The organism is Nonomuraea sp. NPDC001699, from assembly GCF_053596455.1.
The window spans coordinates 181252-237088 of the sequence record NZ_JBSFGF010000014.1 but is presented as its reverse complement, the minus strand read 5'-3'; the positions used below and the strand labels follow the sequence as shown (position 1 = coordinate 237088).

General features: G+C 73.4%; 52 protein-coding genes (2 of these 52 running past the window's edge). 25 read left to right on the top strand and 27 right to left on the bottom strand.

Going from position 1 to position 55837, the window contains the following annotated elements; translation table 11 throughout:
• The 4 genes from dxr to ACWCSU_RS34910 form a co-directional block, all read left to right on the top strand.
• A protein-coding gene (gene dxr, locus ACWCSU_RS34925) for a 1-deoxy-D-xylulose-5-phosphate reductoisomerase (protein WP_357694620.1) crosses the window boundary here: on the top strand, positions 1 to 317 show its 3' end. The gene continues 874 nt to the left of window position 1, outside the view; 317 of the gene's 1191 nt are visible here — the last part of the coding sequence; its start codon lies off the left edge, out of view; the stop codon is at positions 315 to 317.
• Positions 318 to 357: 40 nt separating this feature from the next.
• Positions 358 to 1527, top strand: a complete 1170-nt coding sequence (gene ispG / locus ACWCSU_RS34920) for a flavodoxin-dependent (E)-4-hydroxy-3-methylbut-2-enyl-diphosphate synthase (RefSeq protein WP_357694618.1) — start codon at positions 358 to 360, stop codon at positions 1525 to 1527.
• A gap of 130 nt (positions 1528 to 1657) precedes the next feature.
• Positions 1658 to 3238 carry an alpha/beta hydrolase gene (locus tag ACWCSU_RS34915; protein ID WP_357694616.1) on the top strand — a complete coding sequence of 527 codons (1581 nt, stop codon included), beginning with the start codon at positions 1658 to 1660 and terminating at the stop codon, positions 3236 to 3238.
• A gap of 36 nt (positions 3239 to 3274) precedes the next feature.
• On the top strand, positions 3275 to 4117 hold the full coding sequence (locus ACWCSU_RS34910) for a GNAT family N-acetyltransferase (RefSeq protein ID WP_364094284.1): 843 nt from the start codon (positions 3275 to 3277) through the stop codon (positions 4115 to 4117).
• 9 nt (positions 4118 to 4126) lie between these two features.
• Here the strand turns inward: ACWCSU_RS34910 and ACWCSU_RS34905 are convergent, their stop codons facing one another.
• Genes ACWCSU_RS34905 through ACWCSU_RS34895 form a run of 3 tightly spaced genes read right to left on the bottom strand, consistent with a single transcriptional unit; the run spans position 4127 to position 6541 of the window.
• Positions 4127 to 4504 (bottom strand): DUF3037 domain-containing protein, encoded by a 378-nt coding sequence (locus tag ACWCSU_RS34905; protein WP_357694614.1) that lies wholly within the window; start codon positions 4502 to 4504, stop codon positions 4127 to 4129.
• Complete coding sequence (locus tag ACWCSU_RS34900) at positions 4501 to 5313, bottom strand: HipA family kinase (protein ID WP_449940700.1); 813 nt, start codon at positions 5311 to 5313, stop codon at positions 4501 to 4503. The genes ACWCSU_RS34905 and ACWCSU_RS34900 overlap by 4 nt, the downstream gene beginning before the upstream one ends.
• 49 nt (positions 5314 to 5362) lie before the next feature.
• On the bottom strand, positions 5363 to 6541 hold the full coding sequence (locus ACWCSU_RS34895; protein WP_449940698.1) for an FAD-dependent oxidoreductase: 1179 nt from the start codon (positions 6539 to 6541) through the stop codon (positions 5363 to 5365).
• Between the two features lie 63 nt (positions 6542 to 6604).
• On the opposite strand from ACWCSU_RS34895, the gene ACWCSU_RS34890 reads away from it, so the two are divergent.
• Positions 6605 to 7060, top strand: coding sequence for a MarR family winged helix-turn-helix transcriptional regulator (locus ACWCSU_RS34890; RefSeq protein WP_357694608.1), 456 nt, complete (start codon positions 6605 to 6607; stop codon positions 7058 to 7060).
• Positions 7061 to 7112: 52 nt separating this feature from the next.
• Here the strand turns inward: ACWCSU_RS34890 and ACWCSU_RS34885 are convergent, their stop codons facing one another.
• Positions 7113 to 7982: a TIGR03619 family F420-dependent LLM class oxidoreductase gene (locus ACWCSU_RS34885; RefSeq protein ID WP_449940696.1), complete on the bottom strand. Its 870-nt coding sequence runs from the start codon at positions 7980 to 7982 to the stop codon at positions 7113 to 7115.
• Positions 7979 to 9226: an LLM class flavin-dependent oxidoreductase gene (locus ACWCSU_RS34880; protein WP_357694604.1), complete on the bottom strand. Its 1248-nt coding sequence runs from the start codon at positions 9224 to 9226 to the stop codon at positions 7979 to 7981. Before ACWCSU_RS34880 ends, ACWCSU_RS34885 begins: the two co-directional genes overlap by 4 nt.
• Positions 9227 to 9312: 86 nt before the next feature.
• On the opposite strand from ACWCSU_RS34880, the gene ACWCSU_RS34875 reads away from it, so the two are divergent.
• From ACWCSU_RS34875 to ACWCSU_RS34865, 3 genes are all read left to right on the top strand, one after another.
• A complete protein-coding gene (locus ACWCSU_RS34875; protein ID WP_449940695.1) occupies positions 9313 to 10122 on the top strand; it encodes a TIGR03619 family F420-dependent LLM class oxidoreductase in 810 nt (269 codons plus the stop codon).
• 21 nt (positions 10123 to 10143) lie between these two features.
• A complete protein-coding gene (locus tag ACWCSU_RS34870) occupies positions 10144 to 11565 on the top strand; it encodes a serine/threonine-protein kinase (RefSeq protein WP_449940693.1) in 1422 nt (473 codons plus the stop codon).
• A 108-nt stretch (positions 11566 to 11673) separates the two neighbouring features.
• Positions 11674 to 13653, top strand: a complete 1980-nt coding sequence (locus ACWCSU_RS34865; protein WP_449940691.1) for a protein kinase domain-containing protein — start codon at positions 11674 to 11676, stop codon at positions 13651 to 13653.
• Positions 13654 to 13707: 54 nt separating this feature from the next.
• Here the strand turns inward: ACWCSU_RS34865 and ACWCSU_RS34860 are convergent, their stop codons facing one another.
• The gene (locus tag ACWCSU_RS34860; RefSeq protein WP_357694596.1) at positions 13708 to 14229 is read right to left on the bottom strand and encodes a TetR/AcrR family transcriptional regulator; all 522 of its coding nucleotides are present in this window, start codon (positions 14227 to 14229) and stop codon (positions 13708 to 13710) included.
• Positions 14230 to 14326: 97 nt separating this feature from the next.
• Here ACWCSU_RS34860 and ACWCSU_RS34855 point away from each other — a divergent pair, with 97 nt between their 5' ends.
• Positions 14327 to 16558, top strand: coding sequence for an MMPL family transporter (locus tag ACWCSU_RS34855; protein ID WP_449940688.1), 2232 nt, complete (start codon positions 14327 to 14329; stop codon positions 16556 to 16558).
• 25 nt (positions 16559 to 16583) lie between these two features.
• On the opposite strand, the gene ACWCSU_RS34850 is transcribed toward ACWCSU_RS34855, so the two are convergent.
• From ACWCSU_RS34850 to ACWCSU_RS34840, 3 genes are all read right to left on the bottom strand, one after another.
• A complete protein-coding gene (locus ACWCSU_RS34850) occupies positions 16584 to 16895 on the bottom strand; it encodes a hypothetical protein (protein WP_357694592.1) in 312 nt (103 codons plus the stop codon).
• 95 nt (positions 16896 to 16990) lie between these two features.
• Positions 16991 to 17482, bottom strand: coding sequence for a cupin domain-containing protein (locus tag ACWCSU_RS34845; RefSeq protein ID WP_357694590.1), 492 nt, complete (start codon positions 17480 to 17482; stop codon positions 16991 to 16993).
• A 44-nt stretch (positions 17483 to 17526) separates the two neighbouring features.
• Positions 17527 to 18615, bottom strand: a complete 1089-nt coding sequence (locus tag ACWCSU_RS34840; RefSeq protein WP_449940686.1) for an alcohol dehydrogenase catalytic domain-containing protein — start codon at positions 18613 to 18615, stop codon at positions 17527 to 17529.
• A gap of 130 nt (positions 18616 to 18745) precedes the next feature.
• On the opposite strand from ACWCSU_RS34840, the gene ACWCSU_RS34835 reads away from it, so the two are divergent.
• The 3 genes from ACWCSU_RS34835 to ACWCSU_RS34825 are packed head-to-tail and all read left to right on the top strand — an operon-like array spanning position 18746 to position 23337.
• The gene (locus ACWCSU_RS34835; protein WP_449940685.1) at positions 18746 to 19978 is read left to right on the top strand and encodes an ABC transporter substrate-binding protein; all 1233 of its coding nucleotides are present in this window, start codon (positions 18746 to 18748) and stop codon (positions 19976 to 19978) included.
• Positions 19975 to 22596, top strand: a complete 2622-nt coding sequence (locus tag ACWCSU_RS34830; RefSeq protein ID WP_449940682.1) for an ABC transporter permease subunit — start codon at positions 19975 to 19977, stop codon at positions 22594 to 22596. The genes ACWCSU_RS34835 and ACWCSU_RS34830 overlap by 4 nt, the downstream gene beginning before the upstream one ends.
• Positions 22597 to 23337: an ABC transporter ATP-binding protein gene (locus tag ACWCSU_RS34825; protein WP_357694582.1), complete on the top strand. Its 741-nt coding sequence runs from the start codon at positions 22597 to 22599 to the stop codon at positions 23335 to 23337.
• Here the strand turns inward: ACWCSU_RS34825 and ACWCSU_RS34820 are convergent.
• Complete coding sequence (locus ACWCSU_RS34820) at positions 23329 to 24057, bottom strand: dienelactone hydrolase family protein (protein ID WP_357694580.1); 729 nt, start codon at positions 24055 to 24057, stop codon at positions 23329 to 23331. The genes ACWCSU_RS34825 and ACWCSU_RS34820 overlap by 9 nt on opposite strands.
• A 46-nt stretch (positions 24058 to 24103) precedes the next feature.
• Positions 24104 to 24997: a LysR family transcriptional regulator gene (locus tag ACWCSU_RS34815; protein ID WP_449940678.1), complete on the bottom strand. Its 894-nt coding sequence runs from the start codon at positions 24995 to 24997 to the stop codon at positions 24104 to 24106.
• A gap of 73 nt (positions 24998 to 25070) precedes the next feature.
• On the opposite strand from ACWCSU_RS34815, the gene ACWCSU_RS34810 reads away from it, so the two are divergent.
• The 5 genes from ACWCSU_RS34810 to ACWCSU_RS34790 all read left to right on the top strand — a co-directional run bounded on the left by ACWCSU_RS34810 (position 25071) and on the right by ACWCSU_RS34790 (position 29936).
• The gene (locus ACWCSU_RS34810; protein WP_449940675.1) at positions 25071 to 25727 is read left to right on the top strand and encodes a type 1 glutamine amidotransferase domain-containing protein; all 657 of its coding nucleotides are present in this window, start codon (positions 25071 to 25073) and stop codon (positions 25725 to 25727) included.
• A gap of 117 nt (positions 25728 to 25844) precedes the next feature.
• Positions 25845 to 26810: an alpha/beta hydrolase gene (locus ACWCSU_RS34805; protein WP_357694574.1), complete on the top strand. Its 966-nt coding sequence runs from the start codon at positions 25845 to 25847 to the stop codon at positions 26808 to 26810.
• 151 nt (positions 26811 to 26961) lie between these two features.
• Positions 26962 to 28062: an acyl-CoA dehydrogenase family protein gene (locus tag ACWCSU_RS34800; protein WP_449940673.1), complete on the top strand. Its 1101-nt coding sequence runs from the start codon at positions 26962 to 26964 to the stop codon at positions 28060 to 28062.
• Between the two features lie 19 nt (positions 28063 to 28081).
• Entirely contained in the window at positions 28082 to 29083 is a 1002-nt protein-coding gene (locus tag ACWCSU_RS34795) for an acyl-CoA dehydrogenase family protein (protein ID WP_449940670.1), read from the top strand.
• Positions 29084 to 29123: 40 nt separating this feature from the next.
• Positions 29124 to 29936 carry a TIGR03619 family F420-dependent LLM class oxidoreductase gene (locus ACWCSU_RS34790; RefSeq protein ID WP_357694568.1) on the top strand — a complete coding sequence of 271 codons (813 nt, stop codon included), beginning with the start codon at positions 29124 to 29126 and terminating at the stop codon, positions 29934 to 29936.
• Positions 29937 to 29955: 19 nt separating this feature from the next.
• Here ACWCSU_RS34790 and ACWCSU_RS34785 read toward each other — a convergent pair whose 3' ends face one another.
• The 7 genes from ACWCSU_RS34785 to ACWCSU_RS34755 form a co-directional block, all read right to left on the bottom strand.
• Entirely contained in the window at positions 29956 to 32001 is a 2046-nt protein-coding gene (locus tag ACWCSU_RS34785) for a CHAP domain-containing protein (protein WP_449940666.1), read from the bottom strand.
• Between the two features lie 246 nt (positions 32002 to 32247).
• On the bottom strand, positions 32248 to 32997 hold the full coding sequence (locus ACWCSU_RS34780; RefSeq protein WP_357694564.1) for a glucose 1-dehydrogenase: 750 nt from the start codon (positions 32995 to 32997) through the stop codon (positions 32248 to 32250).
• Positions 32984 to 35017 (bottom strand): acetate--CoA ligase family protein, encoded by a 2034-nt coding sequence (locus ACWCSU_RS34775; protein WP_449940663.1) that lies wholly within the window; start codon positions 35015 to 35017, stop codon positions 32984 to 32986. The genes ACWCSU_RS34780 and ACWCSU_RS34775 overlap by 14 nt, the downstream gene beginning before the upstream one ends.
• Entirely contained in the window at positions 35014 to 36528 is a 1515-nt protein-coding gene (locus tag ACWCSU_RS34770; protein WP_449940660.1) for a class I adenylate-forming enzyme family protein, read from the bottom strand. The genes ACWCSU_RS34775 and ACWCSU_RS34770 overlap by 4 nt, the downstream gene beginning before the upstream one ends.
• A 15-nt stretch (positions 36529 to 36543) precedes the next feature.
• Positions 36544 to 36867, bottom strand: coding sequence for a VOC family protein (locus ACWCSU_RS34765; protein ID WP_357694558.1), 324 nt, complete (start codon positions 36865 to 36867; stop codon positions 36544 to 36546).
• Positions 36864 to 37223 (bottom strand): Zn-ribbon domain-containing OB-fold protein, encoded by a 360-nt coding sequence (locus tag ACWCSU_RS34760; RefSeq protein ID WP_357694556.1) that lies wholly within the window; start codon positions 37221 to 37223, stop codon positions 36864 to 36866. The genes ACWCSU_RS34765 and ACWCSU_RS34760 overlap by 4 nt, the downstream gene beginning before the upstream one ends.
• Positions 37224 to 37271: 48 nt before the next feature.
• Positions 37272 to 39065 (bottom strand): protein kinase domain-containing protein, encoded by a 1794-nt coding sequence (locus ACWCSU_RS34755; RefSeq protein ID WP_449940658.1) that lies wholly within the window; start codon positions 39063 to 39065, stop codon positions 37272 to 37274.
• 168 nt (positions 39066 to 39233) lie between these two features.
• On the opposite strand from ACWCSU_RS34755, the gene ACWCSU_RS34750 reads away from it, so the two are divergent.
• Together ACWCSU_RS34750 and ACWCSU_RS34745 are read left to right on the top strand one after the other, a co-directional pair.
• The gene (locus ACWCSU_RS34750; protein ID WP_449940655.1) at positions 39234 to 39824 is read left to right on the top strand and encodes an isochorismatase family cysteine hydrolase; all 591 of its coding nucleotides are present in this window, start codon (positions 39234 to 39236) and stop codon (positions 39822 to 39824) included.
• Positions 39824 to 40561, top strand: coding sequence for an SDR family NAD(P)-dependent oxidoreductase (locus ACWCSU_RS34745; RefSeq protein ID WP_449940733.1), 738 nt, complete (start codon positions 39824 to 39826; stop codon positions 40559 to 40561). Before ACWCSU_RS34750 ends, ACWCSU_RS34745 begins: the two co-directional genes overlap by 1 nt.
• A 14-nt stretch (positions 40562 to 40575) precedes the next feature.
• Here the strand turns inward: ACWCSU_RS34745 and ACWCSU_RS34740 are convergent, their stop codons facing one another.
• Positions 40576 to 41784 (bottom strand): serine hydrolase domain-containing protein, encoded by a 1209-nt coding sequence (locus ACWCSU_RS34740; RefSeq protein WP_449940652.1) that lies wholly within the window; start codon positions 41782 to 41784, stop codon positions 40576 to 40578.
• Between the two features lie 29 nt (positions 41785 to 41813).
• Here ACWCSU_RS34740 and ACWCSU_RS34735 point away from each other — a divergent pair, with 29 nt between their 5' ends.
• Positions 41814 to 42722 (top strand): cyclase family protein, encoded by a 909-nt coding sequence (locus ACWCSU_RS34735; RefSeq protein ID WP_364093894.1) that lies wholly within the window; start codon positions 41814 to 41816, stop codon positions 42720 to 42722.
• A 9-nt stretch (positions 42723 to 42731) separates the two neighbouring features.
• Here the strand turns inward: ACWCSU_RS34735 and ACWCSU_RS34730 are convergent, their stop codons facing one another.
• The gene (locus tag ACWCSU_RS34730; RefSeq protein WP_449940649.1) at positions 42732 to 43865 is read right to left on the bottom strand and encodes a cytochrome P450; all 1134 of its coding nucleotides are present in this window, start codon (positions 43863 to 43865) and stop codon (positions 42732 to 42734) included.
• A gap of 98 nt (positions 43866 to 43963) precedes the next feature.
• Between ACWCSU_RS34730 and ACWCSU_RS34725 the strand changes: the two genes are divergently transcribed.
• On the top strand, positions 43964 to 44593 hold the full coding sequence (locus ACWCSU_RS34725) for a TetR/AcrR family transcriptional regulator (RefSeq protein ID WP_449940646.1): 630 nt from the start codon (positions 43964 to 43966) through the stop codon (positions 44591 to 44593).
• Here the strand turns inward: ACWCSU_RS34725 and ACWCSU_RS34720 are convergent.
• From ACWCSU_RS34720 to ACWCSU_RS34710, 3 genes are read right to left on the bottom strand one after another with little or no spacing between them, the layout of a single operon-like run.
• Positions 44578 to 46065, bottom strand: coding sequence for an AMP-binding protein (locus tag ACWCSU_RS34720; RefSeq protein WP_449940644.1), 1488 nt, complete (start codon positions 46063 to 46065; stop codon positions 44578 to 44580). The genes ACWCSU_RS34725 and ACWCSU_RS34720 overlap by 16 nt on opposite strands.
• A gap of 2 nt (positions 46066 to 46067) precedes the next feature.
• Complete coding sequence (locus ACWCSU_RS34715; protein ID WP_449940642.1) at positions 46068 to 47135, bottom strand: LLM class flavin-dependent oxidoreductase; 1068 nt, start codon at positions 47133 to 47135, stop codon at positions 46068 to 46070.
• Between the two features lie 46 nt (positions 47136 to 47181).
• On the bottom strand, positions 47182 to 48345 hold the full coding sequence (locus ACWCSU_RS34710; RefSeq protein ID WP_449940639.1) for an MFS transporter: 1164 nt from the start codon (positions 48343 to 48345) through the stop codon (positions 47182 to 47184).
• A 74-nt stretch (positions 48346 to 48419) separates the two neighbouring features.
• On the opposite strand from ACWCSU_RS34710, the gene ACWCSU_RS34705 reads away from it, so the two are divergent.
• Positions 48420 to 49421 (top strand): ROK family transcriptional regulator, encoded by a 1002-nt coding sequence (locus ACWCSU_RS34705; RefSeq protein WP_364093910.1) that lies wholly within the window; start codon positions 48420 to 48422, stop codon positions 49419 to 49421.
• Positions 49422 to 49436: 15 nt separating this feature from the next.
• Here the strand turns inward: ACWCSU_RS34705 and ACWCSU_RS34700 are convergent, their stop codons facing one another.
• Together ACWCSU_RS34700 and ACWCSU_RS34695 are read right to left on the bottom strand one after the other, a co-directional pair.
• A complete protein-coding gene (locus ACWCSU_RS34700) occupies positions 49437 to 50867 on the bottom strand; it encodes an ATP-binding protein (RefSeq protein WP_357694534.1) in 1431 nt (476 codons plus the stop codon).
• Positions 50864 to 52513: an FAD-dependent oxidoreductase gene (locus tag ACWCSU_RS34695; protein ID WP_357694532.1), complete on the bottom strand. Its 1650-nt coding sequence runs from the start codon at positions 52511 to 52513 to the stop codon at positions 50864 to 50866. Before ACWCSU_RS34695 ends, ACWCSU_RS34700 begins: the two co-directional genes overlap by 4 nt.
• Before the next feature lie 84 nt (positions 52514 to 52597).
• On the opposite strand from ACWCSU_RS34695, the gene ACWCSU_RS34690 reads away from it, so the two are divergent.
• A complete protein-coding gene (locus tag ACWCSU_RS34690; RefSeq protein ID WP_357694530.1) occupies positions 52598 to 53170 on the top strand; it encodes a TetR/AcrR family transcriptional regulator in 573 nt (190 codons plus the stop codon).
• On the opposite strand, the gene ACWCSU_RS34685 is transcribed toward ACWCSU_RS34690, so the two are convergent.
• Both ACWCSU_RS34685 and ACWCSU_RS34680 read right to left on the bottom strand, forming a co-directional pair.
• Positions 53160 to 53921 carry an SDR family oxidoreductase gene (locus tag ACWCSU_RS34685; RefSeq protein ID WP_357694528.1) on the bottom strand — a complete coding sequence of 254 codons (762 nt, stop codon included), beginning with the start codon at positions 53919 to 53921 and terminating at the stop codon, positions 53160 to 53162. The genes ACWCSU_RS34690 and ACWCSU_RS34685 overlap by 11 nt on opposite strands.
• A gap of 24 nt (positions 53922 to 53945) precedes the next feature.
• On the bottom strand, positions 53946 to 54800 hold the full coding sequence (locus tag ACWCSU_RS34680; protein WP_449940731.1) for an RNA polymerase sigma-70 factor: 855 nt from the start codon (positions 54798 to 54800) through the stop codon (positions 53946 to 53948).
• 82 nt (positions 54801 to 54882) lie between these two features.
• Between ACWCSU_RS34680 and ACWCSU_RS34675 the strand changes: the two genes are divergently transcribed.
• Complete coding sequence (locus tag ACWCSU_RS34675) at positions 54883 to 55560, top strand: ThuA domain-containing protein (protein WP_357694526.1); 678 nt, start codon at positions 54883 to 54885, stop codon at positions 55558 to 55560.
• 51 nt (positions 55561 to 55611) lie between these two features.
• Positions 55612 to 55837: the 5' end (the start) of a hypothetical protein gene (locus ACWCSU_RS34670; RefSeq protein ID WP_449940636.1), read on the top strand. The gene runs 662 nt beyond the window's last position; only the first 226 of its 888 coding nucleotides appear in the window; the start codon lies at positions 55612 to 55614; the stop codon falls past the right edge of the window.

Below are 55837 nucleotides of genomic sequence, written 5' to 3'. Positions count from 1 at the left end.
CCCGGCCCGTCGACTGGACCAAGGCCCACACCTGGACCTTCGAGCCGCTCGACGACGCGGCCTTCCCGGCCGTCGCGCTGGCCAGGCACGTCGGCGCCGAGGGCGGCACCGCGCCCGCCGTCTACAACGCCGCCAACGAGGTCTGCGTCGAGGCGTTCACCAGGGGCGGGCTGCGCTTCCCCGCGATCGTCGACACGGTCGCCAAGGTCGTCGAGGAACACCGCGTCACCCCGGCCTCCAGCGTGGAGGAGGTGCTGGCCGCCGACGCCTGGGCCCGGGCGCGTGCGGCCGAACTCACAGCCGGGCAGTCCTTCTAGCTACCTAGACTGGGTAGCGTCGTCACACCTAAGGGTAGAAATGTCTTCTGTAGCACTTGGCATCCCGACGGTCCGCCCCAAGCCGCTCGCCGAACGCCGGCACTCCCGCCAGATCATGGTCGGCAGCGTTCCCGTGGGCGGCGACGCGCCCGTCTCCGTCCAGTCGATGACGACGACGGTCACCGCCGACGTCAACGCCACGTTGCAGCAGATCGCCGAGCTGACGGCGTCCGGCTGCCAGATCGTGCGCGTGGCCGTCCCGTCGCAGGACGACGCGGACGCGCTGCCGATCATCGCGAGGAAGTCCCAGATCCCGGTCATCGCCGACATCCACTTCCAGCCGAAGTACGTGTTCGCGGCCATCGAGGCGGGTTGCGCGGCGGTCCGCGTCAACCCCGGGAACATCAAGAAGTTCGACGACAAGGTGGGCGAGATCGCCAAGGCGGCCGCCGACCACGGCGTGCCGATCAGGATCGGCGTCAACGCCGGGTCGCTCGACCCCCGCCTGCTCCAGAAGTACGGCAAGGCCACGCCCGAGGCGCTGGTCGAGTCCGCGCTGTGGGAGTGCTCGCTGTTCGAGGAGCACGGTTTCCGCGACATCAAGATCTCGGTCAAGCACAACGACCCGGTCGTCATGATCAACGCCTACCGGCTGCTCGCCGCCAAGTGCGACTACCCGCTGCACCTCGGCGTCACCGAGGCCGGCCCCGCCTTCCAGGGCACGGTCAAGTCCGCGGTGGCCTTCGGCGCGCTGCTGGCCGAGGGCATCGGCGACACCATCCGCGTCTCGCTGTCCGCGCCTCCCGTCGAGGAGGTCAAGGTCGGCGCCCAGATCCTGGAGTCGCTGGGCCTGCGCGAGCGGGGGCTGGAGATCGTCTCCTGCCCGTCGTGCGGCCGGGCCCAGGTCGACGTCTACACGCTGGCCGAGCAGGTCCAGGCGGGCCTGGAGGGGCTCAAGGTCCCGCTGCGGGTGGCCGTCATGGGCTGCGTCGTCAACGGCCCCGGCGAGGCCCGTGAGGCCGACCTCGGCGTCGCCTCCGGCAACGGCAAGGGCCAGATCTTCGTCAAGGGCGAGGTCATCAAGACCGTGCCCGAGTCGCAGATCGTCGAGACCCTGATCGAGGAGGCCCTGCGCCTGGCCGAGGAGATGGGCGTCGAGATCGACCTCGACGACGACACCGTCTCCGGGCCCCAGGTGACCGTGGGCTGAGTGCCCCGGGGGGCCCGGTCACCCGGTGCAATGGGCCCATTACAAAGTGGCAAGCGTTTCTCCATACCCAGCGTCATGACCCCGTCGCCCGCGGGAGCATCACAGGGCCATGACGAGGGGGAGGGGCTGGGTGAAGCGCGTATTCAGTGTTGCCGTCGGCATCGCGGTGCTGGTCGCCGGGGTTGTCAGCGCGGACGGTGTGGCGTCGGCCGGCAGGGGTGCGGTCACGTGGGCGCAGCAGGTGGTCTGGGGGTCGTGCCCGGCCAAGGAGGGCAAGACGGTCCGGGCCGACCTGGAGTGCGCCACCGTACGCGTGCCGCTCGACTACCACGACCCGTGGGGGCAGTCGATCAAGCTGGCGATCAACCGCATCAAGGCCAAGGTGTCCAGGGACGGCAACCATCTCGGCACCCTGCTGATCAACCCGGGCGGGCCGGGCGCCTCGGGCCGCGACCTGACCGAGTTCGTCTCGAACGGGCTGCCGAACCGGCTGGGCGAGCGCTACGACGTCGTGGGGTTCGACCCGCGCGGGGTGGGCGGCAGTGAGCCGTCACTCCACTGCGTGGACCCCGACGCCTACTACCGGGCGCCGCGGCCGGACGCGGTGCCGCACTCGGCGGCCGACGAGAGCAGGCTCCTGGCCAGGGCCGACGAGTACGCCACCGGCTGCGGCGACCACTGGTCCTGGATGCTGCCGTACCTGACGACCGAGAACTCGGCCAGGGACATGGACGCGATCAGGGCGGCGCTGGGCGAGGAGAAGATCAGCTACCTGGGCTACTCGTACGGCACCTACCTCGGCGCCGTCTACGCGACCCTGTTCCCGCAGCGGGTCAGGCGGCTCGTCATGGACAGCACGGTCAACCCCGAGGGCGTCTGGTACCGGTCGAACCTGAGCCAGGACGTCGCCTTCGAACGCCGCCACCGCGCCTTCCTCGCCTGGACGGCCCGGCACAACGACGTCTACCGGCTGGGCGGCACGCTGAAGCAGACCTCGTTCGCCTACTACGCGATGCGCGACCGGCTGCGCGCCCGCCCGGCCGGCGGCGTGGTGGGGCCGAGCGAGCTGGACGACACCTTCACCCTCGGCGGATACACCGACCGGGTGTGGCCGGAGTTCGCGCGGGCCTGGTCCGCCTACGTGCGCAAGGGCGACGTGAAGCCGCTGGTGGAGGCGTACAACCGGCGCGGCAAGAACGACGCCGACGACGAGAACGGCTACGCCGTCTACCTCGGCGTGCAGTGCCGCGACGCCGCCTGGCCGCGCGACTGGACCAAGTGGCGCACCGACATGACCCGGCTCCACCCCAGGGCGCCGTTCCTGACCTGGCCGAACGCCTGGTTCAACGCCCCGTGCGCGTTCTGGCCGGTCAAGGGCGGCACGCCGGTCGCGGTGCACGGCTCGCCGAAGCTGCCGCAGGTGCTGTTCCTGCAGTCGCGCGACGACGCCGCGACGCCGTACCGGGGGGCGCTGGCCATGCAGCGGCGCTTCCCGAGGAGCGGCCTGGTGATCGACGAGGGCGGCAACCACGGCGTGTCCCTGGCCGGCAACCGCTGCGTGGACGGCTACCTCGCGGCGTACCTGGCCGACGGCACGCTGCCGGCCCGGACGGTGTCCTGCGCGGCCCTGCCGGACCCGAGTCCGGCCGCCCACATGGCGTCGGGAGGCGCGCAGGGTCACGATCGGCTCACCGACGTGCTGTCCCGGTGAGCTATTCGGGGGACGTTCGCGTAGTCTGACCATGTGATGCTGCGTACATCGGCGTCGCGCGTGCTCGACGACAGCGACCGGGACGAAGTTCTCGCCCTGCTTGACTGCGATCCGGTCGCCAACGTCTTCGTCTCCTCCCGGGTGCGGGCCGTCGGACTCAATCCGGCACGCCTCGGGGGGCAGATGTGGGGGTTCGGGCCGCGCGGCGGGCTCGTGTCGCTCTGTTACGCCGGCGCGAACATGGTGCCGGTCAACGCCGGTCCTGAGGCCGTGCACGCGTTCGCCGACCGTGCCCGCAAGCAGGGGCGCAGGTGTTCGTCCATCGTGGGCCCCGTCGAGGCGGTTTCCCTGCTGTGGGAGCGGCTGGAGCCGCACTGGGGCAGGGCGCGCGCCGTCCGGTGGGCGCAGCCGGTGATGGCGACCTCCAGCAAGGCCCCTGTACCGGCCGATCCGCTGGTGCGCCGGGTGCGGCCGGAGGAGTTCGACATCCTGCTGCCGGCGTGCGTGGCGATGTTCACCGAGGAGGTGGGCGTCTCGCCCAACCTCGGCGACGGCGGCGCGCTCTACCGCACGCGAGTCGCCGAGCTGATCCGCATCGGCCGCTCCTACGCGCGCATCGACGACGGCCGGGTGGTGTTCAAGGCCGAGGTGGGCGCGGTCACGCCGCACGCCTGCCAGATCCAGGGCGTGTGGGTGGCCCCCGACCTGCGGGGCAAGGGCCACGCGGTGGCGGGCATGGCGGCGGTCGTGGAGGCGGCGATGAGCTGCTTCGCCCCGGTCGTGTCGCTCTACGTCAACGACTACAACCACTCGGCGCGGGCGGTCTACCGCAAGGTGGGGTTCCGCGAGGTCGACACCTTCATGTCGGTGTTGTTCTGAGACGCCCGGCTAGAGGCGTACCAGCTTGTCGAAGAGGCGGGCCAGCTCGGTGTCGGGGTCGGTGGTGAGCCCCGCGTGCACCGGGCCGGTCTGCACGATCGTGCTGCGCGGCGCGGTCAGCCAGCGGAACCGGCCGCCCAGCGGCTCGTCCGCGAGAGGGCCCGGCCGGTCGCCGCAGGCCCGCTCGTAGGCGCTGAGCGCGTGGCGCACGCCGTCGAGGTCGGCCCCGGGGTCGAGGGCTCGCAGGCGGGCGGGGTCGAGCTGGACGCGCGCGCACAGGTAGTCGCGCGGCTGGCAGTAGAGCAGCACGCCGGCGTTGATCAGCTCGCCGCGCTCCACCTTGGGCATGACGCGGATCACCGCGTACTCGTAGACATCTCTGGTCACCGGCTGCCTCCCCGCCAGAACTCGCCGACCGACCCGGGCCCGGACGCCTTGTGCTCCTTGCCGGGGCGGCGCAGCAGCCACTCGCGCGGCCCTTGCGCCCGGCGCAGCAGATGGTCGGTGTAAGCCTCGCGCACGTCGTGGGCGGAGTCGAACCCCGGCTCGCCGTCGAGCCATTCGTCGGGCACCAGGGCCGTCACCTCGTCCAGCAGCTCGCGGGTGATCCGCCCGGCCAGCTCCTCGCCCGCGGCCGGCACGTCGGCCGCGAACGGCGCGAGCACGTGGTCGCCGGCGTCGAACACGCGCTGCGGGTCGGCCGTGCGCCAGTTGTGGTGGAACCACAGGGCCGCGCCGTGGTCGATGAGCCAGATGTCGCGGTGCCAGACCAGCAGGTTGGGGTTGCGCCAGCTCCGGTCGACGTTGTGGATCAGACCGTCGAACCAGACCGCCCGGGAGGCGAACATCGGGTCGGGGATCCAGCCCAGCGGGTCGAAGCCGAGCGCGCCGGGCAGGAAGTCGACCGCCAGGTTGAGGCCGGTGCTGGCCTTGAGGAGGTCCTGGACCTCCTCGTCGGGCTCGCGGACGCCGAGCTGCGGGTCGAGGTCGATGAGCTTGAGCTCGGGCGTGCGCAGCCCCAGCCGGCGGCCCAGCTCGGCGGCGATGATCTCCGCGACGAGCACCCGCCGGCCCTGGCCCGCCTCGCGGAACTTCACGACGTATGTGCCGAGGTCATCGGCCTCGACGACGCCCGGCAGCGACCCGCCCTCTCGCAACGGGGTCACATATCGGGTGGCTGCGATCTTTTCCAGCACGGGACGAGGCTATCGTCACCGGGGCCCCCATCCGAACTCCCGGCGCGGCTCACCCCCCGGACGGCCGGGCGGGACGGGTGAAGGGCGCGAACGGCTGCCGCGACGACGCCTCGACGGCGGCGAACGCGTAGTCCAGCATGGCGTGCTCGTAGGCCGTCTTCGCCTCGGCGAGCGGCCGGCCCTCGGCGGCGGCCGCGGCCAGGTTCGCGCACAGGGTGCGGGCGTCGCGCAGCGCGATGTTCGCGCCTTCGCCGCGGCCCGGGCTCATGCTGTGCACGGCGTCGCCGAGCAGGGTCACCGCGGGCTCGTCCCAGGGGCGCACGCGCCGGGCCGCGTGGGTGTGCACCAGGAAGGTCGCCTCGGGGTCGGCCCGCTCGACGATCCGGCGCACGCCCTCGTGCCAGCCGGCGACCGCGCGAAGCGCGAGCCGGTGCAGGCCGGCGGGCGAGGTGTCGTCGGGCCGGGCGCCGGGGACGGTCAGCGTCCAGGAGAAGTAGCCGGGGACGTCGGTCAGCTCCAGGCCGGGGGCGTGCCGGGCGACGGCCTCGGCCACCGGCGTGCAGGGGCGGCAGGTGGCCACCGAGAACGCGGTGTGGTCGGCCGCGGTGACCCGGTTGAAGGTGTCGACCAGGTCCGGGGGCGTGGCGGCGAGCAGGTCGGGGGTCAGCGCGGTCCGGCCGTACAGGGCCTGGTCGAGCCGGTCCACGACGGCGTCGGGGAGCAGCTGGCCGCGGACGCGGGAGCCGACGCCGTCCGCGCCGGCGAGCAGGTCGCCGTCCAGGGTGGAGCCGTCGGCGAGGTGGGCACGGACCCTCGTGCCGGGCAGCGGCTCGTAGTGGGTGTACTCGGTGCCGAAGCGTACGTCGAGGCCGGACAGGAGGATCTCGCGGAGGGTGAGCCGGTTGACGCCGAGGCCGTCCACGCCGGGGAGCTGGGGCGGGATGTCCTTGGAGAACTTGGGGACCAGCCGGATGTCCATGAAGGTCATGCGGGTGGCCGGGCGGATGGAGGTGGCCACGGCCAGGTCGTACAGGCCGGGAGGCAGGCAGGCCCGCAGCGCCTCGGCGCCGGTCTCCTTGAGGCTGATGCGGTAACCCTGGGGGCGGTGGCCGGGTGCGGGGTCGCGTTCCAGCACGGTGGCCTCGAACCCCGCCTTGCGCAGGCCCTGGGCCAGGGATAAGCCGCCGATGCCGCCTCCCACGACGATGACACGAGCAGAGGTGTCCATGGATGTGACGATAGACGATAGCTGTCGCGACAGTAAATGCTCTCGCCAGCTATTCTGGGGCGCGTGACCGACGATCGAATGCCGCCGCCGTTCGAGCTGGTGCTGGGCGGCGGGTCGCTGCTCGTGCAGGTGGGGCGGGAGCTCAACACCGAGACCGAGCGCCGCCTGGCCCCGCTCGGGCTCACCGCGCAGCAGGCGGCGCTGCTGCTGCACGCGGCGGGCGGCCGGAGCACGCCCGGCGTGCTGAAGGGCCGGCTCGGCACGGACACGGCCGGGATGACCCGGCTGCTGGACCGGCTGGAGGCCAAGGGGCTGCTGCGACGGGTCCGGCGGCCGGAGGACCGGCGCTCGGTCGTCATCGAGCTGACGGACGAGGGCCACGCGCTGACGCCCCTCCTGCCGCCGATCTTCGGCGGGGTCAGCCGCCAGGTCTTCTCGGGCTTCTCCGAGGACGAGATCGAGCAGGTCACGGGCATGCTGCGGCGGATCATGGCCAACCTGGCGGAAGGGGCGTCCTGACCGGGGTGCGCACGTGTCGCGTGCCCGGTCAGGATCGTCCCGGCCGCCAGGGTCAGAGCTTGGCGATGACGTCCTCGGCGAAGCGTTCCATGGTGGCGATCTTGAGGTCGAGGGTGTCCTCGCCGTACCGGGACTTCTCCTCGGGGGTGGCCAGCCACCAGGGGGCGGCCATGGTGGCGGTCACGCCCTTGGCGGCGAAGCGGCGGTAGGTCTCGGCGTCGGGCAGCACGGCCAGCGGGGCGACGATGTCGAACGGGCCCGTCCTGCCGTTCTCGTCGAGGTGCCGGCGGAGGGTGTCGAGCACCGGGTCGAGCTGCTCCTCGGTGTAGATGCGGTTGCCCAGCCAGCCGTCGCCGAAGCGGGCGGCCCGGCGCAGCGCCGCCTCGCTGTCGCCACCCACGTAGACGGGTACGGGCCGGGCCGGGGCGGGGGAGATGGACAGGGGAGGCAGGCCGTCCAGCGTGACCGTCTCGCCCGCCCACAGGGCGCGCAGCGTGGGCAGCATGCGGTCGAGGCGGCGTCCCCGGGTGTGGAAGTCCTGGCCGGTGCCGGCGAACTCCTCCTCGCACCAGCCCACCCCGACCCCGAACGTCACCCGCTCCCGCGACAGCACCGCCGCCGTGGAGACCAGCTTGGCCACGGTGAACAGGTCGCGGGCCGGGGCGATGTAGACGTTCGGCGAGAAGCGCAGCGTCGTGGTCACCGCGGCCATCGCGCCGATCGTCACCCACACGTCGGGCCAGTGCGTCTCGGCGGTCCAGCGGGGCGCGCCCGACCGCGAGTACGGGTAGCGGGAGGCGAAGTCGGCGTAGAAGAGGTGGTCCGACAGCGTGAAGGTGTCGAAACCGCAGCGCTCGGCCGCCCGCGCCAGCTCCACGAACTGGTCCGTCGGGGCGAACGAGGCCCCCAGCCACATCTTCATCGGAACTCCGGCGCGACCTTGGTGGCGAACATCTCCAGGTTCCGCTTGACCGTGTCCAGCGGGAGCACGCCCTGCTGCCCCTGCATGTACAGGCCGAACCACTCCAGGTCCGGCATGCGGTCGAGCATGCGCTGGATGCCGCGCTTGACGTCGTCGGGGGTGCCGAACAGCGCCATCTCCACGTCGTTCATGCGCTTGGCGTCGCCCTTCTCGGGGGAGATCGGCTTGTGCTTCTCGTCCTCCTTCTTGCGCAGCACCTCCAGGTAGCCGAACGGGCCGAAGAAGGCGGCGAAGTCCTTGGGGATGCTGCGGCCGAAGGTGTTGATCGCCTCTTCGGTGGTGTCCGCGATGCCGACGATCTTGAGGATGCCGGTGTGCTCGCCCAGCTTGTAGTGGCGGCCCTGCCGGGCCGACTCCTCCTGGTAGAGCTTGGCCTTGGCGGCGTGGTCGTCGGGGTTGGGGGTGAACATCCACGGCAGGATGTCCTCCTGGGCGGCCCTGATGACCGACCGGTCGGAGATCGTGAACGGCTGCCACAGCTCCGGATGGGGGTTCTGGTACGGCCGGGGGCAGACCGAGATCGCCTGGATCTTCCCGTCGTCGGAGACCTCACCGGGCGCCCCGAACGTCCTGGTCCATTCCATCGCGGGCCAGCCCTCGATACCGTCGTAGGGGTACGGCACCTCGTAGTCCAGCACGTCGGACTTGTAGCGGAGGGTCTCCTGCGTCCAGGCCATCTTCATGATCTTCAGCACCTCGCCGAAGACGTCGAAGTTCCGGGTGTCCGAGGCCGAGCCGTCGGAGCGGGCGGCGGCGGCCTGCCAGCGCTGGCCGAGGACGTTCATCCAGCGGTTCTGGTAGCCGCGCGCCACGCCGAGTCGCAGGCGGCCCTTGCTGAACTGGTCGAGCAGCGCCACGTCCTCGGCGGCCCTGATCGGGTCCCAGGCGGGCAGCACCATGCCGAGCGGCGCGAGCAGGATGCGCTCGGTCCGGGCGGCGAGGTCGGTGAGGAACATCAGCGGATTGACCGAGAACTCCATCCCCTCGGAGTGGAAGTGGTGCTCGGTCATCATCAGCGCGTCGAACCCGACCTGGTCGGCGTGGACGGCTATCTCCCGCACCTCGTGCAGCAGCCGCTGATACGACTCGGTGTCGCGTCCGATGGGACGCCGTGCCTTGGCGTTCTCCTCGGCCGCGTATCCAGAGCCTGGAATCTGCGGGTTCAGGAAGATAGAGAACTTCACCGGGAACCTCTTTCCGCGGACGTCGCCTTGCAAGCTACCCTGGAAATCTTAGCCGAGCAATCGCTTGGTTGATATGAGGAGGCCGTATGAGGCTGGGTGTCACGATGTTCGCCACGGATCTGGCCATGCCGGTCCAGGACCTCGCGGCCGCGGCCGAGGAGCGCGGGTTCGACTCGCTCTACCTGCCCGAGCACACCCACATCCCGGTCAGCCGCCGCACGCCGCCCGCCGGCGGCCAGGACGAGCTGCCCGAGGAGTACAAGCGCACGCTGGACCCGCTGGTCGCGCTCTCCTTCGCCGCCGCCGCGACCCGGCGGCTGCGCGTCGGCACCGGCATCCTGCTCGCCGCCCAGCGTGACCCCATCGTCACCGCCAAGGCCCTGGCCACGCTCGACCACCTGTCGGGCGGGCGCGCGGTGGTCGGCGTCGGGTTCGGCTGGAACGTCGAGGAGATCGAGAACCACGGCGTGCCGTACGGACGGCGTCGCGAGGTCGCCCGGCGCAACGTGCTGGCCATGCGGGCCTTCTGGCGGGACGAGGTGGCCGACGTCGAAGGGCTCGAACCGTCCTGGTCGTGGCCCAAGCCCGTCCGCGACCTGCCCGTCTACCTCGGCGGCGCCGCCGGGCCGAAGCTGTTCGCCCACATCGCCGAGTACGGCGACGGCTGGATGCCCATCGGCGGCAAGGGGATCAAGGACGCGCTGCCCGCGCTGCGCGAGGCGTGCGAGAAGGCCGGGCGGCCCATGGCCAGGGTGATCCCGTTCGGGACGCTGCCCACCAGGGAGAAGCTCGACTACTTCGCCGGCCTCGGCATCGAGGAGGCCGTGGCCACCCTGCCGAGCGGCCCGGCGGACGTCGTCCTGCGCGCCCTCGACGCCTATGCCGGCCTGCTGTAGGCGGTGCCATAATGACGCCCTATGTCCGAGCTCCGTGCTGATGACCCCCGCCGGCTGGGGGAGTACCGGCTCTCGCGCAGGCTCGGGCAGGGCGGCCAGGGCGTCGTCTTCCTCGGTCACTCGCCGGCCGGGGCGCAGGTCGCGATCAAGCTGTTGCACGCGAGCGTGTCCAAAAACGCCGACGTACGTCGCCGGTTCCTCGGCGAGGTCGAGGCGGTGCGCCGGGTCGCGGCCTTCTGCACCGCCCAGCTCCTGGACGCCGACCTCGACGGCGACCGCCCCTACCTGGTCAGCGAGTACGTCGAAGGGCCCTCGCTGGGCGAGCACGTGGTCGCGCGGGGGCCCCGGCTCGGCGGCTCGCTCGACCGGCTGGCCATCGGCACCGCCACCGCCCTGGGGGCGATCCACCGGGCGGGGGTCGTCCACCGCGATCTCAAGCCGGGCAACGTGCTGCTCAGCCTCGACGGGCCGCGGGTCATCGACTTCGGGGTGTCCCGGCTGATGGACGCCGCCGCCACCACGACCAGGTCGCCCATCGGCACGCCGGCCTACCTGTCGCCCGAGCGCATCAACGGGGAGCCGGCCGGGCCGGCCGCGGACATGTGGGCGTGGGGGCTGACCGTGGCGTACACGGCCAGCGGGCGGCATGCGTACATGGCGGACACGTACCAGGAGATCCTGGCCAGGATCCTGTACGGCAGGCCGGACCTGCGCGGGTTGTCGGGGCGGTTGCGGGAGATCGTGGAGGCGTGCCTGGCCCGCGACCCGCGCGACCGTCCGGACGCCGAGGAGACGCTGCGCGCGCTGCTCGGCCAGGACGCCGGCACCGGCGACGTCCTCCCCTCCGGCGCCCAAGCGGCCACTCCCGATGAACGGCCCCCCACCACCGCCCCCTCGACCTCCCCTGACGAAACCCCCGCCACCCTTCCCGAAAGGACGCCTGCCACTGTGGTCGGGAAGGCTCGGCGGGGGTGGCTGGTGGCGGTGGCGGTGGCGGGGGTTGTGGTGGTGGTCGCCGGGGTCGTGTTCTGGTTGCGCGGAGCGCAGGACCCGGGCCCGGCGGACGCCCGGAACGGCCCGGCCGACCAGGGCGCCACCACCGGCGAGCCCCCGCCGGGAAACCCCACCGTCCCGCCCCTGGACGGCGTCTGGACGGGATCGGCCGAGCACCCCACGGCCGGCCGGATCTTCCCGGTCGAGCTGCGCCTGCGCGCCGACGGCGGATCCACCATGCGCTGGGGCGCCGACCTGCACTGCTCCGGCCGGCTCACCCCCACGAGGAGCGCCGTCGTGTTCGCCCTCGGCCAGGTCACCGGCAAGGCGTGCCACGCCGGAACAGTCCGGGTCGTCCCCTCGGACGACCCCAACCGGTTCTCCGTCAAGGTGACCCGATCGGACGACGGCGCCGTCATGTACGCGGGCCAGGTCTCCCGGGCCTCCTGACCGGCTGTGTCACGGTCAGGCGGCGATTGCGGTGCGCACGGTTGACTGAACGCGGCCCGTTGCCTTCAGTGGAGAGCAAGAAGGGGTGGCGGCGAGGGGAGGCGCCCCGTGCCAACGGCGCAGCCGCTCAGAACGGGGGACCCGCACAGACTCGGCGAGTACGAGCTCGCCGGGCGACTGGGTGAAGGCGGACAGGGCGCGGTGTTCCTCGGTTCGAGGAGCGGGGAGAGGCACAGCGGGGAGAGGTACGCGGTCAAGCTGCTGCACGGGCCTGTCGGGGACGAGCAAGGGGCGTTCCTGCGGGAGGTGGAGCTGGCCAAGCACGTGGCGAGGTTCTGCACGGCCCAGGTGGTCGACGCCGGGTTCGACGAGGGCCGGCCGTACATCGTGAGCGAGTACGTCGACGGGCCCTCGCTGCACCGGGAGGTCTCGCTGACCGGTCCGCGGCACGGCGGCGCGCTGGAACGGCTGGCGGTCGGCACCGCGACCGCGCTGGCCGCCATCCATCGGGCGGGCATCGTGCACCGGGACTTCAAGCCGCAGAACGTGCTGCTCGGGCCCGACGGGCCGCGGGTGATCGACTTCGGCCTGGCCAGGGCGCTGGACGCGGCGGCCACGGTGACGAACAGGGGGGTGGGCACGCCGGCGTACATGGCTCCCGAGCAGATCACCGCCTCGGCCGTGACCGGGGCGGCCGACGTCTTCTCCTGGGGCGCGACCATGTGTTTCGCGGCCAACGCGAGCGCGCCGTTCGGCCAGGACTCGGTGGCGCCGGTGCTGCACCGCATCCTGACCGCGCCGCCCGAGCTGGGCCGGCTGGACGGGCGGCTGCGGGTGCTGGTCGCGGCCTGCCTGGACAAGGACGTCAGGAACCGGCCGTCCAGCAGGGAGCTGCTGTTCGCGCTGCTCGGCGAGGCGGACTCGCCGGATCAAGGGTACGGCGACGTGCCGCTGGTCCCCGGGCAGCGACCGCCCGTGCCGCTGGCCGAGCCCGAGGTCACCGGCGCGGCCGGCGCGTACCACCTGCACTCGCGGACGGGCGGCGGCCCCGAGCTCCCCACAACCGTGCAGGGCACGAGGCCGCCGGCCGAGGCGGGCCCGCCGGACGGCCTGAGGACGCGGGCCGGGACGGGCGCGCCGGACCGGCAGGGCCGGGGGCGCGGGGCCGGATGGGTGCAGGCGGTCGTGGCGGTGTGCGCGGCGCTGCTGGTGACCGCGGTCGTGCTCACCGTGATCGTGCCCGCGCTCAACGGCCACCGCTCCGGCCAGGCGTCCGTGCTGCCGGCGGCGCCGCCGAGCCCGGCGGGTTCGGCGCGCGCCTCCTCACGGCCGGGCGGGAAGCCGGCGGAGCGGGAGCGCGTGCCCACCGTCGCGCCCGCCGTCGAGCCCACCGGCGAGCCGACAGTCGGGCGGCCGGTGACGACGGTCGCGGTTCCGCCGCTGACCGGCCTGGATCGGGCCGACGCGGTCAAGGCGCTCAAGCAGGCCGGGCTCACCGTCGGCGCGGTCACCAGAACCGACTCGGTCAAGGAGATCGGCCGGGTGCTCGGCAGTCGTCCGGCGGCCGGGACCGTGGTGGGCCGGGGCGGCGCGGTCGCGCTGGAGGTGTCGGCGGGGGTGCCGGTGCCGTCCGTCGCCGGGCGGCAGCGCAAGGCGGCCGAGGCGGCGCTCACCGCCGCCGGGCTCACGGCCGGGACGGTCACCCGATCGTGCTCCGACCAGCCGGACGGCCAGGTTCTCGCGACGCGGCCCGAGGCCGGCGCCCGGGTGCCGGGTGGCGCCCCGGTGGCGCTGACGGTGGCCCGCCAGGGCGTCGAGGTGCCGTCCGTGGTGGGGCAGGGCCGCGCCGACGGCCGGGCCGAGCTGGTCGCGGCCGGCTTCACGGTACGGGCCAGCACCCAGGTCGTGGACGACGACGCCAAGGCGGACACCGTCCTGGGCCAGAGCCTGGCGCCGGGGACCTGCGCCGCGTCCGGGGACGTGGTCGTGATCACGGTCGGTGTGTCCGGCCAGCAGGGCGGGCCCGGCCCCGAGGAGCCCACGCAAGGCCCGACCGGCCCCGCCGTCGACCCCTCGACGGGGCTGTGATCGGGGGACCTCCGCCGCGGTCGGTCCGGCGCAGGGGCTGATCGGCGGGAGCCGTCAGAAGGCCAGCGCCGACTGCAGCATGACCGCCGTGACCTGCTCCTCGGGCAGGTCCATGGTCTTGACCACGCCCCACTGGAGCGCCCCGAGCAGGGCCCAGCACCTGACCCTGGCCTCGGGCCCCGGGTTCTCGCCGGCGAGCTTGGCGAAGATCTCGTCCCTGAACGTGCCGACGACCGCGCGCTCGGAGCCGGCCGGCACGGGCTCGTCGGCCGCGAGGTCCTCCATGAACAGGCGGATCACCGCGCGGTGGCGCACCGCGAAGACGGCCAGGGCCTCGACGAACGCCTTGCGGTCGGGATGGTCGGCGTCGAGCAGGGTGATCATCTCGGCCGCGGCCGGGGAGAGCAGTTCGGAGGCCAGCCGGTCCTTGGGATGGAAGTGGTAGGCGACGGCGGTCTTGGTCAGCCCGACCGCGGCGGCGATGTCGGCCAGCGAGGTGCCCGCGTAGCCGCGCTCGGCGAACAGCTCGCGCGCGGCCGCCAGAATCCGGGAGCGGGTGTCGTCGGGTGTGGTCATCGTCTCATTTCCCACGGAATCCGGAATTTCCGGCGTCCTCCGTTTTATCGTAGTCCTGTACGACCGTACAGGACGGGCGTCGGGCAGGGGCGGGGCGATGACGCGGTTTCTTGGTCGGCTGGGTGGCTGGTGCGCGCGGCACGGGCGGATCGTCCTGGCCTTATGGGTGGTCCTGGCCGTCGGCCTGATGGGCGGCAGCCTCGCGCTCGGCCGTCCGGTCAGCAACGACGCCTCCATCCCGGGCACCGACGCGCAGCGCGCGCACGACCTGATGAAGGAGGGCTTCGGCCCCGGCTACGCCACCGGCGGAACCGTGCAGCTCCTCCTGTACTCCGCGGCCGGCAAGCTCACCGACGCGCCGCGCAAGCAGGCCGTCGAGCGCTCGGTCGCCGCGATGCGCACGATGCCGCACGTGGTCCAGGTGGACACGCCCTTCCGCGTGGGCGGCATCGCCTCGAACCTGCAGATCGGCGTGATCACCGTCAAGATGCAGGGCAACGACCCCGACAAGGCCGGCGAGGCCACGCGGGCCCTGTCCGACGCCGCCGCCCCGGCCAGGGACGCCGGGCTGGAAGTGGTGCCCGCCGACGACTCCAATCCGGCGAGCAAGGAGATCAAGACCGGGCCGAGCGAGATCATCGGCGTGATCTGCGCGCTGCTCGTGCTGGTCTTCGCGTTCGGGACGCTGGTGGCCGCGATGGTGCCGATCTTCACCGCGCTGGTCAGCGTCGCGACCGGGCTCGGCGTGATCGGCCTGCTCGGGTACGTCGTGGACATGCCCAAGCAGGCCGGGATCATGTCCACGATGATCGGGCTCGGCGTCGGCATCGACTACGCGCTGTTCCTGCTGTCGCGCCACCGCAAGCTGCTGGCCGACGGGGTGCCGGTCGTGGAGTCCGTACGCCGGACGGTGGCCAGTTCGGGCGGGGCCGTCGTGTTCGCCGGCGGCACGGTGATCATCGCGTTGAGCGCGCTGATGCTGGCCGGGTTCCCGCTGCTGAGCACGCTCGGCTGGGTGACCGGCATCTCCGTCGTCTTCGCCGTGCTGACCTCGGTCACCCTCGTGCCCGCCCTGCTCGGGCTGCTCGGCCACCGCGTCAACGCGCTCAAGGTGCCGCTGATCCGCGGGCGTTCGTCCAACCGCGGCGGGGGCGCCGGCTGGGCCGGGCTCGGCGCGTGGGTGGCGCGCAGGCCGTGGCGGGTGCTCATCGGCAGCGTGCTCGTGCTCGCCGCGCTGGCCGCGCCCGCGCTCGCGCTGACACTGGGGCCGCTGGACGAGGGCTACGCGGCCAAGGACTCGGCCGGGCGGCGCGCGTACGAGCTGATGGCCACGGCCTTCGGGCCCGGCAGCAACGGCCCGCTCATCGTGGTCGCCGAACTGCCGGAGAAGGTCTCCGGCGCCGGGGACGTGACCGTGCGGCGGATCGCCGACGCGGTCGCCGACGTCGAGGGCGTCGCCCACGTGGCCGATCCGAAGCTGAACGCCTCCGGCCGCTCGGTCCTGCTCCAGACGATCAGTGACTACGCCCCGAGCGACCCGAAGGCGGCCGAGGTGGTCAGGCAGGTCAGGGCCGTCTCGATCCCGGGCGTCCAGGTGCACGTCGGCGGCAAGGTGGCCGGGATGACCGACGCGGGCGACCGCATGAACGAGCGCACCCCGCTGGTCATCGGCGTGGTCGTGCTGCTGAGCGCCCTGCTCCTGCTGTTCGCCTTCCGCGCGCCCGTCGTCGCGGTCAAGGCCGCGGTGATGAACCTGGTGTCCCTGGGCGCCGCGTTCGGCGCGCTCGCGCTGGTGTTCTCGATCGGTCTCGGCAGCGGCCTGGTCGGCATGGACGCCCCCATGGACTCCTCCTACCTGGAGACCGTGTTCTTCTCGGTGCCGATCGAGAGCTACGTGCCGTTGATGCTGTTCGCGGTGCTGTTCGGCCTGTCGATGGACTACGAGGTGTTCCTGCTGACGGCGGTGCGGCAGGCCCACGCCCGGCACGGCGACAACAGCCGGGCGGTGGCCGAGGGGCTCGGCTCGACCGGCCGGGTCATCACCTCGGCCGCCCTGATCATGGTGGCGGTGTTCGTGGCGTTCATCGCCTACCCGGACGCGATGGTCAAGACGTTCGGCGTCGGGCTGGCCGTGGCCATCGCGGTGGACGCGACCGTCATCCGCGGCTTCCTCGTGCCGGCGACGATGGTGCTGCTCGGCCGGGCGAACTGGTGGTGCCCGCGCTGGCTGGACCGGCTGCTGCCGAACCTGTCGGTCGAGGGGCAGGAGGAGGACGACCCGGCGCCGAGCGACGAGCGGGTGCAGGAGCCGGTGGGCGCCGGGCGCTGAGCCCGCGGGCGAGCGGTCGGAGCGGTCAGTCGGGGTCGTCGAGATGGCAGGCCGGCACCCATCCGACGACCCCGGTGGTGGAGTCGGTGCCGTGGTGCCACAGGGTGCTGTCGAACGCCTCGTCGCACCGGAACAGCTCGTGCTCCTCCGACCGGTCGGAGTCGAAGCCGTCGCCGGGACGGCCCACGCCGAGCTGGGTCGCGCCGTTCTTCGGCTCGCTCCAGATGACCACCTCGCGGCTGCGGAAGTCGTAGCGGTAGCGGGCCTCGGCGGGGCCGGCGCCACCCACGGTCAGGACCGCGAGCAGGCCGGCCGCGACGGCTCCTCTGACGAGCATGCGGACCTCCCTCACTGTGGGCGATTACCCGCTCACAGTACGCGCTCGGGCGCGGGCCGGCCGGTGGCGGACCCGCGTGCCGTCCCCGCGGCTGGTCAGACCGGGTACTGGTCGTGGCGGTTCCAGAGCTCGACCCACTCCTCGGAGGTGAGCTCGCGGCCGGTGTGGGTGATGTCGGCCAGCTCCTCGAAGTACGCCTCGCGCGGCGCGCCCGGCGTGAAGAGCACCAGCATCGAGGCCGGCTCGCCCGAGGTGTTGCGGAAGGCGTGGATGCCGCCCTCGGGCACGTGCAGGAAGTCACCGGGCAGCCCCTTCGCCCACGTGGCGCCGTTGTAGAGCTGGACGCTGCCGGTCAGCACGTAGAAGGACTCGGTGATGGTCCGGTGGAAGTGCGGGCTCGCGCCTCCGGGACGCGGGCCCATCTCCCAGCGGTACAGGCCGAAGGCGCCGTTGGTCGAGCCGCCCGTGCCCAGGTAGTGGACGCGGGTGCCGGTCGCCATCGACAGGTCGGGGCCGTTTTCCGCCGGGCGCAGGGTGCCGCTGATCTCGCCGGTCTCGGCCAGGTAGCGCTGTTCGGGGTACGACATGGGGGCTCCTCCGCTGTTCCGAAGGAACTGAGAATAGCGAGGGCTCAGAACGTGATGACGGTGCGGGCGACCGTCCCCTGGCGGACGTGGGCGACGGCCTCGTTGATCCGGTCGAGGGGCAGGCGTTCGGTGATCAGGCCGTCGAGGTCGAGCCGGCCGCGCAGGTACTGCCCGGCCAACATGGGCAGGTCGCGGTGCGGCGCGGCGTCGCCGCCCTGGGTGCCCATGAGGCGGCGGGAGGAGAACAGCAGGCCGGTGTCCAGCTCCATCGGGTGGCCCCGCGGCGGGCTGCCGACCATGACGGTGGTCCCGCCCGGCTGGGTGGCGGCGAAGGCGTCGGCCAGCACGCCGGGGACGCCGGTCGCGTCGAAGGCGTAGTCGACGCCGCCGCGTACCAGCGCGCCCACCTGGTCCGGCAGGTCGCCGGGGGTGAGCAGGTGGGTGGCGCCGAAGCGCTCGGCCAGCTTGAGCTTCTGCTCGGCCACGTCCGCGGCGATGATCGTGGTGGCGCCGGCGAGCACCGCGCCCTGGATGACGTTGAGGCCCACGCCGCCGCAGCCGACGACCAGCACCGAGGCGCCCGGCGGCACCTGGGCCACGTTCAGGACCGCGCCCACGCCGGTGATCACGCCGCAGGCCAGCAGGCACATGGCGGCGAAGGGAGCGTCCTTGGCGATCTTGACGCACATGGCCTCGGTGACCACCGCGTACTCGGCGAACGAGCCGATGCCGATGAAGCGGCGGGTCTCCTGGCCGTCCAGGGTGACCCTGGGCGGGCCGCCCATGATGGTGGGCAGCCGTAGTGGACCCGAGCACAGATGGAAGCGGCCCGAGCCGCACTGGCGGCAGCGCCCGCAGGGGCCGCTCATGGCGATGATGACGTGGTCGTCCGGCCGGACGGTGGTGACGTCCGCGCCGACGCTCTCCACCACGCCCGCGCTCTCGTGCCCCAGGATGAACGGCGGCGCGCTCACCACCGGGCTCTTGCCGTCGATCGCCTTGAGGTCGGAGCCGCACACGCCCGAGGCCTTGATCCGGACGCGGACCTCGCCGGGGCCGGGGTCGTCGATCTCGACGTCGCGGATCTCCATCGGGGCGTGGAACCCGGTCAGCACGGCCGCGCGCATCAGCATGCGCCCACGCTAGCCCGGCGCGCGGGCTACGAGCAAGCGGTTGCTCGGGAGCCCGTTGACACCCCACCCCGGCAAATCTACGCTCAGCGAAACCAAGCGAGCGCTAGGCCGAGTCGCGAGGGAGAACAACATGGTACGGCGGGGCGCGGCCGCGCTCACCCTGACGCTGCTCGCCGCCGGTTGCGCGGCCCAGCAGACCGGTACGGCCCAGTCGGGCACGGGAGTGACGGACACCACCATCAAGATCGGCGGCGTGCTGACCAAGACCAGCGCGAGCGGCTACTCGACCAGGGACGCCGAGATCGGCGCCAAGGCCAGGTTCGCCCGCGCCAACGCCGAGGGCGGCGTGCACGGCCGGAAGATCGACTTCATCGGCGCCGAGGACGACGCCCAGGACGCGGCCAAGGGCGACGCGGCGGCCAAGAAACTCGTCCAGAAGGACCAGGTGTTCGCGCTGGTCCCGGTGCACGCCCCCAACTTCGGCGGCGCGGCCTTCCTCGAACAGCAGGGCGTCCCCTGGTTCGGCTGGGCCACCGGGCCGCAGTGGTGCGGCACCAGGACCGGGTTCGGCTACAACGGCTGCCTGGCCCCCAAGCAGGGGGCGGGCTCCCAGACGTGGTGGGGCAGGCAGATGGCCGACCTGCTCGGCGGCGCGGCGGGCAAGAGCGTCTACGTGCAGACCAGCGACTCCAGCGGCAGCAAGTACGGCGGCACGACCATCTCCCAGTCGTTCACCGCCGCCGGGTTCGAGCTGGTCGGCCTGAACTCCGGTCTGCCGGCCGCCGCCCCGCCCCCCGACTGGCTCCCGTACGTCAACAAGATCATGACCTCGGACGGCGGCAAGGCCCCCGACGTCGTCGTCTCGGTGATCGCGGGCACCAAGTTCAACGTCGGCCTCTACGCGGCGCTCAAGCGGGCCGGCTACAAGGGCGTGCTCACCGACGCCACCAGCTACGACGTGGCCATCCTCAAGGACCAGGCCGGCGCGCAGGCGCTCGAAGGCGTGATCGCCGCGCCCATGTTCGAGCCGTTCGAGTCGCCCGCGCCCGAGATCGCCCAGCTCAAGAAGGACGTCGAGCAGGTCGCCCCCGGCACCGCGCTCACCCAGCACCTGGCGATCGGCTACTGGGCCGCCGACATCTTCCTCGATGTCCTCAAGCGCACCGGCAAGGACCTGACCAGGGAGAAGTTCCTGGCCACCGCCAACGGCGACTACCTCTACGAGAACCCCGGGTTCGGCCGCATCCGCTACCCGAGGGACCACAGCGAGCCGAACGGCTGCGGCGCCCTGGTCAAGCTGGCGGGCGGGGCCTTCCAGGTGGCCAGAAGGATGGCCTGCTTTGACAACGTGCCGCTGAAATGATCCTCCAGTACGTGCTCAGCGGCCTGGTCACCGGGGCCGTCTTCGCGATCATGGGCTCCGGCCTGACCCTGTCGTACGCGGCGACCGGGGTGTTCAACTTCGCCCACGGCGCCGTCGGTTTCCTGGCCGCCCTGGTGTTCTACGAGCTCACCGCCGCCGGGCTGCCCGCCTGGCTGTCGGCGCTGGTGGCGGCCGGGCTGTTCGCGCCCGCGCTCGGCTACCTGCTGCACCGGGCCATGTTCCGCGGGCTCGCCCAGGCGGGGGAGACCGCGCAGATCGTCGCCACCATCGGGCTCACGATCGCGCTGCCCGCGCTCGGCCTGCTGGTCGTGGACCTGGCCGGGCTGCCCGCCACGGACGCCACCTCGCTGCCGCGCGGCGTCGGCCCCCACCCCGGCCAGGGGTTCGACGCGCTCGGGGTGCGGCTGGACAGCGACCAGCTCATCACCTTCGCCCTCTCGGCGGTCGCGGCGGCCGGGTTGTGGGCGTTCATGCGGCACACGCCGTACGGGCTGCGCATGCGCGCCTCCGTGGACCGCCGCCGTCTGGCCACGCTGCGGGGCATCGACGTGGACGCCACCTCCGCGCTGGCCTGGATGCTCGGATCGGGGCTCGCCGGGCTGGCCGGGGTGCTGGCGGCGCCCGTGCTCGGGCTGGACGCGACGGCGTACACGGTGCTGCTGTTCGCCTCGGCGACGGCGGCGGTGTTCGGACGGCTGCGCTCGATCCCCTGGACGTTCGCGGCCGGGCTCGCGCTCGGGGTCGTGCAGAACCTGGTCGCCGGGTACACCGACTTCCTGGAGGAGGTCACCGGGCTGCGCACCGCCGTGCCGGTGATCCTGCTGTTCGCCGGGCTGGTGCTGCTGAACCGGTCGCGGGAGCGGGTGGCGGGCAGCGCCGCCGAGGACGTCCCGCCGCCCGACCACCTGGCCGGGGTGCCGGCCTGGCGCAGGCGGCTGCCTTGGGCGGCGGGGCTGGCCGCGCTGGCGGCCTTCGCGCTGCTCGGGCCGCAGTACTACGTGGGCGTCGCGGCCCAGGGGCTGGTGCTCGCGCTGATCTTCTGCTCGTTCGTGGTGGTGACCGGGATCGGCGGCATGGTGAACCTGGCGCAGGCCGCCTTCGCCGCCATGGCGGCGCTGACCTGCGGGTGGGCGTTCGCCTCCGGGTTGCCGTTCGTCGTGGCGATCCTGCTGGGCGTGGTCGCGGCGGGGGCCGTCGGGCTGGTGGTGGCGCTGCCCGCGCTGCGGCTGGGCGGGCGGGTGCTGACGCTGGCCACGCTGGCCCTGGCGCTGCTGGCCGATCAGGTGCTGTTCCAGGTGGACGCCTTCAGCAACGGGACCATCGGCTGGGCGCTGCCCGCGCTCGGCCTCGGCGTCGCCGACACCTCCGACCCGCGGGTGCGGGTGGCCGTGCTGCTGGCGTTGATCGGGCTGGTGGCGCTGCTGGTGCGGAACCTGGAGCGGTCGGCGTCCGGGCGGGCCGTGCTGGCCGTACGGTCGGCGCCCGCGGCGGCCGTCACCTCCGGGCTGTCCGCGCCGCGCGCCAAGATCGTGCTGTTCGTGCTGGCGTCCGGGATCGCGGGGCTCGGCGGGGTGCTGTTCGCGATCTCCAAGGGGTCGATCACGGCCACCGACCTGCCGGCGTTCTCCGGGTTCGTGTGGCTGGCCGTGGTGGTGCTGCAGGGCGTGCGCAGGATCGGCGGGGCGGTGCTCGGCGGGCTCGTCGCGGTGGCCGTGCCCGAGCTGCTGGCGACCTGGGGCCTGTCCGCGCACGTGGGGTCGATCCTGTTCGGGGCGGGCGGCATGATTTTGGCCCGGCATCCGGACGGCGTGCTCACCCAGCTCGCCGAGGCCCGCGCCCGGCGCCGCCTGCCCGCCGTGGCTCCCGCCGTTCCCCACGTCGTGCCCCGCCGGGCGGAGGTCGCCGCCGGAGGCGGTCGGGCGTTGTTCGTGCTGGAGGACGTCGTGGCCGGTTACGCCGACTGCACCGTGCTGCGCGGGGTGAGGCTGGAGGTGCGGCCCGGCGAGGTGGTGGCGCTGCTCGGCGCGAACGGCGCGGGCAAGTCCACCACGTGCGCCGTCGCCGCCGGGGACCTGCCGGTGAGCGCCGGCCGCGTCCTGCTCGACGGCGTGGACGTCACCGCCTGGCCGGCGCACCGGCGGGCGCGGGCCGGCGTCCTGCTGGCCCCCGAAGGGCGGGGTGTCTTCCCGGGGCTCACCGTGGAGGAGAACCTGCGTACCTGGCTGGACGATCCCGGGCCGGTCTACGAGCGGCTGCCGCAGCTCGCGGCCCGCCGTACGGTGGCCGCGGGCGCGCTGTCGGGCGGCGAGCAGCAGCTCCTCACGCTGGCCCCGGCCCTGGTGCGCCCGCCGCGCGTGCTGATCGCCGACGAGCCGTCGCTCGGCCTCGCGCCGCTCGTGGTGCGGCAGGTGTTCGACGTCTTCGCCGAGCTGCGCGACCGGGGCGTGGCGCTGCTGCTGGTGGAGGAGAAGGCGACCGAGGCGCTGGCCGTCGCCGACCGGGTCGCGTTCATGCGGCTGGGCGGCGTCACCTGGACGGGCCCGCGCTCGGAGGTGGACGGCGACCGGCTGACCGCCGCCTACCTGGGGGTGAGGTGAATGCTCGCGGTGGAGGGCGTGTCCGTGGCCTTCGGCGGGGTCAGGGCGCTGGACGGCGTGTCGTTCGAGGCCGGGCCGGGCCAGGTCTGCGGCGTGATCGGGCCGAACGGCGCGGGCAAGACCACGCTGTTCGACGTGGTGTCCGGGCTGCGCAGGCCGGTCGCGGGCCGGGTCGCGCTGGACGGGCGCGACCTGACCGGGGTGTCGGCGCTCCGGCGGGCCAGGGCCGGCGTGCGCAGGACGTTCCAGCGCACGCAGGTGTTCGGCCGGCTCACCGTGGCCCAGAACGTGCTGGCCGCGCTCGACTGGCACGGCGGTGGCGGCGGGCTGGCCGCCGACCTGGCCGGGTGGCCGGGACGGCGGCGGATCGAGCGCGAGCGCGGCGCGCGCGTGGCCGAGGTGCTCGACCTGTGCGGGCTCACCCCGCTGCGCGACGCGTACGCCGCCGCGCTGCCGGTCGGGCAGCGCCGGATGGTCGAGCTGGCCCGCGCGCTCGCGGACCGTCCGAGGCTCCTGCTGCTCGACGAGCCCACCTCCGGTCTGGACGCCGCCCAGACCGCCCGGCTCGGCGAGGTCGTCAGGGCCCTGGACACGACGGTGCTGCTGGTCGAGCACGACATGGGTTTCGTGATGGAGAGCTGCGACCGGATCGTCGTGCTGGACCTGGGCAGGGTGATCGCGTCCGGGACGCCCGCGCAGGTGCGCGACGACCCGGTGGTGCGGGCCGCGTACCTAGGCTGAGTGGCGTTCGGTGAAGGTCAGGACGCGGCGCCAGGCGTCCTGGCAGACGTCCTCCCACTCCTTGAACGAGCGGTCGAAGAAGGAGTGGGGCGCGCCCTCGTAGACGTGGGTCTCGTGCTCGGTGCCCACCCGGTCCAGCGCCGCGGTGTACGCCTCGAACTCTTCCGGGCTCGACACCTTGTCCGCGCCGCCCCTGAGCAGCAGCAGTGGCGCGCCCGGCCCGGTCGTCGGCTCGTCGATGAAGCGCAGCGCGCCGTAGAAGCCGACGCTGCCGGCCAGGCCGTTGCCCTCCGCGCCCTGACGCCACGACAGCGCGCCGCCCATGCAGAAGCCGACCGTGAACACCGGGCCGTCGCCGGCCAGCTCGGCGGTCGCCGCCGCGGCGTCGGCCTGCACCTGGTCGAGCTTGAGCCGGTCGACGTGGGGCATGTGGTCGAAGTCGTCGCCGCGGTCATCGGTCCCGGCGGTGCGGCCGAAGTAGTCGATCGCGATCGTGCGGAACCCGGCCTCGGCGAAGCGCACCGCGAGGTCGCGGTAGAACGGGTGCAGGCCGCGCACGTCCGGCATGATCACCACGCCGCGGCCGTTCGGCTCGGCCGGGTCGGCGCGGTAGGCCATGAAACGGGTGCCGTCGGCGGAGGTCAGGGTGATCTGCTCGTGCGCGGCGACCTCGCCCCGGATCGGCGGGGCGGGCGGTCGGCTGTCGGTGGAATGACACATGTTGCCCAGCATGCCCAAGGTGATCGCCCGTCATCCACCTTCGTCCTCAGTACGGCGGCGCCGCCCGGAACGCCGCCAGCAGATGGGCCCGTACCCGCGCCACGGCCGACCTGGCCAGCGCCCCCGACCGTACGGCCAGGTAGCCGGTGTTGATCGGCGGCTCAGGCGGCTCGGCCAGCGCGACCAGCGTGCCCTCGGCCAGGTCACGCCGGCACAGGTACGCGGGCAGGACCGAGACGCCCATGCCCGCCCGCACCGCGCTCAGCACGCCGCGCAGGTCGGGGATGACGACCTGCGCGGCCATCGACGGACGCCGCCCGAACACGGTCCGCCAGTAGCGGCGCACGATCGGCAGGTCCTCGGCGTAGGCCACCACCGGGACCCCGGCCAGCTCCTTGGGCCCGACCCGGCCGGACGGCAGCGCCCCCGCCAAGGACGGCGCCGCCACCAGGACGAACTCCTCGTCGTAGACCGGGTCCGCCTGGACGCCGCGCACCCGGGGCCGGATCGTGGACAGCACCAGGTCGAGCCGTCCGGCCGCGAGGTCGGCCAGCAGGTCGTCGGCCAGGCCGAGGGTGGTGCGCAGCCGCAGCCCGTCGCGTACGAGCGGGGCGAGCATCGGCATGACCTCCTCGCACAGGAACTCGGCCGGGCCGCCCAGGTGCACGGCCTCGTCCGAGGGCAGCTCCGAGCCGGCAACCTCGTCCAGGGCGTCGAGGGCGGGGGCGACCCTGCGGGCCAGCTCGTCGGCGGCGGGGGTGGGCGCGACGCCGCGCGGCAGGCGGTCGAACAGCGGCCGGTCGAGGGTCGCCTCCAGCGTCTTGACCTGGGCGGTCACCGCGGGCTGCGAGAGGCCGAGCGTCTGCGCGGCGGCCGTGATGGAGCCGGTCCTGTGCACGGCGAGGAAGGTCCGCAGCAGGTCCAGCGAGAGTGGCGACATATCACCATTCTGATGCCCGGACCGATATTTCACGATTTGTTACTGATGGGTCTCGCCGGGCATGCTCGACGGCATGAGCAAGCGCATCCTGATCGTGCTGACCAGCCATGACGACCTCGGCGGCGTGGAGCGTACCGGGTACTACGTCCCCGAGGCGGCCCATCCCTGGCAGATCTTCACCAAGGCGGGCTTCGAGGTGGACGTCGCCAGCGTCGCCGGCGGCCGCCCGCCGCGCGACGGCCACGACCCGGACGACCCCACGCAGGCCGCCTTCCTCGCCACCGGCCTGGACGACGACACCGCCCGCCTCGCCGACGTGGACACGGCGGCCTACGACGCCGTCCTGTACGCCGGCGGCCACGGCACCATGTGGGACTTTCCCGACAACCCCGACGTCGCCCGCGTCGGCCGCGAGATCTACGAGCGCGGCGGCGTGGTCGCGGCGGTCTGCCACGGCCCGGCCGCGCTGGTCGGCCTGACCCTGTCCGACGGCTCCCACCTGGTGGACGGCCGCCGGGTGGCCGCCTTCACCAACAGCGAGGAGAGCGCGCGCGGCGTGGCGGACGTGGTGCCGTTCCTGCTGGCCGACGCGCTGACCGCGCGCGGCGCCCGGCACGAGCCCGCCGCGAACTGGCAGCCGCAGGTGGTCGCGGACGGCCGCCTGGTCACCGGCCAGAACCCGGCCAGCGCCGCGCCCCTGGCCGAGCGGGTCGTCGACCTGCTCGCCTGACCTCGCCGAACGGCGGGCGCCGCGCGCGCAACGGCAACCGGATGGCGGTTGCCGCACCCCCGTGCGGGATCCGATCATCGAGGGGTACGGCAGGCCCCTCCGTGGAAGGAAGTCCTCATGGCGTTCCACCCCAACCTCGATCCGGAACTGCGTGCCGCCCTGGAGAGCACGCCGTTCCCGACCTTCGACGTGACCACCCTCACGGCGGAGGAACTGGCCGGGTACCGGGCCCAGATCAACGCGATGCTGGCCGCCATGCCGCCCGCCGAGAGCGAGGTGCTGGTCGAGGACCGCCACGTCCCCGGCCCCGACGGCGAACCGGACGTCCGGGTCCGCCTCTACCGTCCCGCCCAGGAGGGCACCGGCAGGCCGGGGCTCTACTGGATCCACGGCGGCGGCATGATCGTCGGCGTGCCCGAGGTCGACGAGGCCACGATGATCGATTACGTCGAGCGCCTCGGCGTCGTGGTGGTCTCCGTCGACTACCGCCTGGCGCCCGAGCACCCACACCCCGCGCCGGTCGAGGACTGCTACGCGGGCCTGGTGTGGACCGCCAAGAACGCCGACGAGCTGGGCATCGACCCCGCCAGGCTGGCCGTCGGCGGGGCCAGCGCGGGTGGGGGGCTGGCCGCCGCGACCGTGCTGCTCGCCCGCGACCGGGGCGGCCCCGAGGTGGCCTTCCAGCTCCTGGTCTGCCCGATGCTCGACGACCGCAACACCACCCCGTCGAGCCGGGAGTTCACCGAGGCCGTGGTCTGGGACCGGGCCGCGAACCTCTACGGCTGGTCCGCCCTGCTCGGCGAGCGGACGGGCGGCCCGGACGTCCCGCCGTACGCGGCGCCGGCGCGGGCCGAGGACCTGTCGGGGCTGCCGCCCGCGTTCATCGACGTGGGCGAGCTGGAGGTGTTCAGGGACGAGGACATCGACTACGCCCAGCGGCTGGCGCGGGCCGGGGTGTCCACCGAGTTCCACCTCTATCCGGGGGCCTTCCACGGGTTCGACGCCATGGTGCCGGACACCGCGCTGAGCAGGCGGGCACGGGAGACCCGGTTGGCGGCGCTCAGGCGGGCCTACGGGTTGTAGCCCCCGGCTCAGGTGGTGGCGTTGGCGAGTAGGCGTCGCAAGGCCAGGGCGAGGTGGGCGCCCTCGCGTTCCATGGACCCTGCACGACGCCCACCCCAGGCGCGCGGACGGCGGCCTGGCCAGCAGACCAAGCGTGCGCTAGGTTGGTTTCGTGGATCTCGACTTCTCCCCGGCCGAGCTGGACTTCCGCGCCGAGGTTCGCGACTGGCTGGCCGCCCACGTGCCGCGGCGGCTCCCGCCGATGGACACCCCCGAGGGCTTCGAGGCGCACCGCGCCTGGGAGGCGCTGCTGGCCGGTGAGCGGCTGTCGGTCGTCTCCTGGCCCCGCGAGCACGGCGGCCGCGGCGCGTCCCTGATCGAATGGCTGATCTTCGAGGAGGAGTACTGGGCCGTCGGCGCCCCCGCCAGGGTCAGCCAGAACGGCATCTTCCTCCTGGCCCCCAGCCTCATGCGGTTCGGCACCCCCGAGCAGCGGCGGCGCTGGCTGCCCCGGATGGCGACGGCCGAGGACGTGTGGGCGCAGGCCTGGTCCGAGCCCGAGGCCGGCAGCGACCTCGCCGCGCTCACCGCCCGCGCCGAACGCGCCGACGGCGGCTGGCGCCTGTACGGACACAAGACCTGGAGCTCCCGGGCCGCCCACGCCTCCTACGGCTTCGGCCTCTTCCGCACCTCCGGCGCCCGGCACAAGGGCCTGACGTATTTCCTCTTCCCCCTGGACGAGGTCGCCGTCCGGCCGATCGCGCAGCTCGACGGCCTGCCCGGGTTCGCCGAGCTGCACTTCGACGGGGTGTTCGCAGCCGACTCCATGGTGCTCGGCGAGCCCGGCGACGGCTGGCGGATCGCGATGTCCACCACCTCCTCCGAACGCGGCCTGACCCTGCGCAGCCCCGGCCGCTTCCTCGCCACCGCCGACCGCCTCGTCGAGCTGGCCGCGGACGCCGGCCCCGTCCTCGCCGACCAGGCCGCGCGCTGCTGGACGGCGGCCGAGGCGTACCGGCTGCACACCTTCGCCACCGCCCGCCGGATCATGGCCGGGGCCGAGATCGGGGCGGCGGCCAGCATGGGCAAGGTCTTCTGGTCGGAGCTGGACCTGCGCATGCACGAACTGGCCCTGGAACTGCTCGGCGACCGCGCCGGCGGGACACCCTGGCTGGACGGCTTCCTGTTCTCGCTGGCCGGGCCGATCTACGCGGGCACCAACGAGATCCAGCGCAACATCATCGCCGAGCGTGTCCTGGGCCTGCCCCGATGACCCCTCTGGAGTCGCCCTCATGCACTTCGCCTTCACCGACGAGCAACTCGCCCTGGGGGCGACCGTGCGCGACGTGCTGCGGGCGCACTGCCCGCCCGGCGCGCTGCGGACCGAACGCCGTCCGGCCTGGGACCGGCTCGCCGAGCTGGGGTTCTTCGGGCTGCTCCTGCCGCCGGAGCTCGACGGGCTCGGGCTCGGGCTGACCGACGTGCTGCCCGCCGTCGAGGAGACCGGGCGGGCGTGCCTGCCGGGGCCGGTGGTGGAGACGGCGGTGGCGGCGGCGTTCCTGGTGCCGCGCGTGCCCAAGCTCGCCTCGGGCGGGGTGTGCGTGGGGGTGGCGCTGCCGGGGGAGGCGTACATGGTGGACGCCGATCTCGCCGACGTGCTGGTCGTGGCGCGTACGGGAGGTGGGGTCCGGGTGGCGGCGGGGCACGAGGCGCGGCTCACGGCGGTGCCGGGCGTGGACCCGTGCCGGCCGATGTTCGCCGTCGCCTTCGAGTCGCCGGACCGTCCCGATCCCGGCTGGTCCTGGGGACGGGGCGGGGGCGGCGCGGATCGGGTGGCGCTCGCGGTGCGGGCCGTCACGGTCGCGACCGCCGCCCAGCTCGTCGGGGTCGCGCGGGAGCTGCTCGCGGTCTCGGTGTCGTACGCGGGGGTCAGGAGGCAGTTCGGCGTGGCGATCGGGTCCTTCCAGGCCGTCCGGCACAAGCTCGCCGACGTGGCGGTGGCCGTCGAGTTCGCCGCGCCGCTGGTGCACCGCGCGGCGCTGTCCGTGGACCGGGACGCGCCCACGGCCGAGCGGGACGTGAGCGCCGCCAAGGCCGCGGCCGGCGAGGCGGCGACCCTGGCCGCCCGGGTCGCCCTGCAGACCCACGGGGCGATCGGCTACACCGAGGAGCTGGACCTGCGGTTCTGGCTCGCACGGGCCTGGTCCCTGGCGGCCGCGCACGGCACCGCGGCCGCCCACCGCGAACGCCTCCGCGCGGCACTGCACACCCGCGACCTGCGGAGGTATCCGTGAAGTACGGCGTCCCGCCCGGCGGCGGTCTGCGGAGGTGCGTGTGAAGTACGGCGTCCCGCTGGGGTTGCTGCATCCGGACGCCTGGAAGGACGTGGCCGTGGCCGCCGACGAGCTGGGGTTCGAGTCGGTGTGGCTGCCCGAGCACCTGGTGTTCGCCACCGACCTGTCGCTCGCCGTCTACCCGGGCACCGAGGACCCCGGCATCAAGCCGACGACCCCGCTGTTCGACGCCCCGGCCTACCTGTGCTGGCTGGCCGGGCTCACCACCCGCGTCCGGCTCGGCACCGCCGTGCACCTGCTGGCCCTGCGCCACCCGTTCGTGTCGGCCCGCGCGTTCGCCACCCTGGACGTGGTGTCGGGCGGACGGGCCGTCTGCGGCGTGGGCGCGGGCTGGTACCGAGGCGAGTGGACGGCGGCCGAACTGCCCTTCGAGACCCGCGGCGCCCGCCTGGACGAGGCCATAGAGGTCGTCCGGCGGCTCTGGACCGAGCCCGTGGTCGCCCATTCCGGACGGTTCTACCGGTTTCCCGAGGTCGCCTTCGAGCCCAAGCCCGTCCAGGGGCGGCTGCCGGTGCTGGCCGGTGGGGAGTCGGCGGCGGCGCTGCGCCGGGCGTCCCGGCTGTGCGACGGGTGGATCAGCATGCCGCACACCATCGAGTCGATCAGGCCGCAGGTCGCGCGGCTGGGGGCGGGGGTGCCGGTCACGGCGCACGCGTACGCCCTGGGCTCCCCGGGGGAGGTGGCGTCCTGGGCGGAGCTGGGGGTGGAGCGGCTGATCGTCCGCCCGTGGACGCGCAGCCGCGACGCGGTCACCCGCCTGGCCGCCTTCGCCGCCGAGTACGGGGTCACCTGAGGGCGTGGGGCCGGCCGTCTCAGGCGGGTTGCCGTCCCCAGTCGGGGGTGCTGACGAGCTCGCGGGTGCGGTGGCGGCGGCCGCGCAAGGGGGCGTCCTGGACGAACGTCTCGACGGTGCTCGTTCCGCCGCCGGTCGGCTGGAACGGGCTCCACACGCTCTGCGGGGCCATGGGGCCCACGGTGGCTGCGGCGGACGCGGCTGACGCGGTGCGCCGGTGGCGGCGGCCGCGCGGGGTGGCGTCGGCGGTGAAGGGGGCGGGCTCGTCCGTGAAGGCGGCGGGCCCGGGGGCGTACGCGACGGGTTCGCTGCGACGGCGACGGCCCCGGTACGTCGCGCCGATCCCGGACGCCTCCGCGGCGTGCGACGTCGTCCTCGTCCGGGCGGCGACCTCCGCCCCCGGGCGGGGGCTGGGGGAGAAGGCGCTGAACGTGCTCGTCGCCGGAGGGAGCGAGATCGCGACCATCGGGCCGGTGTCGAACGTGGGCGCGAAGGGCGCGGTGTCGGGGGCGGGCCGGAACGAGGCGCTGTCGAGCCGCCGCGGCGGCGCCGTCCGGTCGGTGAACGCCTCGAAGGCATCCCCGTCACCCTCCAAGCCGCCGCTCGCGGGGCTGCGCTCGGGAACAGGAGCGGAAAGCTCGAACCACGCCGCCAGGGCGGGCTCGGGAGAGCCGACAGGGTGCTCGGAGCGGGCCGTCCGGAAGTGGTCAGGGGAGCCGGCCGCGTGCTCGGAGCGGGCCGTCCGGATGGGCTCGGGACGGCCGGTCGGGTGCTCGAAGTGGCTCGTCCGGGTGGGGGCTGGGGAGACGGGGGGCGGGGTGGAGGCGAGGGGGGAGCGGTGTGAGGTGGGGTGGGTGGGTTCGTGGCGCGGGTCCGACGGCCTGCGGCGACGCCGCTGGCGGGAGGGCGCGGCGTGGGAGCCGCGCCTGGAGCGCGTCCCCGGAGCGGGCACGGTGACGCCCGTCGTGCCGCTGTCCGGCGAAGCGGCGCCCAGCAGCGCGGCGACCTCCGCCGTGGGGCTCAGGGCGACGCCTTCCGCCGGTGAGAGGCTCAGAGGGGCGATCGCCGTGGCGGCGCCGCGCATCCGGGCGGTCTTCGCGGACGCGGTGGCCGGGCGGAGGCGCTGCTGACGGGTCTTCGCCAGGGCCAGGAGGGCCAGGGCGGCGATCAGGGCGGAGCCGACCAGCGTCGGGGAGGCGATCGTGGACAGCGAGCCCGGCGAGGAGGCGTCCACCAGCGTGGGGAGGGGCTCGGCGGTGGCGGCCGTGGTGTCGGCGGTCGTCGCCTTGGCGTGCTTGGACTTCTGGGCCGACCTCCCCGCCGCCGTCGTCGGCGCGGGCGCCGCCGCCGTCGCGGGCGAGGCGGACGGTGACGGCACGGCCGGGGACGCGGCAGGCGAGGACGCCGTCGTCTTCGCAGTCTTGTCGGCCTTGCCCTTCGGCCGCGCGGCGAGCGGGACCTCGCCCGTGCGCTCCTGCTCGACGTGCGGGATCAGGGAGCTGAGCGCGTCGCCGGGAAGCTGGAGCGTTCCCACGTCGCCGGGCCTGGCGGACTGCGCCGCCTGCTCGTCGGCCCGCTTCTGGGCCGCCTCCTCGTCCAGGCGCGCCTTGATGCGCTCGGGGTAGCCGTAGCCGACGACCTTGCTGGTGTCGCGTTCCTTGCGCTTGGCGACGCCGCCGTCGATGTTGCCCTCGATGGTGAAGATCGTGTCGCCCTCGACCCGCGTGACGATGCCGACGTGGTCGATGTTGTCGATCTTGCCGGTCCCGCTCCAGTCGTAGAAGACGAACGCGCCGGGCTTGGGCGTCTTCCCCCACGCGCCCTGCGCCTTGAACCATTCGGCGTGCCGTACGGTCCAGGCGAACTGCCCGATCCACTCCTGGAAGCCGAGCTTGTGCGCGGCCCAGGAGAGGTACATGTCACACCAGGGGGCGGCGGAGTAGTCGGCGTCGAACTCGACGGTCTTGCCGTACCAGTCGCCGAACTTGGTGTACGCGCCGGCCTTCTCGGAGTAGCCGAGCTGGCTTTCGAGCAGGTCGATGTACTTCTGCATCTCGGGCGTCATGGAAGTATGGGGGAACCTTCCGGTCAAGATCCGGATTTATCCACACATACCGGGGTACACGGGGGTAACCCGGGACATGTGTGGCAAAACCGGAAACCTGTGGTGTCGTGCGCTGCGAGGTTACCGCTTCGTGACCAAGGTCAAGCACACCCCAAGAGCAGGCAAAGACATCACCGGGCGCATAACCGCAGCTCAACCAAGCCGCCAGACATGCCTAAAACGTATGATTCGACTAGAAAAGAGTCACTAGTAGCCCGCCCCCGTCAGCAGCCCCCCGTCGACCGTGAACTCGCTCCCCGTGCAGTAGCTGGCCCGGTCCGAGGCCAGGAACGCCACCACATGCGAGACCTCCACCGGCTTCGCGAACCGCTTGATGACCATGGACTTCACGAACGCCTCCGCGTCCACCTCGGCCATCAGGTCCGGGTTCACCGCCATCGCCGTGTTGATCGCGCCGGGATGCACCGAGTTCACCCGGATCTTGAAACGGGCCAGCTCCCGCGCGGCCGACTTGGTCAGCCCGCGCACCGCGAACTTCGACGCCGCGTACGCCGACAACCCCTCCGCCCCGACGAAGCCCTCGATCGAGGAGATGTTCACGATCGCGCCGCGCCCGGCCGCCTTCATGGGGTCGATCACCGACTTGACCCCGAGCCAGGTGCCCTTGAGGTTCACGTCGATCACCCGGTCGAAGTCCTCGGGAGCCATGTCCTGAATGCGGCCGTAGGCGAGGATGCCGGCGTTGTTCACCAGGACGTCGAGCCGTCCGTGCAGCTCCGTGGCCGTGTCCACGGCCCGCCGCCACTCGCCGGGGCTGCGCACGTCGTGCCGCACGTACGTGGCCCCGGTCTCGGCGGCCAGCGCCTTGCCCTCCTCCTCCAGCACGTCGCCGAAGACCACCCGCGCGCCCTCTTCGAGGAACAGGCGCACGTGCGACTCGCCCATGCCCCTGGCCCCACCCGTGATCAGCGCGACCTTGCCGTCAAGCAGTCCCACGACTACCTCCTGCCGCGACGGCCGCCGCGGCCGCCTCCATGGAGCGGTAGACGGGGACGCCCGCCGCCGCCGCGATCCGCCGTACCTCGTCCTCCACGCCCGCGGGCGCGCACTCGTCGTTCCTGGTGACGAGCGTGATCCTGACGTGCGGCAGCGCCTCCTGCGCGCCGGCCAGGGCCCGCGTGTAGGCGTACAGGGGTTCGGCCGCGTCGCCGTAGGTGAAGAAGCTCTGCACGTTCACGTGGGCGACCACGTCCGCGTACGGCTCCCGCCGTACGATCGCCTCGATCACCTCCGGCACCAGCCCCGGACGCCCGCGCGGACCCACCGGCACCTCCAGCGGGTTGCCCGCGACGGCCAGGCCGAGCCCGTCGAGCACGCCGTCCGGCAGCGGGTCGAGCCGCACGCCCGCCCGGTCGAACGCGTCGGCCGCCAGCACGCCCGCGCCCCCGCTCGGCCCGATCACCAGCACCCGGTCGCCGTCCGTGACGCGGGAGCCGTGCGCCTGGAAGAAGGCCAGCACGCCGATCAGGTCGTCCTGGGAGGACACCAGCGCCGTGCCCGTCTGGGCCGCGACCGCCGCCCACACCCGCAGGTCGCCCACCATGCCGCCGGTGTGCGAGAGCGCCGCCCGCTGCCCCTGCGAGCTGTGCCCGCCGACCAGCAGCGCCACCGGCAGCCCGGCCGCGCGCAGCGCCTCGTGCAGCTCCCGGCCGCCGCGCGGATCCTCCAGGTAGAGCCCGACGGCCCGGGTCTCGGAGTCGCCGGCCAGCCAGGTCAGCAGCTCGGCGGGGGTCACGTCGGCCGCGTTCCCCACGGTGACGACCCGGCTGAACGCGAGCCCGCGCCGCTCCCCGACCTTGATCACCTCGCCCGCGAGCCCGCCGCTCTGCGAGATCAGCGCGACCGTCCCGGCCGGTCCCAGGCCGCCGCCGACGAACGTCTGCCGGCCGCGCGGGCAGTACACGCCCATGCAGTTGGGCCCGAGCAGCCGGGTGCCCGCCGCGCGGGCGGCGCCGGCCAGCGCGCGTTCCAGGTCCGCGCGCCCCGCCTCGCCGAACCCGCCGCTCATCACCTGCACGTACGGGACGCCCGACGCCTCCCGCACCACCTCGGCGCACCGCTCGGCGGGCACCGCCACCAGCGCGTAGTCCACGCCGGCGGCGGCCAGCGACGGCACCGCGGGCACCCCCGCCACCTCGGAGGCGGACGGGTGCACGGCCACCAGCGGCACGCCGGCGGCCTTGTAGAAGTCGAGAAACATGTTCCCGAAGTTCGGCCTGCTCGCGGAGGCGCCGACGACGGCCACCGCGCGGGGCTCGAAGAGCGGCAGGAAGTCCGCCGGCGCGCGGGCGGCGGACGGGCGGGGCTCGCCGGGCAGGTACCGGGCGTCCACCGCGGTCACGCCGGAAGGGGTGGCGATGACCGGGTTCAGCTCGAACTCGCCCAGTTCCAGCCGTTCCCACAGCCCGCCGGGGCCGCCGATCGTCATGAGCAGCTTGACCACGGCGTCCACGTCCACGGGCGGCCGGCCGCGGTGGCCGCGCAGGAGGGCCGAGCCGCGCAGCTCGTCCAGCATGAGCCGGGCGTCCCGCTCGGAGATCGGGCAGAGCCGCAGCGCCGTGTCGCGCAGCGCCTCCGTCCAGACGCCGCCCAGCCCGGCCAGCAGCACCGGGCCGAACCCCGGATCGCCGACCAGCCCCACGATCAGCTCCACCCCGGCGGGCGCCTGCTCCTCGACCAGGAACCCCTCCACGTCGAGCCGCGAACGCATCTCCCCGGCCGCCGCCGCGAGTTCGTCCGCCCGCAGGCCGAGCCGTACGGCCCCCGCCTCCGACTTGTGCACCAGCCCCGGCCCGAACGCCTTCAGCACCAGCGGCCCGGCCAGCTCCCCGGCCGCCGTGAAGTCCAGGTCGCGCACCACGACCCCGCGCGGCACCGGCACCCCGGCCGCCGCGACCAGCGCCTTGACCTCGTGCTCCCGTGGACCGTCCCGGCCCTCGCGCTCCTGGACGCTCACCCGAGCAGGTGCCCGTGCTGCTCGCGGATCCGGCGGCGCAGCAGCTTGCCGGGGCCGCCGGAGGCGTCCTGCGAGTGCGGCAGCTCGCCGGTCACCACGATGTGGTCGGGCCGCTGGTGCGGGGGCAGCGTGTCGGCCAGGGCGAGCGACAGCTTGGCGGCGTCCAGCGACTGCCCGGCGCGCGGCACGACCGCCAGCAGCACCCGCTGCTCGGCCGCCCCCTCGGGGACGCCCACCGCGCCGGCCTCGGCCACGCCGTCCAGCGCCGAGACGGCCTCCTCGATCGTGGCGGGCTGCGTCCACTGGCCGTGTTTGAGTATCGAGTCCTCGCGGCGGCCGAGGACGCGCAGCACGCCGTCGGCCGACAGCGTCCCGAGGTCGCCGCCCACGTACCAGTCGCCGCGCAGCACGCCGTGGTCGTCCGGCCCGTCGTAGCCCGCCATGCGGTGCGGCCCGGCCAGGTTGATCTCACCGACCTCGCCGGTCACGGCGGCGCCGGACGGGCCGGTGATCCGTACGGCGTTGCCCGTGCGCGCCCGTCCGGAGGAGCCGAGCGGCGTCGAGCCGTCGTCCACGCGGCCCATGCACGTGTACGGCGCCTCGGTCTGCCCGTAGTAGGAGTAGACCCCGGCGCCGGGCAGCCTGGCCTTGATCCGGTCCAGCATGGTCGCGGTCAGCGGCTCGCCGCCCAGCATGATCACCTGGATCGACGACAGGTCCACCCCCTCGTGCTCGGACGACCCCAGCAACGCCGTGTAGAACGACGGGATCTGCGACACGTGCGTGACCCGCTCGCGCGGCACCACGCGCAGGAAGTTCGCCGGTCCCCAGTCCTGCTCCAGCACCAGGCGCATGCCCGCGTACAGGGCCGGGCCGACGATGGCGGGGAAGCCGATGCCCCAGATGATCGCTCCGGTGCCGAACACCGAGTCGGGGCCGCGCGGCACGTCCAGCCAGATCTGGGCGGTCGCCAGGGAGGAGGCGTGGGTGTGCACGACGGCCTTGGGCAGGCCGGTCGTGCCCGAGGTGTAGTAGAGGGCCAGCGGGTCGTCGTGGAAGCCGCCCAGAGGCGGTTCCTCCGCCGGGCCGCCCGTCAGCTCGCCGGCGTCGATCCAGGTGGTGACGTCCGGGAGGGAGTCCCTGATCTCCTCGACCACCTGGGCGACCGTGGGGTCGTACACGAAGGCCGTGCAGCCGGAGGCGGCCACCACCGCCCGCAGCGTCTCGACCGGCCAGTACGGGTTGAGCGCCGCCGTCACCGCCCCGATCTTGGCCTGGGCGAGGTAGACCTCGGCGACCAGCAGCGTCTCGTTGAGCAGCGCCGCCACCCGTTGCCCAGGGGCGATCCCGGCCGAGAGCAGGGCGTTCGCGCGGCGGTTGACGGCCCGGTTCAGCTCGTCGTAGGTGAAGCTCCGCTCGCCGCAGTACGTCAGCGCCACCCGGTCGGGCGTGCGCAGCGCTCCCGCGGTCAGGATCGCGTGGCCGTAGTTGCCGTAGGGTGATCGCGCCATGGGGGTGCCTCCAGGTCAGAGGGGCGAGTAGAGCACGAACGTGTTTCCTGAGGGGTCGCGCAGCACGGCCCGCCTCTCGTGCGGCCCGTCCTCGGGCGCGCGCACCACCTCGGCCCCGCGCGCCGCCATCTCGCGCACCGTGGCCGCCACGTCGTCCACCTTGTACGACGGCGCCGCCGACGCGGTGACGTGCTCGGCGGGTCCGGCCAGCGCCACGGTGACGCCGCCGCCGTCCAGCGCGGCGAACCTGTCGCCGTCCCTGAACGTGACCGGCAGGCCGTAGAAGGCGATCGCCTCGTCCAGGTCGGCGACGGGGATGAGCACGTTGCCGAGCTTCATGCGGGCCTCCAATGCGGCAGATCGTCCACGAACGTCACCCGCACCGGCATCCCGACGCGGACCTCCTCCGGCGCGCATCCCACGACGTGCCCGAACGCGCGCACCCCCTCGTCCAGGTCCACCCACGCCGGCACGTACGGTTCCCGCCCCCGGTAGCCGGGCGCGAACGACCGGTGCACGACGGTGAACGTGTGCACCGTCCCCGTGCCCTCGGCGGGCTCGGCGGCCTGCTCGTCCCCGCCGCACGCCGGGCAGGACGGCTCGGGCAGCCAGCCGCGGCGGCCGCAGGACACGCAGCGCCGGATCACCAGCTCGCCACGCGTCCCCGCGCCGGTGGGGGAGGTGTCACCGCTCATCGCTGCCAAGCTAGCGCACGCTTGGTTGGCCGACAAGGGCCCGCGCCCCTACTCGCCGGGCACCAGCCCGCCCTCCGGGGAGGCGGGCGGGAGGGCGTACTCCGGAGAGGTCCCGGCGGACGGGGACGGCGGTCCCTGCGTGGGACGCGCGACGGGCCGCCCGCCGGCCGAGGACGTCGAGGACGTCGAGGACGACGGGGTTGACGGGGCGCCGGACGGCGTGGCCGGGCCCGAGCGGGTCGGGGTGGGGCAGGTGGGCCCGTCCACGGCGACCTCGCTGACCTGGGGCCCGTTGACCGCCGCCGGCTCGGTCATGACGACGATCCCGAGGTAGGCCCGCACCCCGCAGTCCACGTCCCCGGGATCGTGCCGGACGCCGCTGGTGTAGGCGGTGCTGCCGCGCAGCGTGAGGGTCTCCTGCCGCACGGTGGCGACCGGCCCGTCGTCGAGCCGCCGCGTGTACGCGATCCGCAGCCGCACCGGCCCCGTGCCGTCCGCGGACACGCTGATCGCGCCCGCCGAGCCGCTCCACCGGGTGATGCTCGCCTCCCGCACGGCCGGCGGCGGCGGGGCGGTCCCGCTCTGCGCCTGCGTCGGCACCGGCGGCGCGGCGCTGGACGGGACCGGCGGCGGGCCGGTGGACCCGCGCGGCGGGCCGGTGGGGACGCGCGGCCCGCCGGTGGCGGGCGGGGACGCACTGCCGCGGTCCGTGGCGGGCGCGCTCCTCCGGGGGGTCGGCGTGCGGGCGTCGACCGGCGCCGGGTTCAGCTCGCCCGACGGCTTCGGCTGCGGCATCAGGATCGTGCCCGCGCCGGGCGACAGCCGTCCGCCGGAGATGATCAGGGCGATCGCCACGGCGACCACCGTCGCGCCCGCCACCCACAGGTGCGGCGGCAGCGCGGGCAGCCGCACCGCCCGGCCCCGGACCCCCATCGGGGACCGCGTCTCCCGCTCGGTCGTGGCCGCCAGCGGGAAGCGCAGCGCGAGCAGCGTGGCCAGCTCGGCGAGCCGGCGGCGGCCCCGCTGCTCCCAGCCGGGCCCGTACCCCGCGACGGCGTCCTCCTCCAGCTCGGCCGCGAACTGCCGGGCCGAGGCGTACCTGAGCGCCGGGTCCTTCGCCATCCCGTGTCTGAGCAGGTCGCGCAGCGCGTCCGGGACCACCTCCAGCGGCACCGGCTCCATCAGGTGCAGGTCCCGCAGCGCCGCGACGTCCTGCTCGCCGTCCTGGCCCTGCTTGTACGCGCGGTAGGGCGGCCGCCCCTTGACCGCCTCGAACAGCAGGCAGGCCGCCGCGTACAGGTCGGCCGAGGGGCCGGCCCGTCCCTGCGTCCACAGCTCGGGCGACATGTACGCCGGGCTCCCCGCCGGCACCCCCGGCTCCTCGGCGTGCACGACCACGCCGAAGTCGGCCAGCTTGCTCGTGCCGTCCGCCTGGACCAGGACGTTCTCCGGCTTGACGTCCCGGTGCGGCACGCCTCTCTCGTGCGCGACGGCCAGGGCGGCCAGCACGCCCTTGAGCAGGACGAGCGCCGCCTCCGGAGCCGTACGGCCGTGCTCGGCCAGCAAGGTGCGCAGCGAGACGCCGTCCACCAGCTCCATGACGACGGCGGCCCGGTCGGGCGTCTCGACGTACTCGTAGAGGCGGACCACGTCGGCGTCGTCGATCTCGACGAGCTGGTGGGTGTCGGCCCTGAAGCGGTCCATGAACTCGGGGTCCCTGCGCAGGGTGGCGTTCAGGTACTTGATCGCGACGTAGGCGCCGGTGGACTGGTAGGTGGCGAGGAACACGCGGCCGGTGCGGCCCGCGCCGAGCTGGCGAACTTCACGGTAACCAGGGACCAAGTCCAACCCCCATCAGGCAGGCCGTCGTGCATTCGACGGTCTCACCCGGGGTGTGGGTTGTCACGTCTGGAGAAATTTCCGTCTTTGCGGAGAAAAGTGAGGTCGTGGGGGCGGTGTTATGCTGTGGCTTGCCCAAGCAAGCGCTCGGCTAAATGATGGAGGCTGCGGGTGGAGCGGTCGGCCGTGCTGGTGATGGAGATGCAGCGGGGCGTCGTCGGCGATCTCACGAAATTTCCGGAACTGGTGGCGGCCTGTGCCCGCCACGACGTCGTGCCCAACGCCGCCCGCGTCCTGCGCGCGGCCAGAACGGCCGGCCTCCCGGTGATCCACTGCACGGCCGCCTTCCGGCCGGACCGGGCGGGCTCGCACACCGGCAACTGCCCGTTCATCGTCTCCCTGCTCAAGGACCCCGCGCACATGCTGGAGGGCACGGCCGCCGTGCAGGTGCTGCCCGATCTGCGCGAGGACGGCGATCTGGAGAGCCGGCGGCACCACGGGTTCTCGCCGTTCACCGGCACCTCGCTGGACATGACGCTGCGCTCCCTGGGCGTCTCGTCCGTGGTCGCGATGGGGGTCTCGCTCAACCTGGGCATCCCGGGGCTGGCGCTGGAGGCGGTCAACCTCGGCTACCGGGTGACGGTGGTCAAGGACGCGGTGGCCGGCATCCCCGAGGACTACGCGCAGGCCGTCCTGCGGAACACGGTCGGCCTGCTGGCCACCCGCGTCGCCGCGGCCGACCTGGTCCGGGCGTGGACGTGATGGACGGCCTGCGCCTCGACGGCCGCGTCGCCGTCGTCACCGGGGGAGCGGGCGCGATCGGCACGGCCGTGGCGACCGACCTCGCCGCGCTCGGCGCCCGCGTCGTCGTCGCCGACGTGGACCTGCCGGGCGCCCGCCGGACGGCCGCCGCCCTGCCCGGGGCGCGGGCGCTGGCCGTGGACCTGGCCTCGCCTGCCTCCGTCGAGGCGTTCTGCGCCGAGGCCGGGCCCGTGGACGTGCTCGTGCACAACGCCGGGGTGTCGATCGTGCGGCCGTTCACGGCGAGCGATCCGGCGGACTGGGACCTCATGTGGCAGGTCAACCTGCGCGGCCCGATGCTCATGACCAAGCTGCTGCTGCCCGGAATGACGGCCAGGGGCTGGGGACGGCTGGTGTTCGTCTCCTCCGACGGCGCCAGGGCCGGGTCGGGCGGCGAGGGGGCGTACGCGGCGACCAAGGCGGGCCTGTTCGGCCTGGCCAAGACGCTCGCCCGCGAGGCCGCCAAAGGCGGGGTGACCTCGAACGTGGTCTGCCCGGGGCCGACCGACACGCCGATGCTCCGCCGGGTGTCCGAGGCCGAGCCGGGGCTCGTGGACAAGATCGCCAAGGGGATCCCGCTGCGGCGGCTGGGCACGCCCGCCGACGTGTCGGGGCTGATCGCGTACCTGTGCACCGACCGCGCCGCCTACATCACCGGCCAGACGCTGTCGGTGAGCGGCGGCGTGACCATGCAGTGACGAGCGCCGTGGGGTCACAGGGAGCGGTAGACGGCCTCGATCAGGCGCAGGCCGCGCAGGTTGCCGGTGAGGCTGTCGGCCATCCGGTTCATCACGTACCCGAAGGCCAGGCCGCGGCCGGGGTCGCCCATGCCGAGCGAGCCGCCCATGCCCGAGTGGCCGAACGCCGTCCGCGACGGCATCGGGAACGTGAACGACGGGCGCATGTAGCCGAGGCCGAACGTGGTGTCCATGAACAGCACGCGGTCGGGGCCGCTGACGCGGGGGCGCAGGGCGTCCTGGAGGGTCGCGGAGGTGAGGACGTCGCCGCCGACCAGCGCGCGGTAGAACCCGGCCAGGCCCTTGGCGGTGGTGACGACCCCGGCGGCGGGCCATCCGGCGCGCAGGATCACCGGGTTGTTCGCGCCGCCTTCGAGCAGGCGGATGGCCGGGTTGCCGAGCGCCCGGTTCATCAGGCTGCCGGGATCGAGCGCCGCCCGGCTCATCTCGCCCAGCAGATCCCGCCCGCCGGTCCCTCCGCCGGAGGGAGCGGGGTTCTCGGAGGCGGCCGTGAGGCTTTCGGGGCCGGGGGTGGGGGTCTCGGGGGAGGGGCGGGGGCGGGTGGGGGCCTTGAGGCGGGCGGCGCGGGGGATCACGTCGTCGGGGGCCCCGACCCAGAGGTCCAGCCCCAGCGGCCCGGCGATCTCCGCCGCCACCAGCTCGCCCACCGACTTCCCGGTGACCCGCCGCACCACCTCCCCGACCAGGAAGCCGTACGTCAACGCGTGGTACCCGTGCGCCGTCCCCGGCTCCCACAGCGGCGTCTGACCGGCGAGCCGGGCCGCGACGGCCGGCTGGTCCTCGAACTCCTCCGCCGGCACCGGCGTCTCGATCACCGGCAGCCCGCAGGAGTGCGTCAGCACGTGCTCGACCGTGACCGCCTCCTTGCCCCCGGCGGCGAACTCCGGCCACACGTCCGCGACCGGCGCGCCCACGTCCACCAGGCCGCGCTCGGCGAGCCGCAGCAGCACGGTGGCCGCGATCGCCTTCGTGCAGGAGTACGCGAAGGCCGGGGTGCCGGCCTCCCAGGCCCGTCCGGTGTTCCGGTCGGCGACCCCGTCCCACAGGTCCACGACCAGCTCGCCGTCGAGATAGACGGCCACCGCCGCGCCCAGCTCCTCGCCCTCGGCGAAGTTCCGCTCGAACGCCTCGCGCACGCGGGAGAACCGGGGATCGCAGTACATCAGACCTCCGCAAGAAAGGAAGCGCTTACTTGGTGCACGAGCCTAACAACTGGGGACGATTCGGCCCAGACGACCAGCGCGGAACCCTCAATCTGCTGACCCCCGCCGTCGTCCTGGAGGCCCTGCGCAGCGCCGTCACGGGCGAGGTGCTGAGCCTGGCCATGCCGATCAGGGGCGCCACCTCCTCGGCCGCGCCCACGACCGTCCCGCACCTGCGGGGCCGTCCGCTGCCGCAACACTTCATGTCCGTGGACGGCGGCGACTACGCCGCGGGCGCCCGGCCCGTCGGCGACGGCCTGCGCGTGGCCGACGACGCCCTGCTGGTGACCCACCACGGCACCACCACCCACATGGACGCGCTGTGCCACATGTGGACCGGCGACCTGCTCTACAACGGCCACCCGGCCGCCCGCGTCCGCTCCTACGGCGCCACCCGGTGCGGGATCGAGCACGTGGGCGGCGTGGTGGCCAGGGGCGTGCTGTTCGACGTGCCCCGGCGCCTCGGGCTCGACCACCTGCCGGCCGGCTTCCGCGTCCCCGCCCGGCTGCTCCAGGAGATCGCCACGCCGCGCCCCGGGGACGTCGCGGTGATCCGTACGGGCTGGCCGCTGGTCTGGGAGCGGTCGCGCGAGGAGTACTGGTCGGGGCAGCCGGGGCTGTCGGCGGAGGCGGGCTCCTGGCTGGCCGCCCAGGACGTGTCGGCGGTGGCCTGCGACAACGCGGCGATCGGCGGCCTGAACGACCGGCAGCTCGCCGACGAGTGCGCCGCCGACGACCTGCACCTCATCCTGCTCCACCGGCACGGCGTCCACCTGGTCGAGATGCTCTGGCTCGAAGAGCTGGGCGCGGCCGGCCGGACGGAGTTCGTGTTCGTGGCCGCGCCGCTGCGCATCGAAGGAGGCACCGGCAGCCCGATCACCCCGCTCGCCGTCCTGTGAGCGGGCCGGTCACCAGGTGACGGGGAGGCTCCTGACGCCGTACACCGAGGCGTCGTCCTTGACCGGCACCTCGGCCGCCGGCACGGCCAGCCGCAGACCGGGGAAACGCTCGAACAGCGCCCGGTAGCCGATCCGCAGCTCGATCCTGGCGAGCTGCTGGCCCAGGCACTGGTGCACGCCGTACCCGAAGGCCAGGTGGCGGCGGGCCTCCGGCCGGTCCGGGATCAGCCGGTCGGGGGCGGCGTACACGGCCGGGTCGCGGTTGATCACGGGCAGGGACAGGGCCACGGTCTCGCCCGCCCTGACCGTCACGCCCGCCACCTCCACGTCCTCCAGGGCGGCTCTGGAAGGCGCGCCGAGATGCAGGATCGACAGCCAGCGCAGCAGCTCCTCGACCGCGCCGTCCTCGTACGGGCGCCCGTACGCCAGCAGCGCGAACACCCCGAGCGCCAGCATGTTCGCCGTGGTCTCGTGCCCTGCCACCAGCAGGATCACCGCGAGGCCGGCGAGCTCGTCGTCGTCGAGGTCGCCGGTCAGGTCGCCGATCAGGCCGCCGTCCGGCTCCCCGCGCCTGCGGCGGACCAGCCCGCGCAGGTAGCCGGTCAGCTCGGCCAGCGCTCCCGCGCCGTCCTCGCCGAAGGTGACGAGCCGGGCGCTGAGCTCCTGGAACAGGTCGTGATCGGCGTACGGGACGCCGAGCAGCTCGCAGATGACCAGCGACGGGATCGGTAACGCGTAGGCCGTCACGAGGTCGGCCGGCGGCCCGGCGGCGGCCATGGCGTCGAGGTGGTCGGCGGCGATGCGTTCGACCCGCGCTTCGAGCAGGCGCATCCTGCGCAGCGTGAACCGGCCGGTGAGCAGCCGCCGGTAGCGGGTGTGCTCCGGCGGGTCCATGGCCGCGAAGAAGCCCGGTGGGGCGGGCGTGCCGAGCCCGGCGGGATTCGGGTGCACGGCCTGGTGCTTGAGCTCCTGCCGGGCGCTGAACCGGGGATCGCCCAGCACCGCGCGGGCGGCCTCGGCCGTGGTGGCCAGCCAGCCGAGATGGCCGTCGGCGAACTCCAGGCGGCTCATCGCCGGAAGGCCCGCCAGCCCCGCCGGGGGATCGAAGGGGCATTCCGCCGGACGTTCGATGGGAAGTCGCATAATTGTGAGAGTAGACTCTCAAATGAGAGTTGTATAGCGATATGCATCGGGCTCCGACGAGTGGACGCGCGGGACGCCGGCCCGGAGAATGCGGTGACATGAGCGAACGACCCGCCCAGGGCCTGCGCGAGCGGAAGAAGGCCAGAACCCGCGCCCTGATCCAGAAGGAGGCGCTGCGCCTGTTCCGCGAGCAGGGCTACGCGGCGACGACCGTCGAGCAGGTCGCCGAGGCGGCGGAGGTCGCGCCCAGCACCGTCTTCCGCTATTTCCCGACGAAGGAGGATCTGGTGCTGCTCGACCAGTTCCCGCCCTTCGTCGAGGCGCTCAGGGCCGTGCCCGCCGAGGTGGGTCCCGTCCGGGCCGTGCGCCTGGCCATGCGGGCGGTCACGGACGCCCAGACGCCGGAGGAGATCGCCGACGGCATGGAACGGGAGAAGCTCATGCTCACCGTCCCGGAGTTGTGGGCGGCCAGCCTGGAGAACGTCACCGGCGTGCTCGCCACGCTGCGGGAGGAGCTCGCGGCGCGCCAGGGCCGGGACGCGGCCGACCCGGAGATCAGGAACGTCACGGGGGCCGTCACGGGCGTGATGGTGGCCCTGTGGTTCGAGTGGGTCCGGAACCCGGCCATGGACGGCCCCGCCGAGCTGGACAAGGCGCTCGCGCACCTGGAGGCGGGGCTCCCGGTGCAGGCCGCCCGTACGGAGGGCGGGGGTCAGGCGCCCGGGTAGTTGCCGCCGCCGTACGCGGCGTCGAGGGCGTCGTAGTCGGGGGTGAAACCCTGCTTGGGGATGGCGTCGGCGAACACCACCTGGCGGGGCCTCTTGTACGCCGCCAGCTCACCCCTGACGTGCGCGACCAGGTCGTCCTGGGTGGCGGCGGCGTCCGGTCTGAGCACCACGACCGCCTTGACCGCCTGGTGCCATCGGGGGTCGGGCACGCCGATCACCGCCGCGTCGGCGACGGCCGGATGGGTCCTGAGCGCGCGCTCGACCTCGGCGGGGTAGATGTTCTCGGCGCCCGACTTGATCATGCGGAGCCGGGGGCCGATGAAGGTGATGGTGCCGTCGGGCTCGCGGCGGCCGAGGTCGCCGGTGTGATGCCACCCGTACCGCGACTTCGCCTCATTTAAGTCGGGCCGGGCGAAATATCCGGAAAAGAGGGTCTTGCCCCTCGCGCAGATCTCGCCCGTCTCGCCCACCGGCACCTCCACGCCCTCCGGATCCAGGATGCGCACCTGGACCAGCGGCGACGGCCGTCCCGCGAACCCCGCGCCGCCCTCGGCCAGCCCGAGGAAGGTGAGCATGCCGCCCACCTCGGTCTGCCCGTACCCGCCCATCTTCGAGCGGCACCAGGGGGAGTCGTCCACGGTGATCATGTCGTCCCACTCGGCGGAGTGGGCGACGAAACGCAGCGACGACAGGTCGTACTTGCCGCCCGCGTTCGCCGCCGCGACCGCGTCGATCATGGGCCCGAACAGGAACGCCTGCGTCACCCGTTCGGCGTCGACCAGCCGGCAGACCTCCTCGGCGTCGAAGGCGGGCGTGAACACGTTCGTGCCGCCGATCTGGAGGGTGGCCAGGCAGAACATCATCGTCCCGACGTGGAAGAGCGGCCCGTCGTTGAGGAAGGTGAACCCCGGCTCCATCTGGCGTACGACGAGCAGCGTGGCGCTGTGGGCGACGAGGGCGGCGCTGCTCAGCAGGGCGGCGCCCGGCCGGCCCCCGAAGGCTGCGGTGTAGAGCGCGAGCACCGGTTCGGCGTCGTCCACCTGCGGGAACTCCCGCGCCGAGCCGCCCGCGACCAGCTCCTCGTACGCCTCTCCCGCGAGCACCCACGTGGCCGCGTCCGCCAGCTCGGCGGCGGCGTCGGAGTGCTCCCAGACGACGACCCTGGGCGCCAGGTCGGACAGGACGAAACGCAGCTCGTCCGGCGACTGCCGCCAGTTGGCCGGGCAGAGCACCGCGCCCAGGCGCGAGCAGGCCAGCAGCAGCTCCAGCACGGCGTGCGAGTTCTGGCCGAGCCACATCACCCGCTCCCCGGCGGCCACGCCGCGCCCGGCCAGGGCGTCGGCCAGCCGCGTGACGCGGTCGTCCAGCTCGGGGTAGGTGAGCCGCACGTCCCCGTCCACCACGGCGGTGACCCCGGGGCGGCTGCGGGCGTGGTCGGCCAGGACGTCGGACAGGGTCAGGCTGTGGATCATCGTCATCCTCCTGCGGGGGCGAAGGCCGGCATGACCTCGGCGGCGAAGAAGCGCATGACCCGCTTCATGTCCTCCAGCGGCATGGGCCTGGTGCTGCCGAAGTCGCACAGGAGGTTGGTGAAGCCGGCGTCCCTGAGCAGCGAGACCTGCTCGATCACCCGGGCGGGGTCGCCGATGACCTCCAGCTGCTCCCAGCGGAAGTCGGGCGAGACCGAGCCGCCCTTGAGGTAGCGGTCCTGGTAGTACTCGAAGCCCTGGGCGGCCTTGCCGGTCCTCGGGTCGATGGGGGCGCTGCGCTCGTTGAAGATGCGCGAGCGGTCGAAGGAGGCCTCGAACCTGGCCTGGTCCTCGCGGGCCCGCTCCAGCGTGGGGGCGACGTACACGCTGCGGGCCACCACCAGCTCCGCGCCCGCCGGGTGGCCGGCCCGCGCGGCCGTCTCCCGCCAGGTCTCGGCCGCCCTGACGACCTTGCGGAACGTCGCGGCGGGGTCGGCCAGGACGGGCAGGCCGCGCTCGGCGTACATGGTGACGGTCTCGGGGGAGACGGCGGCCACGTGCAGCGGCGGGTGGGGCGACTGCAGCGGGCGCGGCGCGAGCGTGACCTCGGCGCCGGTCCGGTAGAACTTCCCCTCGTGCCGGTACGACTCCCGCGTCCACAGCCCGAGGATCACCTCCAGCGCCTCGTTGAACCGGTCGCGCGCCTCGGCCAGGTCGATCCCGAAGCCCTCGAACTCGAAGCTCTGGTACCCCCGCCCGATCCCCAGGTCGAGCCGGCCGCCGGAGAGCACGTCCACCTGCGCGGCCTCCTCGGCCACGTGGATCGGGTTGTGCAGCGGCAGCACCACGATGCCGGTGCCGAGCCTGATCCGGGAGGTGCGGGCGGCGACGTGGGCGAGCATCGTGAACAGGTTGGGCGCCACGCCGTAGTCGCGGAAGTGGTGCTCGGCCAGCCGTACCCCGTCGAAGCCCAGCTCCTCGGCCAGCTCGATGAGCTCCAGATGGTAGTCGTAGACGTCCTTGAAGCTCTGGCCGTCGAAGCGGTGGAAGAGGTGGAAGGTCGAGAACTTCATGCGGCGGCCTCTCCGTATGTAAACCAAGCGCTCGCTTGGGAGCGTATCACGCCGGCTGCCGCTCCCGGACCACCTCCCGCGCGGCCGGCCGCGGCCGCAGCACCGGCGCCAGCGCCGTGAGCGCCACCAGGACCCCCGTGACCAGCGTGAACGCCGCCGGGTACGACACGCTGCCGGCCACCCAGCCGGTGAGCGCCGGCGCGGTCAGCCCCGACAGGTACGTGATCGTCGCGATCCCGGCGACCCCCTCGCCCGGTGTGGGCCCGGCGTTCCCCGCCGCCGTGAACACCAGCGGCACGACGACCGCGACCCCCAGCCCGACCAGCGCGAACCCGATGACGCCCAGCACCGGCGTACGGGACAGGACCACCAGCACGCCGCCCGCGACCGCGACGATCCCGCCCATCCGGACCGCCCGCACGGGGCCGGTCAGGCGCACCACCCGGTCGCCCGCCAGCCGGGCCCCGGCCATGCAGAGCATGAAGATCGTGTAACCGGCGGCGGCGGCCCCCGGCCCGGCGTCGGCGACGTTGGTCAGGTAGACCGCGGCCCAGTTGGAGCTGGCGCCCTCGGCGAACGTGCCGCAGAACCCGACCACGCCGACGGCCAGGATGGCGCGCGAGGGCAGGGCGAAGCGGCGCGGCGCGGGCGCGTCGGCGGCCCGCGGCCCGTCGGGCAGCAGGCCGCGACCGGCGATCCCGCCCAGGACCACCAGGACGGCGGCGACGACTCCGAGATGCAGGCGGGCGTCGATGCCCGCCTGCGCGGCCAGGGTGCCGAGGCCGCCGGCCGCCAGGCTGCCCACGGCCCACATACCGTGCAGGCCGGAGACGACCGGCTTGTTCAGGTGCCTTTCGAGGGTGACGCCATGGGCGTTCATGACGACGTCGCACATGCCGGCCGACGCGCCGTACAGCAGGAAGATGGCGAACAGCCAGACGGGCGCGGGGGCGAAGGCCGGCAGGGCGAGGCCGCCGCACCACAGTGCGAGCAGCACCCGCGTGGTGGCCCGGCTGCCGAACCGGTGGGCCAGGCGACTGGCCAGCGGCATCGCGGCGAACGCCCCGATCGAGGGGCAGAGCAGTACGAACCCGAGCAGGCCCGCGCTCAGGTGGACGTGCTCCTGGATCCAGGGGATGCGGGTGGCGAAGCTGCCGGCGACGGCGCCGTGGGCGGCGAAGACGGCCGCGATGGCGCGATGAGGGCTCATGGCGGGAAAAACTATCAGGCAACCTTCCTGATGAAAAGAGCTATCAGGGAGCCTTCCTGACTATTATGGGCGGCGTGAAGACCGCGACCCCGTCCATGGCCCGTGCGATCAACGACCGGCTCGCCCTCGACCTGCTGCTGGAGCACGGTCCGCTGACCGCCCCGCAGCTGCGCGAGCTGACCGGGCTGTCCAGGCCCACCGTCTCCGACCTGATCGAACGGCTCAAGGGCGGCGGCCTCATCGAGGAGGCCGGCGAACGCGGCGAGGACCGGCGCGGCCCCAACGCCCGCCTCTACGCGCTGGTCGCCGGTCGCGCCCACGTCGCCGGAGTGGACCTGCGCCGCACGGCCATCAACGTCACGGTCGCCGACCTCACCGGGCACGTGGTCGGGTCGGCCGTCCGCGAGATCTCCGGTGACCTGGCCGACCTCGTCGAGGCCACGGTCGCCGAGGCCGCCGCCGGGCGTGCGCTCGACAACGTGGTCATCGGCGCGCCCGGCCTGGTCAAGCCCAAGGACGGCGAGCTGGTGATGGCCAACGACGTGCCCGGATGGCGGCCCGGCCTGGTGACCGCCGTGCGCGAGCGGCTGGGCGTGCCCGTCGTCCTGGAGAACGAGGTGAACCTGGCCGCCGTCGCCGAGCTGCGCACCGGCGCGGCCCAGGGCAGCGACGACTTCGTGCTGCTCTGGCTGGACGACGGCATCGGCGCCGCGGTCGTCCTCGGCGGACGGCTGCGCCGCGGCGCGTCCGGGGGCGCGGGCGAGATCGGCTTCCTCGACGTGGAGGGCACGCCGTTCTGCCTCCTGCTCCAGGCAACGACCCGGCCCGAGGAGCGGGCGCGCCGGGTCGCCAAGGGCGCCTTCGCCTTCGTCACCCTCCTCGACCCCGGCCTGGTGGTGCTCGGCGGGGCCACGGGCCAGGAGGGCGGCGACGAGCTGGCCGACCAGGTCGCCGCCCGGCTGCGCGAGCTGTCGCCCGCGCCCACCGAGGTCAGGGCCACCCGGGTCGAGGGCAACGCGGTGCTGGAAGGAGCCGTGCTGACGGCCCTCGACGCGGCGCGGGACAACGTCTGGTGACCCGCGCCGCGAGGCTCACTGCTGCGCGACCGGCTCGCGCAGCGGGAGGCGCACCTCGAACCACGTCTCGCCCGGCACCGAGCGCACCTTGATCTCGCCGCCGTGCCGTCCGGCCACGATCCGGTAGGAGATGTCCAGCCCGAGCCCGGTGCCCTCGCCCACGCTCTTGGTGGTGAAGAACGGCTCGAAGATCCGGTCCTTGATCGCGTCGGGCACGCCGGGGCCGGTGTCGCCGATCTCGACGATCGCCTCGTCCTCGTCGTGGGCCGTGCGGACGGTCAGCGTGCCTTCGTCGCCCATGGCGTCGAGCGCGTTGTGGATCAGGTTCGTCCACACCTGGTTCAGCTCGCCGGCGTAGCAGGGGATGAGCGGCAGCGTGCGGTCGTAGTCGGTGACCACGCTGACGCCCGGCGGGACCTTGCCGCGGAAGATGGCGATCGTGCTGTCGAGCAGGTCGTGCACGTCGATCATCTGGAACGGCGCCCGGTCCATCTGCGAGTACTGCTTGGCCGAGCGGATCAGCGAGGTGATGCGCTCGGTGGCCTCGGTGACCTCGTTCAGCATCTGGGAGATCTCGATGGCCTCGGCCAGCCAGTGGAGGGCGGCCGGGGTGTGCTCCTCGCCCACCTTGCCGCGGATCTTCTGCAGGTAGTCGGCGGTGAAACCGGCGTTGACCAGCGCGGGGGCCAGCTCCCACGCGTCCTGGACGCCGACGTCCTCCAGGGCCTCGCCCAGTTCGTCCTCGGCGTCGGAGATCTCCAGGGGGGAGCGTTGCGGCTGGTTGCCGAGGTTGCTCGTGCACGCCTCCTGGGCCTCGATCAGGGTGCGCAGCTTCTCCGGCGGGATGCCGTCCTCGGCGAGCTGGGCGAGCTGGATGCGGGAGGCCTTGATCAGCGAACGCAGCTCGCTCACCGCGCGCACCGCCGCCGCCGCCGGGTTGTTCAGCTCGTGCGTGAGCCCGGCGGTGATCGTGCCGAGCGCGGTCAGCCGCTGCCGCCGGTCGATGATCTCCCGCTGCATGCGCCCGCCCGACATCATGCCGTCGAGCAGGTGCATCGCCATCGGGAACCACTCGGCCACGATGTAGGCGAACTTCTTGGCCGGCAGCAGGAAGATCCGCGAGGGCGCGGTCGCGCGCAGCGTGTGCTGGTACGTCTCCGGCGCCCGGTCGCCCAGGTACGCCGACGTGGCGCCGCCGTAGACGCCGGGCTGGGAGGCGCGCGGCATGGCGACGGTCCCGGCGCTGACCGTCTCGTTGATCATCTGCACCTCGCCCTCCAGCAGCACGGCGAAGCACTCGGCCGGCTCGCCCTGCCGGACGATGTCCTCGTCCTGGGCGTACGAGCGCACCCGGCCGCTGGCGGCCAGCTTGGCGAGCTGCTCGTCGGTCAGCCGCTCGAACAGGAAGAGTTTGCGCAGTTCGTCGATGTCGACGGTGTCGGTCATTGCTTCTCCAGATAACGATGCACCAGCGCGACGGCCATCGCGCCCTCACCGACGGCGGAGGCCACCCTCTTGATCGACTCGGCCCGTACGTCGCCCGCGGCGAACACGCCCGGCACGTTGGTCTCCAGGTAGTAGGGCTCGCGGCGCAGCGTCCAGTTGCGCGGACGCCGGCCGCCCTGCACCAGGTCGGGACCGGTGAGCACGAACCCCTTGGCGTCCCGCTCGACCGTCTCGCCCAGCCACGACGTGTACGGCTCGGCCCCGATGAACACGAACAGGTACTGGGCGTCGACCGTGCGCTCCTCGCCCTTGGTCGACAGCGTGAGCCGTTCGAGGTGGTCGTCACCGGCGCCACCGACGACCTCGGTCAGGAGGCTGACCTCGATGTTGTCGATCGCGTTGATCTGCTCGATGAGGTAGTGGGACATGGATTTCTCCAAACCATCACTTCTCACCAACAAATGGACCTTGCTCGCGAATCCCGCCAGGTAGACGGCCGCCTGCCCGGCCGAGTTGGCCGCGCCGACGATGTAGACCTCGATGTCCTTGCACGCGGGCGCCTCGGTCAGCGCGGCGCCGTAGAAGACGCCCCTGCCGACGAACTCGTCCAGGCCGGGCGCCTCCAGCCGCCGGTAGGTGACGCCGGTGGCCAGGATCACCGCGTGGGCGGCGATCTCCCCGCCGTCCTTGAAGCCGATCACCCGCGCCTGCCCGCGCGGCTCCAGATGGGTGACCTTGCGCGCGCTCAGAAGCTCGGCCCCGAACTTCAGCGCCTGCCTGCGGGCCCGGTCGGCGAGCTGCTGCCCGGACACGCCGTCGGGGAAGCCGAGGTAGTTCTCGATCCTGGAGCTCTGGCCCGCCTGGCCGCCCGAGGCGTGCGCCTCGACCAGCACCGTGTTCAGCCCCTCCGACGCGCCGTAGACCGCCGCGCCCAGGCCCGCGGGCCCGCCGCCGATCACGATCAGGTCGTAGAAGTCGGTGGCCGGGGTGGTGGACAGCCCGACGGCGGTGGCCAGCGCGGCCTGGTCGGGGGACTCCAGCGTGGTGCCGTCCTCGGTGACGACCAGCGGCAGGTGACAACCCTCGCCGGCGGCCTTCACCAGCTGCGCGCCCTCCGGGTCCTCGGCCAGCATCCACTGGTACGGCACATGGTTGCGGGCCAGGAAGTCCCGCACCTGGTACGAGCGCGCCGACCACCGGTCGCCCACCACACGCAGCTCCGGACGCGCCGTCCGGTCGGTCCGCATCCAGGCGTCGAGCTGGCCGTCGATCACCGGGTAGAACTTCTCCTCCGGCGGGTCCCACGGCTTGAGCAGGTAATGGTCGAGGTCGACCACGTTGATCGCCTGGATCGCGGCGTCGGTGTCGGCATAGGCGGTCAGCAACACCCGGCGCGCGTACGGATACATGTCCATGGCGGCCTCAAGGAACTGCACGCCGTTCATCTGCGGCATCCGGTAGTCGGCCAGGATCGCCGCCACCTCGTCGCCGCGCAGCCGCATCTCCTTGACCGCCTCGATGCCGTCCTGGGCAGCCTCGGCGCGGACAATCCTGTACTCATGGCCGTACCGGCGCCTGAGGTCACGGGCCACCGCCCGCGACACCCCCGGGTCGTCGTCAACCGTCACGATGACCGGCTTGTCCATTCCCCTACCTTCTCCCCAATGGTCCCTAAGGGAAGGATGTCATGCACGCGTAGGTTGGTGAGCACTCGCTCATATCATGGGCGGATGAGCACCCGCGAGCGCATCCTCGACGCCGCCGAGCAGGCCATCCGGGAGTTCGGCATCTCCGGCGCGACGACCAGGCGCATCGCCCAGGCGGCCGGCTGCTCCGAGGCCCTGCTCTACAAGCACTTCGCCGGCAAGGAGCAGATCTTCCTCGCGGTCCTGCTCGAACGGCTGCCCGCGCTCGCCCCCGCCCTGGCCCGGCTGCGGCTGAGCGCGGGGGAGGGTGACCTGACGGCCAACCTCACCCGGTTCGCCCTGGCGGCGCTGGAGTTCTACACCGAGGCCGCCACCATCGCCTCCGGCATGCTGGCCGACCCCTCGCTGCTGGGCCGGTTCAGGCACATGCTCGCCACCACGAACACCGGCCCCCACCTGCCGATCCGGTCGCTGGCCGAGATCCTTGAGGCCGAGCGGGCCGCCGGCCGCGCCGACCCCGGCCTCGACCCCGGCGCGGCGGCCTCCCTGCTGATGGGCGCCTGCTTCCACCGGGCCAACCTGTCCTACTTCGTCGAGCCGGCCGACAAGGACGAGGAGTGGGCGGCCGGCGTCGTCGCCACCCTGCTCAGGCGATGACCCGGCCGGCGCCGCCGTCGACCAGCATCGAGACGCCGTTCACGTACGAGGCCCGCTCGCTGGCCAGGAACGCGATCACGTCCCCGACCTCGTCGGCCTGCCCGACGCGCCCGACCGGCACGGCCCGGCCGCGCGCCTCGACCTCGTCGTCGCCGCCCGACGTGCCGCGCAGGCGCTCGGTGTCGATGGCCCCCGGCAGCACGTTGTTGACCAGCACGCCGTCGCCGCCCACCTCGCGGGCCAGCGTGCGCACGATCCCGGCGACGGCCGGGCGCATGGCGTTGGACAGCGCCAGCCCGTCGATCGCCTCGCGGACGGAGGAGCTGGTGACGGTGACGATCCGGCCCCAGCCGCGCGAGCGCATCTCGGGCAGCACCGCCTGGATCAGCCGGACGGTGCCGAGCAGGTTGCGCTGCACGGCGACGTCCCAGTCCTGGAGGTCGACCTCGTCGGAGCGGCCGGTGGGCGGGCCGCCCGCGTTGGCTACCAGGATGTCGACCGGGCCGAGCACGTCGCGCGTCTCCTGGGCCACGCGCTGAGCCGCCGCCGGGTCCTCCACGTCGGCCAGCACGGCGTGCACCACGCCGCCGAACTGCTGCAGCTCCACCACCGCGTCCGCGAGCCGTTCGGGGTTGCGCGCGCTGACGCACACGTCGCAGCCCTCGCGGGCCAGGCTCTTGGCGGCGGCCAGGCCGATGCCCGCGCTGCCGCCGGTGACCAGGGCGACCTTGCCCGAGATGCCGAGATCCATAAGGCGACTATAGTGACGGGCCGATCAGCTCGGCCGCACCCGGGTCAGCTTGTCCGGGTTGAGCATGCCGTAGAGCCCATGGATGCGGCCGTCGCGCACGTCCAGGGCGATGAGCTGGTCGTTCCCCGCCACGTGCGTCCACAGGGCGGGCCGGCCGTTGGCCTCGACGAGACGCGCGTGGCTGAAGTCGTAGCGGGCCATCAGGCCGCCGATGAAGCCGCTCACCTTGCGCCGGCCCAGGATCGGCCGCAGGGCCGCCCTGACCTTGCCGCCGCCGTCGTTCCACATGACGACGTCCTCGTGCAGCAGCTCGGTCAGCGCGTCGAGGTCGCCGCCGCCGGCCGCCTCCATGAACTTCGTCAGCAGCCTGGCGTGGTCCTCGTTCGTCGGCGTGAACCGGTCGCGGCCCTCCGACACCCGGACCGAGGCGCGGTGGTGCATCTGCCGGGCGTTGGCCACCGACGAGCCGACGATCTCGGCGATCTGGTCGTACGGCAGCTCGAACGCCTCCCTGAGCACGAACACCGCCCGCTCCGGCGGCGACAGCCTCTCCATCAGGTGCAGGGTCGCGAACGAGACGGTGTCACGCAGCTCGGCCGTGTCCAGCGGCCCCGCCTGGCCGGTCGCGACCGGCTCGGGCAGCCACGGCCCCGTGTACGCCTCCCGCCGCACCCGGGCCGAGCGGAGCTGGTCGAGGGCCAGCCGCGAGACCACGGTCAGCAGGAACGCGCGCGGCTCCCTGATCCGGCTCCTGTCGGTGCCCTCCCATCGCAGCCAGGCCTCCTGCACGACGTCCTCGGCGTCCCACATGCTGCCGAGCAGGCGGTAGGCCAGGCCCAGCAGCATCGGGCGGTATTCCTCGAAGTCCACGTCCGGCATCATGCCCTGTCATCGGGCAGGGTGGCCTGGCGGGGGTCGCCGGAGGGTGGCCAAGCCCGGCCGGGCGTGATGGGCTGGAGGCGTGGCGAGAAATCTGATCCTGTCAGGAGGGCTCTTCCACGACTTCGCCGCCACGTCGGCCGTGCTCGCCGACGTGCTGGGCGAGGTCGGCGTCGAGTCGGAGATCACCGAGGACATCGCGGGCGCGCTGAGCGAGCCGCCGGAGGTGCAGCTCATCACCGTCAACGCGCTGCGCTGGCAGATGGGCCAGGAGCGCTTCGCCGGCCTGCGCGGCGAATGGCGTTTCGCGTTGCCCACCCAGGCCCGCACCACGCTCCTCGACCACCTCGACCGGGGTGGCGGGCTGCTGTGCATGCACACGGCCGCGGTCTGCTTCGACGACTGGCAGGGCTGGCCGCGGGTGCTCGGCGGCTGCTGGAACTGGCCCAAGTCCCACCATCCGCCGCTGGGCTGGACCGGCGTGCGGGTGCACGGCGCCGCCCACCCGATCGTGGCCGGCCTGCGCGACTTCGACCTGGTGGACGAGGTCTACAGCGACCTCGACGTGCTGCCGGACGTGCGGCCCCTGGCCTCCTCCCACGGCCAGCCGCTCGTGTGGGCGCGTCCGGTGCGCCGCGGCCGGGTGGTCTACGACGCGCTGGGCCACGACACCAGGTCCTACGACAACGAGATCCACCGGACGATGCTCCAGCGGGCCGCGTCGTGGCTGCTGAAACGGCCGGTGGGCGGCACCGGCTGACGCGTCCGGTTCGTACAAGACCCCGGGCCGTCCGGCGGGCACGATGGCCTCATGAACGTGAACCTCACGGCGGTCGCCGGCTTCATGGCCACGCACGCAAGGCTCCTGGACCGGCGCCGCTTCCATCTGCTCATGGGGGAGACCGGCCCGGCCGCCGTGCTCGGCGCCCTCGACGCCTACCGCAACCCCGACGGCGGCTACGGCTGGGGCCTGGAGCCCGACCTGCGCTCGCCGGAGAGCCAGCCGGGCACGGCGCTGCACGCCTTCGAGGTGTTCG

Coding starts and splice junctions, on each gene's coding strand:
- ACWCSU_RS34895 (WP_449940698.1), bottom strand. CDS start 6,541: ATGGACACCTCTGCTCGTGTCATCGTCGTGGGAGGCGGCATCGGCGGC.
- ACWCSU_RS34685 (WP_357694528.1), bottom strand. CDS start 53,921: ATGGATCTCGGCATCTCGGGCAAGGTCGCCCTGGTCACCGGCGGCAGC.
- ACWCSU_RS34830 (WP_449940682.1), top strand. CDS start 19,975: ATGATCCTCCAGTACGTGCTCAGCGGCCTGGTCACCGGGGCCGTCTTC.
- ACWCSU_RS34885 (WP_449940696.1), bottom strand. CDS start 7,982: ATGAAGATGTGGCTGGGGGCCTCGTTCGCCCCGACGGACCAGTTCGTG.
- ACWCSU_RS34875 (WP_449940695.1), top strand. CDS start 9,313: ATGAGGCTGGGTGTCACGATGTTCGCCACGGATCTGGCCATGCCGGTC.
- ACWCSU_RS34760 (WP_357694556.1), bottom strand. CDS start 37,223: ATGAGCGGTGACACCTCCCCCACCGGCGCGGGGACGCGTGGCGAGCTG.
- ispG (WP_357694618.1), top strand. CDS start 358: ATGTCTTCTGTAGCACTTGGCATCCCGACGGTCCGCCCCAAGCCGCTC.
- ACWCSU_RS34835 (WP_449940685.1), top strand. CDS start 18,746: ATGGTACGGCGGGGCGCGGCCGCGCTCACCCTGACGCTGCTCGCCGCC.
- ACWCSU_RS34730 (WP_449940649.1), bottom strand. CDS start 43,865: ATGCGACTTCCCATCGAACGTCCGGCGGAATGCCCCTTCGATCCCCCG.
- ACWCSU_RS34785 (WP_449940666.1), bottom strand. CDS start 32,001: ATGACGCCCGAGATGCAGAAGTACATCGACCTGCTCGAAAGCCAGCTC.
- ACWCSU_RS34860 (WP_357694596.1), bottom strand. CDS start 14,229: ATGACCACACCCGACGACACCCGCTCCCGGATTCTGGCGGCCGCGCGC.
- ACWCSU_RS34740 (WP_449940652.1), bottom strand. CDS start 41,784: ATGTACTGCGATCCCCGGTTCTCCCGCGTGCGCGAGGCGTTCGAGCGG.
- ACWCSU_RS34720 (WP_449940644.1), bottom strand. CDS start 46,065: ATGATCCACAGCCTGACCCTGTCCGACGTCCTGGCCGACCACGCCCGC.
- ACWCSU_RS34765 (WP_357694558.1), bottom strand. CDS start 36,867: ATGAAGCTCGGCAACGTGCTCATCCCCGTCGCCGACCTGGACGAGGCG.
- ACWCSU_RS34845 (WP_357694590.1), bottom strand. CDS start 17,482: ATGTCGTACCCCGAACAGCGCTACCTGGCCGAGACCGGCGAGATCAGC.
- ACWCSU_RS34795 (WP_449940670.1), top strand. CDS start 28,082: ATGCACTTCGCCTTCACCGACGAGCAACTCGCCCTGGGGGCGACCGTG.
- ACWCSU_RS34850 (WP_357694592.1), bottom strand. CDS start 16,895: ATGCTCGTCAGAGGAGCCGTCGCGGCCGGCCTGCTCGCGGTCCTGACC.
- ACWCSU_RS34700 (WP_357694534.1), bottom strand. CDS start 50,867: ATGACCGACACCGTCGACATCGACGAACTGCGCAAACTCTTCCTGTTC.
- ACWCSU_RS34725 (WP_449940646.1), top strand. CDS start 43,964: ATGAGCGAACGACCCGCCCAGGGCCTGCGCGAGCGGAAGAAGGCCAGA.
- ACWCSU_RS34840 (WP_449940686.1), bottom strand. CDS start 18,615: ATGCTGATGCGCGCGGCCGTGCTGACCGGGTTCCACGCCCCGATGGAG.
- ACWCSU_RS34695 (WP_357694532.1), bottom strand. CDS start 52,513: ATGGACAAGCCGGTCATCGTGACGGTTGACGACGACCCGGGGGTGTCG.
- ACWCSU_RS34855 (WP_449940688.1), top strand. CDS start 14,327: ATGACGCGGTTTCTTGGTCGGCTGGGTGGCTGGTGCGCGCGGCACGGG.
- ACWCSU_RS34910 (WP_364094284.1), top strand. CDS start 3,275: ATGCTGCGTACATCGGCGTCGCGCGTGCTCGACGACAGCGACCGGGAC.
- ACWCSU_RS34715 (WP_449940642.1), bottom strand. CDS start 47,135: ATGAAGTTCTCGACCTTCCACCTCTTCCACCGCTTCGACGGCCAGAGC.
- ACWCSU_RS34805 (WP_357694574.1), top strand. CDS start 25,845: ATGGCGTTCCACCCCAACCTCGATCCGGAACTGCGTGCCGCCCTGGAG.
- ACWCSU_RS34770 (WP_449940660.1), bottom strand. CDS start 36,528: ATGGCGCGATCACCCTACGGCAACTACGGCCACGCGATCCTGACCGCG.
- ACWCSU_RS34810 (WP_449940675.1), top strand. CDS start 25,071: ATGAGCAAGCGCATCCTGATCGTGCTGACCAGCCATGACGACCTCGGC.
- ACWCSU_RS34825 (WP_357694582.1), top strand. CDS start 22,597: ATGCTCGCGGTGGAGGGCGTGTCCGTGGCCTTCGGCGGGGTCAGGGCG.
- ACWCSU_RS34710 (WP_449940639.1), bottom strand. CDS start 48,345: ATGAGCCCTCATCGCGCCATCGCGGCCGTCTTCGCCGCCCACGGCGCC.
- ACWCSU_RS34680 (WP_449940731.1), bottom strand. CDS start 54,800: ATGCCGGACGTGGACTTCGAGGAATACCGCCCGATGCTGCTGGGCCTG.
- ACWCSU_RS34820 (WP_357694580.1), bottom strand. CDS start 24,057: ATGTGTCATTCCACCGACAGCCGACCGCCCGCCCCGCCGATCCGGGGC.
- ACWCSU_RS34870 (WP_449940693.1), top strand. CDS start 10,144: ATGTCCGAGCTCCGTGCTGATGACCCCCGCCGGCTGGGGGAGTACCGG.
- ACWCSU_RS34815 (WP_449940678.1), bottom strand. CDS start 24,997: ATGTCGCCACTCTCGCTGGACCTGCTGCGGACCTTCCTCGCCGTGCAC.
- ACWCSU_RS34745 (WP_449940733.1), top strand. CDS start 39,824: ATGGACGGCCTGCGCCTCGACGGCCGCGTCGCCGTCGTCACCGGGGGA.
- ACWCSU_RS34690 (WP_357694530.1), top strand. CDS start 52,598: ATGAGCACCCGCGAGCGCATCCTCGACGCCGCCGAGCAGGCCATCCGG.